The organism is Xylanibacter caecicola (genome assembly GCF_013166515.1).
Taxonomy (GTDB): domain Bacteria; phylum Bacteroidota; class Bacteroidia; order Bacteroidales; family Bacteroidaceae; genus Prevotella; species Prevotella caecicola.
This window is the reverse complement of the sequence record NZ_JABKKJ010000005.1, coordinates 1-57,671: the sequence shown is the minus strand read 5'-3', so window position 1 is coordinate 57,671 and position 57,671 is coordinate 1. Positions and strand designations below refer to the sequence as shown.

The following is a 57,671-nucleotide window of genomic DNA, read 5'->3' as shown; positions in this document are numbered from 1 at the left end:
TTTCGTGCACAAAGACAGTAACAGAATGACAACTAACACTAAAAAAGCACCAAACTTACTTATATATCGAATAATTGTATTACTTTTGTGCACGAAACATCAAGAGCAGTTCAGTTTGCACCAACCGAGCACGACAGCCACGGTGGTAAAGATACGATGTGGAAGATAAAGTTTAACTTCAAAAACAATGTCATTATGAACAATTCTCTTTTCAATGATTTTGCAGCTCGTTTTGCTGTGGAAACCCTCGAATCTCTTATTGAATCATTCAATCGTCAGGTAGGCAATCGTGGTTGGGCCTCTGTGCGTGCAGCCTACGATATGGCTCTCATCAAAGAACTCATCTGTCGCGGTATTGACGTGTCAGCGGTATATGACGGCAAGTCCATTTCATTCGCTCGGCATGTTGTTCTGGACAATAACTGTTTGGTTATTGCCGAATAGGTAATTTAAAAGCGAATATATACAAATCCGATGATACTGTCTGCTCTTGGTTTCATCGGATTTTATTGGTATTGTCTTTCAACTTCTTGATTTCCTTATCAAAATCGCTTTCAAGCAGTTCCATTTCGCGTTTGCGGTAGATTTCAAACTCCTTTTCTGCCTCCTCAATCGCTTGTTTATGCGAAATGTTTCCCTTGCCAATCAAAACCTTTCGCTTGTGTGCTATGATTTGGTTGTCTAGTGCCTCTATCCAATCTTTCATTGTCATCGGATTCATTTCCAACGCTTGGAACTCGGCAAAGTCCAAGAAACCGGAAACAAGCAGATTCAGACGTTGAAGTTCAATATCAGACAAATAGTTTTTGGCAATCTTTACATCATCCTTAGTCACATAGTTTCCCTTGAAGTTCGTCATATCCACAAACGGCTTCTCATTGTCCACACGGTTGTATATTACTTCTGCTGCCGTATTTTCGTGAACAGCATAATGCAACTTGTTTTGTACGGTGGCGAAGAACATCTTCGTCATCTCGTCGCGAGGGTCATAGTCAGTGGCTGTAGCATATATCTGTTACTTGTTGATAAAAGTTGCGCTCACTGCTGCGAATATCCCTGATGCGTTGTAATAATTCACGGAAATAGCGGTTGCCACCTTGCTTCAAACGCTCATCATCCATTGCAAAGCCCTTTTGTATATATTCATGAAGCCGTTGTGTTGCCCAGCGGCGGAAACGAGTAGCTACTTGAGATTGAACACGATAGCCCAAGGCTATAACCATGTCAAGGTTGTAGTGCTCCACTTCCCGTTCAACCTTACGAGAACCTTCTATTTGAACTGTTCGGAATTTCCGAACAGTTGCCTCCCTTGCTAACTCTTCATCCTCAAATATATGCTTAATATGCTCACTTACATTTGATTTGCTTGTTTGGTATATCTCAACTAATTGCCCCTGAGTCAGCCACAATTCTTCATCAGCAAAGCGCACAGACACACGAGTTATATCGTTATCGTCCTGATAGAGTATTATTTTGTTCTCTTCGTTCATTGGCTTGTTTCTCTTCTCTTTGAATGCAAATATACTCAATATACTTGGTTTTAAGGGCGTTTATGCTACTTTTCTGAGACTTAAGCCGTATTTTCAGATAATATCGCTAAATTTGCATAGTAAATCAAAGTATTGTAATTAACAGGCAAATTAAGACGTATGGAATCGCAAAAAATAAATAGGTTGAAGGTTGTGTTAGTTGAGAATGGTAAAACCGGGAAATGGTTAGCGGGGCAAGTCGGTAAGAATGAGGCAACCGTTTCGCGATGGTGTTCCAACAAGATGCAACCCTCTCTTGATATGCTTATGAAAATTGCTGAACTTTTGAATATAGATCCTCGCCAACTTATCAATGGCGGTAATAATGAGTAAACAATGAAAGATATTTTATCATACGAATCGGATATATGGTCATGTGCAGACCTTCTTATCTCAACAGGAATCAAACAAAGTGATTTTCCAAAATATATGATGCCTTTCTTTGCTTTAATAATGCTTGAAGGGCGTATGCGTAATGCTATGTCTGAGATTGAACAAGCCGAAGGGATAAATCGTGAAAATAATTCCGATAAGTTTGTAGAGGCATTCAAAGATATGGATTGTGGCTACAATGAATACATCGTTAAGGATGGTAAGACATTATCGGACATCTGCAATAATGACAAGACATTTGAAGATGATTTTCGCAATTATATTGTTGGCTTTGATGGTAAATTGAAAGAACTGCTGGGTATTGAGCGTGGTACGGACGATAGCAAATATCTGAATCTTGAAGGTATTGTTGCGGAACTTCGTAAGAAAGGCGTACTTATGCAGTATGTCACTAAATGGGCACAAATAGACCTTTCTCCTTATAATAACTCCGATATAACCACTCTTGAAGAGCATATCAAACGCAAATGGGCTGATATTTCAGCAGATACAGCCGGAGAACAATATACACCGGAAGATATTATATCGTTGATTGCAGAGATCGTATCTGCCAAGATTGAAGTTTCTCACAATGACTATGTACATCTATATGACCCCACTTGCGGTGGTGCAAACCTATTATTTGGGGTTTCTGACCGTCTCAATAATGCAGGGTATAAATATATTGAGGCTAATGGTAGTGAGTGGAATGATGCACTATATGCTTTAGCTAAAATCGAGTCTTTGTTTCGTGAAGATGCAAAAATCAAATATGGTAACACATTGACGACTTTGCCATTCAAAGGCAAGGAGTTTGATGTCGTGGTTGCAAACCCTCCATACGGTATTCCATGGAAAGGCTATGAAAAAGAAATCCGTAATGACCAGACCGGACAGTTTGCCTTCTTGCCTTCTGTGAGTGACGGTCAACTTTTATTCCTTCAACATAACGCGTGGCAACTTCATGAGAATAGCGGTCTTGTTGTTGAAGTAAACAATGGCAGTTCCCTTTTTAGCGGTGATGCGGGCAGTGGTGAAAGCAATATTCGTAAGTACCTTTTTGATAATGATTGGATTGAAGGCATTATACAAATGCCTTCTGATGAGTTTTTCAATACGGGCATTGTTACTTATCTTTGGATTCTGAATAAAAACAAACCTATCGAACATAAAGATAAGGTAATTCTGATTAATGCTTCAAACCTGTGGCAACCGCTGAAGAAGAACAAAGGTTCTAAACGTAAGGAGATGAATCCTGACCATCGCCGGCAAATAGTTGACGCACTTGTACATTTTCAAGATAGCGATATTGCCCAGGTTTTTGATAAATGGCATTTCTACTTTAATAAACAGCATATTAGGCTTACTAATATAGATAGCAAAGGACGATATGTTAGCCAATCGCTTGGATGTCCGGGTGAAATTTTCAAAATAAATGATGCCGACATTATTGCAGTCTATTCGTCTGGTTCATGGCAATGGCCGCTTAACGATGAGACGGAATGGCAAAATCAGGATGCAATGATAGCCATACGTAAAATTTCAGGAACAACTATTGTAAGTACTCCCGAATTTTTCTATTGGGTTGACAAGATTGATGGTACTATTATGCGTACCTCCGTAGAGACAGGTGTGCATGAAACTCTTGGCTATGGAACATTAACAGTTTCTTATGGCAAAACTCGCAGTGGTGACAAGACGTGTACCGCAAAGATTTCAGATTCAACATATAAGGATACGGAAATTATCCCATATAATCCTAATTCAGAGCAAAACAATGAGAATATTCTTGCGTTTATGCAACGGTATATCTTTAAGCCTTATTGTCTTCTTGACAACACAGTAGGCGTTGAAGTTAACTTCAACAAAGAATTTTATGTACCGAAAACGATTGACTCCGTTGATTCAATTCTCACAGAAATTTTAGAGATAGATAAAGAACTTGCTAATCTTGAAAAGGATTTGAACTTATGAGAATCAAAGACATCGCGATTTTAAATCCCATTTATTCAGGACAGGATTTGGAGAACGAAGAAGTTTCTTTTTCTCCGATGGAATGTTTGAGGTATGATGTACTACGCACATATTCAATTCCATTTTCACAAGCAAAAGGCAAATACACTTATTTCGGTAATAATGATGTATTATTTGCGAAAGTTACTCCATGTTTTGAGAATCTAAATACTGCGATTGCTCGAAATCTCCTTAATGGAGTCGGTTTTGGTTCATCCGAGATTAACGTACTTCGCCCCAAAGAAAACATTTCTTTGAGATATATTTTCTATCTCGTATGTTCCAAACGGTTTATAGATAATGGATGCGCTTCTATGTGTGGTGTTGGTGGTCTAAAACGAGTAAGTCCACGAGCTATTAATACTTTTGAATTTGATTTACCATCTCTTGCTACTCAGAAGACGATAGCCTCATATTTGGATAAGAAATGTGGAAAGATTGGGTGTGAGATAGATTTATTGGAGCGAAAAGTTGACGCTTATAAACGTTTACGTTGCTCCATTATTAATCGTGCGGTAACTCGTGGAATCAATTTGGATATTTCACTAAAATCATCAGGATTAAGATGGATCTTTTATATACCAGTTCATTGGCAAATTGGGCGAATCAGAAATTTTTTTGATTATCGCAATGAAAAGGTTTCTGAAAATGATTTTATGCCTTTATCTGTATCAAAGAAAGGTGTTGTTCCTCAAATGGAAAATGTTGCCAAATCAACAGCAGTGGGCGATACACGTAAAAAGGTGTGTAAAGAAGATTTTGTTGTAAATTCTAGAAGTGACCGAAAGGGTTCTTGCGGCATATCTCCTATGGACGGTTCCGTATCACTTATCTACATTGTGTTGGAGCCTAAATATATTGATCCAACTTTTGTAAACTATTATTTTCGCTGCAATGATTGGATTGAAGAGTTTTATAGGAATGGCAAAGGGATTGTTGCAGATTTATGGACTACAAACTATTCTGTTATGCGTAATATAGAAATTGCCGTACCTCCTTATGCTGAGCAAAAACAAATTGCAGCTTATCTTGATGATAAATGCGGTAAGATTGATACTTTGATAGAAAAGATAGGTATTAAAATCGAGCGTTTGAAGGAGCTTAAGCGCTCACTGATAAATGAAGTAGTAACCGGCAAACGTGCCATTAACACCTTAGAAGCATGATAGAGCTTGAATTGCAAGGAGAATATGTAATGGATTTTTTTTGTCGCCGTAGTGATGGACTTGGATTTCGTGAGGTGAAAAATAATGCCGTCACACCGGATTTGTTCATTCCTGCCGATTTAAAAGAATTTTTGAAGGAGAATTCACGCACCGCATGGAACAATCTGTTGCGACGTAGTGAATATGGAGGTGATGAGCAGAAATTACTTCGTGATATAATGGATGACATTCGTCACAAAATAGAAGCGAGTGCCAATGTTGCCATATTCCTTAACAGCACCACAAAAAACAAACCTTACTCTTTTGGGGGAGAAACATTGAAACTATTATATGTCAGTGGCACAGAACTCAGAGGAGATGAGGATTTTGAAAAAAACATCTTTTCGGCGGTGGAGGAAATGACATATACTTTCCATCATGAAGGAAAGAGAGTTTTTGCATTTCGTCCCGACTTATCCTTTTTTATCAATGGCATCTTCTTAGGCTATGCCGAATTGAAAAGCAATTTTACAAATCAGACTGCGCGAACCAACGGTCGTAATAAAGTTATTACAGACTATTTGGAAGCCATTTGGGAATACACAAAAATAGCCAAGGGCAACGATGTGCAGCAGACATTGCGCCGTACGATGTTGCGTCCGTTTGAAAAGTCTATACATTTGGTTACGACTGACATTTATAATACGTTCATTCTTCGCAATCCCGGTCAGTTTTTTGATGAAGCAAAGAAAGGTTTTCAGGAAAATCTGATTTCAATATCTTCATATCGACCGGTTGTAGAAAATGTATTTAAACCGTTACCGACTATTGCCGGAGAAGACGTAGCCCCTCGCATACGTTTTGAAGAAGCTATGTGTTCGCTTTACTCCAAGAAAATGATAGAGAAAGAAATTCTCTATTATAACTTTATGGCTTACACCTACAAGACTGTAACCGCTACAGAGAACGGCAGGAAAGTACAGAAGAAAGAATACAAAGATAAAACAGGGCGATTGATATGCCCACGCCCTAAACAGAAATTCGGTTGTGACCGTATTCTCGAACGAGTTCAGGAATTTCTTGACCATGAAGGCGAACCAAACTATTTCATTGAGAAACTTCGCTCGGAACTGACGGCGATGAATGCCCCTCAGAATTTGATTGAGCGGATTGTAACAGAAAGAGATAGTTATTGCAACAATAAATATGTCTATTCTCTTTTGCTGCAATATGCTGCAGGCTTCGGTAAAAGCAACATCATCGGTTGGACTGCATTACAACTCAAAGATATGCGCTACAATGGGGAATGGGTCTATGACAAAATTCTACTTGTGGTTGACCGTTTGCAACTTAGGGATCAACTTGATTCTATGATGCTCAATATGAACATTGATAAGGCAATGTTTGTAGAGGTTACCGACCAAGATTCCTTTATAAAAGCACTTAGCGATAAAAGACGAATCATTGTAGTAAATATACAGAAGTTTTGGGAACTTAAAAATGCGATAGCCAAATCCGACAAGGACTTCAAGAATCTTCGTGTTGCATTTCTCATTGACGAGGTGCATCGTTCAAATACCGACAATGTGCATCAGGAGATGTTTTCGGCTTTCGATGAACTACAGGATATCTTTGACGAAAATGGAGGATTTCTTACCCGTGGTTCTGTAAAGAAGAATTTGATTGTCGGTTTCACAGCAACACCAAGTTCGAGAGTTTTGGCACGTTTCGGAGAATTTCATCGGGGAAGCAATTTTAATCAATTATGGAAGCCGTTTGATGCTTACACAATGAAAGATGCTATTGCTGATGGATATATACTTGATCCGACAAAACATATTATTCCAGTCAATGTAAAAATGTATTTTGACATGCCTACGGCGTTGTCCGAGGCTGTTGTCCGAGCTATTCAAGAAGGAAGTGACGAAAAGGTCTCAATCGCTAAACGCAAGGTTTATGAAAACAATGAACGAATATTGGCTATTTCATGTTTTATAGTCAATCGCCTGTTGTCACAAGTATATGGTAAAATCAGAGGTACAGGCAAAGCAATGCTTGCGGTCAGTTCTATTCCTATTGCCATACAATACTGCAAGGCTATACGTAAAATTATGATGGAAAAGACTGCAACGGGAGCATTTATAAAATATGCCGATGCACCTGTTTCAATAGTCTATTCGGACAATCAAAACTATGAGAAGTGTTCTTCGATGAATAATGGGATTGCGGAAGATAAGGTTATTGATAATTTCAAGACGGCTAAAAACGGCATTATCATCGTAGTCGATAAATTACAGACAGGTTTTGATGAACCTAAATTACATACGCTTTTCCTTGATAAAGAGATTCGTAGCATTAATGCCATTCAGACGATTTCGCGTGTCAACCGCACTACAAAGTATAAAGAAGAATGCCACATTGTAGATTTTTCATTTGAAAATGTAAATGAAAAGAATATCCGAGACGCCTTTGCAGAGTTTTGTGGTATTGCCATAACTGATTTTGATCCAATACGTGAAAAATCTGTTATTGAAGAGATATACAAAAGTTTGTTGTTGCAACCGATATACATAAAATGGTATAACCGCTATTGCGCATCCTTATCAAACAAAGAAGTCAATGCTGCACTTTGTCTTGATATGGATGCCGATATTCGATTATGGATAAAAAACATGGTGGATGTTCATGCCCAATATGTTCAAGATGTTGAAGCGCGGAACGAATCGGTTGACGTAAACCATGCCGATGACACAGCAAAGGCTTTGCGAAAAACAATAGGACGATATAATTCACGGTTGCTACTTTTGCAGGGCGTTATTGAACTTGAACCTAAATTTTGCGATGCACAATTCATTGACTTTTGGCAAAGATACTGTTACATATATCGGTCTATGTTTGAAAATAAAAGTATACTTGGTTCTATATCTACATCTTTTGATGGAAGTTTAGGACTTCTTGTTGGTGAAGAAATAGAAGTAGAAGAACCGAGTGAACCGAATGGGGAGGAGGTGGCTACATCTCCTTCCTGCAAGAAGGGGACTTCCACAGGACTTGTTGGAATATTCGAACAACTTGCCAGAATGAATGCCACGGAACAGGAACGTGAACAAGAAATGCAGTTTTGGTACGGGCAAATGGAACAATTGTTTGATTTCTTTCGTGAAGATGGTAAGTTCATGGCAATGTTGCGAAGTCCGAACTTTACCCGTGATGATATCGAGAAAGAGTACAACAAGCTCTTACGACGCTATCTTCGTCAGACAAGTGATACTAAAGTCAGAAAACTTATTGATGAAAATAAAGAAATGTTTCTTGAAGAGTTTAAGACGGAAGTATTAATGCCTCAAGTTTCATCTGTAAAGCCTTATGAAATAGCCATTGATGATTATCCATTAATGGTGGCAGAATTATAAAACAAGTAAAAAGAATAAAGAACTAAATATAATGGATATAACAAAAATCATATGTGTACAATAAAGACTCTGCTTAAAATTAAAGATATAAAGCAAGGAACGTTGTTTTTAATAGTCTTGCTAATTATGGTGTGTGCTTTTATTATATATCTATTCTCATCAAATAAAACTCTATTGGAGTCACAAGAAAAAATAAAAGAGTGTCATACCGAGCATATTCAGAAAGCGGATAGTTTATATGTAAATTTGATTACATACAACAAAGAGTTAACATGCAAACTATTAGAATGTAATACCCGGATATGGGCGGACTCTTTGATAAAACAATCGTTAAAGGGCAATCGAACTTTATCTAAAGCTCAGTATAAGGAGTTATCAAACCTATTATCTATCCATTTTGAAAACCTTGATGTCTTTCACAAGGAATATGATTCAAAAATCCAACGTGATTCTCTGTTATTAGGGATAGAACGAGATCTACTTAATGGGCAAACTAAAACTATGATAGATCTTCATTTAAATAAAATAGAGCATGAGTATAGCAATATTACCATGTGGGCTGCGATTTTGACTATACTTTTTCTTGTATTCAGTTTTTATTCTATTTTCAAAATGGATGAACTTATTCAGCAAGGAAATGAAGGGGTCAAAGATATCAAGCAACTCAAATGCGATGGAGAGAAAGAAGTTGAAAAACTTAAGAATACGACAACCGAATTAATAGAAAATACAGAAGCGACAGTGAATACATTTATTCAAAAACAACAAGAAAGAATAAATGATACATTTTTGGTTGTTATGGAAAAAAGTGATAAAATTGAACAGTTAAGCAGTAATTTACTGAGAAACTTCGATGAGCAAAGACAAGTGTTGGACAAAGAATTCCAACGAATATCTAAAGAATATGAAGAACGGATAAAGCTGTTGCTAAATGAAAAAAATAGGCAATTTCAAGATGTTAATGATCAAATGAGCAAATTGATTACTCAGACAAGTACATATATAAATGAAATACAATCTAATAATGGAATTGTCCCTGTTTCTACAGAAGCCGATAACAAAACGAGTTCAAATAAAACAGAATCAACAAATAATATAGAATCTAAAGGAAAGGAGGAGCAAAGATAATGGATGCAAATATGTTATATAAAAGTTCTTCCGATGCTCTTATGCAGGCAAGGGTATCTCAATCTCAAATTTCTCAGAAAGAGTTTGAATTGAAATTGATGGAGATAAACAATCAATACTCTCTCTATAATGCAAATAATCCGTATATGAATCTCATACAGAAACATAGTATTGAAAATGAAATTGCTCGTTTTAAAAATGACCGAGATAATTATACCATTAGTGCAATTAATTATGCTATACAATTAGCTATTGTTGAGTTGCAAAATAACAGTATGTTTTCTATGGCATATTTGGCAATTAGCTCTATTAATTCCTTTCTTTCCTCAGAAAAGGTATCTTCTCTATCATTGCCCTTTACCTTACAATCCAATATATCTCAGTTGTACTTTCAGTTAACAACGTCTATTCATAATCCGTCTTTAGCAATGGAACTGCAACGCTTAAAGAATACATTTCATGTATACTAAATCTATTATAAAGACATGATAATTGACGATATAAAAAACCTTGTGTCTGCTGATGAGTCGCGGACTCTGGAACTGAAAAAGACTACCGGAGAGTTGAAAGACGGTATGCACTCGGCATGTGCTTTCTTGAACACAGAAGGCGGTTGGCTGATTTTCGGTGTAGCACCTAAGTCGCTGAAGATAATTGGACAAGAAGTTACAGACAAGACACAACAGGAGATTGCTCAGGCTTTGGCTGGGTTGGAACCTGCTGTAGATGTGCGGGTAGCGTATGTTGATGTACCGGAGCACCCGGGCAACAAAGTTATTGCCATACACTTTGACGGTTGGGTCTGGGGCGAGCGTCCGCATACATTCCACGGTTGCCCCTATTACAAAGTTGAGAGCACCACGAAGGTGATGCCGCAAGATATGTATGATGAGCGTATCCGTGCACATCAACCTCAGTTGTATGCGTGGGAAAGGTTGGCTGCTAATGGGGTAACTTTAGCAGACCTTAACGAGAATCTAATCCGTAATTGCATCCGTCGAGGTATTGATGGCGGGCGCATTCCGGAATCTGCATTGTATGAGCCGACAGGAGATATTCTGTCAAAATGGAAGTTGCTTAAGAATGGTGTGCCGACAAACGGGGCGGTCTTACTCTTTTCTAATAATATAGACGAATATCCTCAGTTCACGTTAAGAATGGCGCGGTTTGTAGGTACGAATAAAAATATGTTCCGTGATAATCAACGTGCCGAAGGCAACTTCTTCCAACTTTTAGATGCCGGAGTCGCATTTTGTTTCAAGCATTTATCTCTTAGCGGTAGAATCACTAACCATAGTTTGGAACGAGAAGAACAGCTTGAAGTGCCTTATCATGCGTTAAGAGAAGCTCTTATCAATGCCCTTTGCCATCGTCATTGGGAGAGGTATAATCTGACTATCAGTCTTGCCATCTATGATGACCGTATAGAAATTGCAAGTCCAGGCATATTTCCACCTCAGATAACACCTGAAAACATAAAGGAACCACACGAGTCATATCCCCATAACTTGAAAGTGGCGGAAGCTCTTTATCGGATGACTTATTTGGAAAATTGGGGCAGCGGTGCAAGGCGTATCATGGATGCTTGTCAGGCGCAAGGAGTGGAAACTCCTACATGGTCTTCTGATGGGGGCTTCGTTACAATCACGTTCAAGCGACCTGATTTCAAATCTGATATCATAGAGAATGATAAAGAGGACAAAAAGATAACAGAGGGGGGCAAATACCCCCTAAGTACCCCTCAAGTACCCCCTAAGCATCCCCTAAGTACCCCTCAAGTGGAACTGCTTATTCAAAAAATGGAAGATTCTTACATGACAATGAGGAATATGGCGGATATATGTGATATTAAAGACTTAAAGTATTTTCGTGAAAGATATATTAATCCCGCATTGGAAGAAGGATTGATAGAACGGCTTTATCCAAATCAGCCGAAGCACCCAAAACAACAATACCGACTGACAGAAGTGGCTAAAGAATGGCTAACGAATAATATCAAATAGAATTATTGCTTATGTAATATATTCGTATTCAAAATGGCACTTCTATTTTTTTATTTTGTATACTAGGAGTTTCTGGTGTTTTGTCTGTAGTGGTCAATATGCTTTGCAGTAATGGGGTAAGTTCTGATTTCCCATTTCCAAAGAGAAATAAAAAATCCTGATTTCATTTTGGAAATCAGGATTTTACTTTCTTTTGTTTTCTTTTCTGTGGTGCCAACGGGAATCGAACCAGTGACACAAGGATTTTCAGTCCTTTGCTCTACCAACTGAGCTATGGCACCATGTTTTTGTCTTTTGCGGGTGCAAAGGTAGGTGTTTTTTGCCAATCTTACAAATTTATTTTGATATTTATTGCCAAAATGCTTTCCGTTTCGGAAAAATGTAGTATCTTTGCACCGCATTTACGGAATAAGGGTGTATGTTACGCTTGATATTAGGAATGCAATCGGGATGTAGCGCAGTTGGTAGCGCACTACGTTCGGGACGTAGGGGTCGGGCGTTCGAGTCGCCTCATCCCGACAATGCGATGAAGAGATTAAATCTTTCGTCGCATTTTTTTATTGTTGTATCTGAATGGTATTGGTGGAGAAGATATGTATATTAATTTATAATTGACAATGTATAATTTATAATTAACGGGAATTATTCCACTACCCATGTAAAGTATGCCACTTGAGCTTGTGATGTGCGCCACTTAAGGCTGTAAAGTGCGTAACATCACGCTGTAAAATGCGTAGGTTTACGCTGTGAAATGGCGCACTTTGCAGCCTTAAGTGGCGCACTTTCGGCTATAGATAATTTTTCTTTGCGGTTCATTTGCTCTTTATTTTGTTGACAGTGCAAAGATACAAAGGCATGAAACCGCGTTGGCGGGAATTGGCGGGAATTGACAGGAATTGGCAGAATTTAAGGTTATAAGGTGGTAAGGTGTGAGGTTATAAGGTGATAAATGCTGTTTGAGGTTGTAAGGTTTTGAGGTTATAAATGATGTTATTGCAAAATCACAGGGCTTCATGTGTCAGGACCGTTATCACCTTATAACCTCCCACCTTACAACCTCATAACCTCATAATCACCTCATAACCTTGTGTGACACTTGTGACAGATGTTGACACTTACTTTATAACATTTCCGTAGATTAAAAAATACCTTTCCTTTAAAGGATGACTATTTTTTAATTCTCGCGTATTTTATAAAACAAGTGTACACATCTGTCACAACTGTCACAGGAAAAAGGACGGATATTTGTATAGAACGGTGCAGCCGATATAAGATGTGTAAGACGTAAACGTCTGTTTGTCTGCTGTTTACAATAACACTGTTTCATGCCGACAGACGATAATATTGTGTAAAATGTCGTAAGCGTACAAGTGTCTGTCACTGGAAGAGATGTCGGATAAAATAAAAAATACAGACATGTATTCTATCCGTTTTACATTTTTTCGCACGAATATCATCCGGAAAGCTACATTTTTTTGCACGATAATTGTCCGGTATTATACATTTTTCCGCACGAATACGTAAAAAAAGGTGTCAATAAAATGGTGTTAATCCATCGAATTCCTTTATCTTCTCTTCTTTTTCTTCCATACCCATCTTCCTTTCCCCCCCACAAACGATTTCTGCCGACAATAATGTTCTTCGGGCTATACCTGTGTTATATATGCAACATGATATAACTAACTTTATCAGTTGTTTACTTGTCAATGACGATTATAATTAATAAATTTGCAAATGTGATTTTCATCAGATAAAGGGAGTTATGGAATATAAAGCAAAGCTGTTTCCGTACTTTGAAAATGAGGATTATAAAACATAGGAATATATGCAATACAACATAACAGCACCACGGACTCTTGGTACAACAATAAATCTGCCTGCTTCGAAAAGCATCAGCAACAGGGCTCTTATAATACACGCACTGTCGGGCGGCGACGTGCTGCCCGGCAATCTTTCTGACTGTGACGATACGGAAGTTGTTCTGAGGGCGCTCAGCGACATGCCCGAAACGATAGACATAAAGGCTGCCGGCACGGCGATGCGTTTCATGACGGCATATCTTTCGGTCATCGAAGGCGAGCATGTGATAACCGGAACGGAGAGAATGAAGCACCGTCCGATAGGCATACTTGTGAACGCTTTGAGATATTTGGGCGCTGATATAGAATATGAGGGTGAGGAAGGGTTTCCTCCGTTGCGTATCAAAGGAAAGGCATTGCAGGGCGGAATGCTCGAAATTCCGGGCAATGTAAGCTCGCAATATATATCGGCACTGTTGATGATAGGACCGGTTCTTGAACACGGACTCGAGCTTAAGCTTACCGGAGATGTCATATCGCGTCCGTATATAGACCTGACTCTTTGCATGATGCGCGATTTTGGTGCAATGGCAGAGTGGACCGGCAATGACACCATAAAGGTGCACCACAAACGTTACAATCAGAGAACATATTTCATCGAAAACGACTGGAGCGCGGCTTCATACTGGTATGAGGCTGTAGCCCTTTGCGATGATATGGATGCGGAAATAAGACTTACGGGGCTTGAAGACGGTTCGTTGCAAGGCGACTCGGTTGTGAAATATCTTTTCAATATGCTTGGTGTCAAGACGATATTTGAGAAAAACGGCAACGGGCAGCCTGCTGCCGTAAGACTGAAAAAGCTTCATACCCGTTTGCCGAGGTTTGACTACGACTTTATCAACCAGCCCGACATGGCTCAGACATTTGTAGTGTGTTGTGCCGTCATGAACATACCGTTCAGGTTTACGGGGCTTGCTACGTTGAAGATAAAGGAGACCGACCGCATACAGGCATTAAAGACGGAAATGCTTAAGTTGGGTTATGTGATAAAAGATAGCAACGACAGCGAACTGTGGTGGGACGGCGAGCGTTGCGAACCGGCGACAGACATGGCGATAGACACGTATGAAGATCACCGCATGGCAATGGCTTTTGCACCGTTGGCGTTTAAGTTTCCGGGATTGAAAATCAACAATCCGCAGGTAGTAAGCAAGTCCTATCCTCATTTCTGGGATGATCTTGGCAGGGCCGGTTTCATCGTTGGTGGCAGATAAAATGCCCGCTTCTTTTCTTATATAGTTTTCGTATTTGTGTCAAAATATTATAGAAGGCATGTTTTATATAGCAATATTACTCATAATTGTCGCTCTGCTGGTTGCCGTGTTGAGGCTTTACGGCAGGAAAAACGTGGCGGAGAACACTGGGACTACCGGTCCCTCGTGCGGTTCTTGCAGTGATACTCCTTCAAAATGTGGGTGTAGATGCATGCTTGATGCGGCTGTAAAAGAGGTGGAGTATTATGATGATGAAGAACTTGACACTTTTATCGGACGTCCCTCGGACATGTACGATGATGAAGAAGCGGAACAGTTCAGATACGTTCTGTACACCATGCGACAGGAAGAAGTGCCGGGCTGGTGTCGCAGTATAGCCCTAAGAGGTATAAATTTGCCGGACCAGATAAAAGACGAGGTGACGGCTCTGCTGACCTGACATACAGTCTGAAAGTTTAAGCGGCAGGGCAATAAAACGGCTATAAACAGAGTTTATATAAAGTGAAATCATATAAATCCGCACATATCGTTACCGCACTGGTTGTAGTAATTGCAACCGTTTGTGTCGGTTGTTCCACTGAAAAGAATACATCACAGACCCGCTGGTGGCATTCTTTTCACGCAAAATACAACACTTATTACAATGGTTCGGTGGCATACATCGAAGGTTCACTTGAAAAAGAAAACGGCAACAAAGATAATTTCACCGAGATTATCCCACTATATACCGTAGGCAATAAAGGCAGCCGTGAGCTTGGCGCGTCTAATTTCGACCGTGCCATCGAAAAAAGCAAGAAAGCCATAAAGCGTCACAGCATAAAACGGCGCCCGGAATGGACAAAAAGCAGGAAGAAGACCGAACGCGACATAGAGTGGCTTAACCGTAAGGAGTATAATCCGTTCTTATGGAAGGCGTGGATGCTTATGGGACGTTCGCAGTTCATGAAAGGCTCGTTTGACGAGGCGGCATCGACATTCGCATACATGGCGAGGCTTTACAACACACAGCCGGCAATATACGGCAAGGCGCGGGCGTGGCTTGCAAAGTGCTATATAGAACAAGACTGGATTTACGATGCCGAGGATGTCATAACAAAAATGCGCCGCGACTCCATTCACTGGCGTGCAAAGAAAGAATGGGACTACACCCTTGCCGACTACTACATCCGCACATCGCGTTTCAAGGAAGCCATACCATATCTGCGGAAGGTCATAAAACACGAGATGAGGCGCAAGCAGCGGGCACGCGAATGGTTCCTTATGGGACAGCTGCAGGCAGCCGTCGGCAACAAGGATGAAGCATACAAGGCTTTCAAGCATGTCATACGTCAGCATCCGCCATACGAACTTGAGTTCAACGCACGTATCGCCATGACCGAGGTTATGGGTGCAGGACGTTCCAAGCAAATGATCGGCAGACTGAAACGCATGGCTGCCTCCGACAATAATAAAGACTATCTCGACCAGGTGTATTATGCAATCGGCAATATATATCTGTCGCAACGCGATACACTGAATGCCATTGCGGCATACGAAAAAGGCAATTCCAAGTCCGTGCGTAACGGTATTGAGAAAGGTGTGCTGTTGCTTAATCTCGGTGATCTATATTGGGCAAGGGAAGAGTTCTCCGATGCCCGTCGCTGTTATGGCGAGGCTATAGGACTGCTCGATAAAGATCGTGACGACTACGAACAGCTCTCCGACCGTTCGAAGATACTTGACGAGCTTGTGCCCTATACCGATGCCGTGCATCTGCAAGACTCTCTTCAGGCGCTTGCCAAAATGCCCGAGAAAGAGCGTAATGCCGCTATCGACCGTGTGATAGAAGCACTCAGGAAGAAAGAGAAGGCTGAACGTGACGCACAGGCTGAAGCCGATGCGCAGCAGCAACTGGCACAGAACGGAGGTTCCAACATGCAGCAAAACACCGGTAACTTTCCGAATAACAGCCAGGGACAGGGCGGACAGTGGTATTTCTACAATCCCATGGCAGTAAATCAGGGTAAATCGGCTTTCCAAAGATTGTGGGGAAAGCGCGAGAACGTGGACGACTGGCAGCGCGTGAACAAGACCGTTGTAGCCACTCCCGGTGTTATGGACGAACTTACCGACGCCCAGCGCGATTCCATTTTCATGGCAGAGGCAGCCGAAGACTCGTTGAAACAAGTTTTGGACAGTGCGCAGAACAATCCGCACAAGCGTGAATATTATCTTGCACAGATTCCGTTCAGCGAGGAACAGGTGGCTGCAAGCAATCTTATAATAGAAGACGGACTGTATCATTCGGGCGTGATATTCAAAGACAAGTTGGACAATCTGCGGCTTAGCGAAAAGAGCCTGCGGCGTCTTACGGACGACTATCCCGACTTTGTGAATATGGACGAGGCACTATATCACCTGTTTCTGCTATATTCAAGGAAAGGCGACAGAGCCACGGCGTCCGCATATCTTGAACGCTTGAAACAGCATCATGTCGACAGCAAGTGGACGGCTTTGCTCTCCGACCCGTATTTTGAGGAGAACGCACGCTACGGTACACATATTGAAGACTCCATATATGCCGCCACATACGAGGCTTTTAAAGCAGACAAGTTTGACGAGGTGAGGCGTAACGGCGAGATTTCGGCAAACCGCTTCCCGCTCGGTGCCAACCGCGACAAGTTTATTTTTATCGGTGGTCTTAGCAAACTCAACAACGGAGATACCCGCGGTTGTCTTGAAGACATGAACAAGGTGGTGGCAGACTATCCGCAAAGTGATGTCAGTCCGCTTGCCGGAATGATTATCAACGGCGTAAAAGGCGGCAGACGTCTGCATGGTGCCAAATTCGACATTGGCAATGTTTGGGAGCGACGTGCCGATGTTATGAGCGACAGCGACTCGGTGGCAGTGCGCAAGTTTGTGCCCGAACGCAATGTCGACTTCTCGTTCATAATAGCATACCAGCCGGACTCTGTCAATGAAAACCAGCTGCTTTTCGAACTTGCACGCTATAATTTCTCGAACTTCCTTGTACGTAATTTCGACATCACCGTAGAAGACTTCGACGGTCTGCACCGTATGATGGTGAAGGGTTTCAAGAGCTATGACGAGGTGCTGCAATATGCCCGTCAACTCTATACGAACAAGAATATCACCCGTCTCATGGAGAAGAGCCGTGTGATAATCATCAGTGAGAAGAACCTCGAGCTGCTTGGCACGCAGTTCAGCTATAACGATTACGACAAGTTCTACGAGAAACATTTCATCCCCTTGCGCATAAGCACGGTGCGTCTGCTTACCGAACCCGCCACGATAGAATACGAGCGGCAACCGGAAGAAGCGGAAGAATCCGAGGACGAATTGTATAATGGCGGCGTGGTGGATGATGATACATATCTTGACCTTGGTGTCGACGGTGTGCAGGACGATAACGATGCCGTTACCGTTCCGGTGGAAGATTCCGGTGTCGCACAGCCTTCTGACGATGTGGTTGTGCCCGACGACAATGCTCCGACGGCACCTGTGACTGACGATGACACGTTTGTTGTTCCAGAAGAAACTCCTGCCGCAAGTACTACAAATACCGGTGTGGTTGCCGGGGATGAGCCTGTAACCGTGACAGAACCCGTTACCGTGCCTGTGCCGCAGCCTGTAAAGGAACAGCCAAAACCTGTGGTGACGCCTCCGGTAAAGCCGGCTGTTGCGTCCAAACCGCAACCCAAACCCGAAAAGACGGTACCGACTGTTTCTCAACCGGAGGACACCGGCATTGATTTCAGCGACGATGTGGAAAACGTTGCGCCGCCTGCAAATCAGAGTAACAACAACAAAACCGAGCCGGTTTACGATATAGAAGACGAGTATTACGAATTAGACGGATTTTAATACAATGAGCAACGGATTATTACTTTGGGTCGATGACGAGATAGAGTTGTTGCGTGCGCACATGCTTTTTCTTGAGAAGAAAGGCTATGAGGTCGTTACCGTGAGTAACGGAACCGATGCCATAGACCAGTGTCGGCAGAAAACGTTCGACCTTATACTGCTTGACGAGATGATGCCCGGACTCAGCGGTCTGGAGACACTGCAGAAAATAAAGGAAATATCGCCTGCCACGCCGGTTGTAATGGTTACCAAAAGCGAAGAAGAGGATATCATGAACCAGGCTATAGGCTCGAAGATTGCCGATTATCTGATAAAACCCGTAAATCCCAATCAGATACTTCTTTCGCTGAAGAAGAACATACATCGCAGGGAGATTGTGACGGAAGTGATGCAGAGCGGGTATCAGCAGAATTTTCAGGATATAGCCTCGCAGATTGACAGGTGCGAGACATATCGCGACTGGATGGATGTGTATAAGCGTCTTGTACATTGGGAGCTGGAACTGAGCAGTGCCGACAGCAGCATGAAGGACATGCTTATGATGCAGAAAGAAGAGGCAAACAGCGGTTTCGTGAAGTATGTGAAAAATCATTATATGGACTGGATTGCTTCCATTGCCGCAGAGCAGGGCGGAGTGTCGGACAGTCGCGGTGCCGCCTCTCTCGGGCGCCTTGTTTCGGCAAACATGCGTTTCGGCAAACAGCGCGGGGTTTCGGGCGTGAGTGATACGGATGCCGGCGACCGCCCGATGATGAGTCCCGATATATTCAAGAAAAAAATATTCCCCCTTATAGACAGCGGTGAGAAAGTCTTTCTCATCGTCATAGACAATTTCCGCTATGACCAGTGGCGCGTGTTGTCGGCAGAGATTGGCGATATGTTCGATATTGAAGAGAGCATGTACATGACGATATTGCCCACTGCCACGCAGTATGCCCGTAATGCAATATTCAGCGGATTGATGCCCGACAGGATAGCCGAAATGTTTCCGGACCTGTGGGTGGAGGAAGACGAGGACGAGGGCAAGAACCTCAACGAGCGCCCGCTGATACAGACACAGTTCGATCGTTTCCGCCGCAAGGACACATTTTCGTATCATAAAATAAACGACTCGAATGGAGCAGACAAGTTCATACAGCAGTTCAATCAGTTGCGTAACAATGACCTGAACGTGCTTGTGATAAATTTCATCGACATGCTCAGCCATGCACGTACCGAGCTGAAGATGGTGCGCGAGCTTGCCAACAACGAATCGGCATACCGCAGCATCACGCTCAGCTGGTTCCGCCACTCGGTGCTTTCAGAGCTTTTCAAACTGCTTGCACAGAGCAACCACACGGTGGTGATAACCACCGATCACGGCAGCATACGTGCCTCAAAACCCGTAAAGATAATTGGCGACCGCAATACCAATACCAACCTGCGATATAAGTTGGGCAAGAACCTCAATTATAATCCCAAAGAGGTGTTTGTGATAAAAGAACCGCGCAAGGCACTTCTGCCGGCTCCCAACCTCAGCACATCGTATGTGTTTGCTACGGGCGATACGTTCTTTGCCTATCCTAACAACTATAACTATTACGTGTCATACTATAAAGACACATTCCAGCACGGTGGCATTTCTATGGAAGAAATGCTTGTGCCGCTTATAACACTTAAAGAAAGAAAGAGATAAACATACATTTATGGAGATAATAATAGACTCGTTGGAGAATATTGATGCGGTTGCAAAGACATTCGCAGGGCACATGGGCGACAGTAAAGTTTTTGCTTTCTATGGAAACATGGGAGCGGGGAAGACCACATTTATCAAAGCGCTGTGCCGTTACATGGGTGTAGACGATGTCATAACATCGCCCACATTCTCTATTGTAAACGAATATCATTGCGCCGAAGACTGTGGTATTATATACCATTTCGACTTTTACCGCATAAAGAAACTTGACGAAGTATATGACATGGGCTATGAGGAATATTTCTATAGCGGCAGTCTCTGCTTCATAGAGTGGCCCGAACTTATAGAGGATCTTTTGCCTGAAGATGCACTGAAAGTTACAATAGAGGAGACAGAAAGCGGGGCAAGGGTTGTCAGATTTTGACATGGCAGCCTTGCGGACGCTGTGCCCTCACATTTTGCAGAAGCTGATGTGCATGGAAATACTATTTCATGAAAATGGATAAACGTATGCCCGGCATCACATTTTGGACATAATAAAAAAGACATTCAATGGCGGATGTGCCTCTTGAATGTCTTTTCTTGTTGTAGCGGGACCCAGGATTGAACTGGGGACCTCATGATTATGAATCATGCGCTCTAACCGGCTGAGCTATCCCGCCAACTCCATTGTTGTTATTGCGGGTGCAAAGGTAAGGCAAATAATCGGAATATGCAAGAATGTTTTGATATTTTTTTGCATGTGAGTGATAAAATATATTAGGAGAGGATGAAATATAAGCAGATGCAATATAATGATAATTAATTTCTGACATCTGTTTTGCGTAAAATGGCTGACTGTGTTCCGGAGTGACAGCCAAGGTGTTTGGGGCTTCATTCGCGACAGGCATGTTCCGTTCAATGACCTTGTTGCGCGGCAGGTAGCAAACACGCTTGATGACGCCTTTGCAACTTTCATGAAATCAAGATGTTACCTTTTAGCTTCTAAAAGGTGCCGTTTCAGCGTGCGAAAGGTCGCCTTTTGGCTCTTGAAAGATGGCCTTTCGGACACTGTTTTGCCGTGTTATACCTTCACATACATTATTCATAAAAATATAAAAACATGTTGGTTTCTGATAATTTTATACTAATTTTGCATGTCGGTATATGATACCGGACTTGCGGAAAATCATGATTCACGTAAAGAAATTAGATATATTTATAGCCAAACAGTTTGGTGTGCTTTTTGTCGGAGCTTTCTTCATCTGTCAGTTTGTGCTGATGATGCAGTTTCTGTGGAAGTATGTCAACGAACTTATAGGCAAAGGCTTGTCTGTAGAAGTCCTTGCCCAGTTTTTCGGCTATATGGCTCTTATTCTTGTTCCGCAGGCTCTTCCGCTTGCGATACTTCTTTCCGCCCTTATAACTTTCGGCAATCTTGGAGAGAGCAGCGAGCTTACGGCTATTAAGGCGGCAGGCATTTCGCTCATGCAGGCGTTCCGTTCGCTTATTGTCATTGTTGTCTTTATCTCGTTGGGGTCGTTCTATTTCCAGAACGTGGTGGGACCCAATGCCAACATGTCGTTTGCCCGCCTGCTGATGTCGATGAAGCAGAAAAGTCCGGAACTAGAGATACCCGAAGGCATATTTTATGACGGCATACCGCAGTGCAATCTCTATGTGCAGAAGAAGAATGTGGAGACCGGCATGCTGTATGGTATCATGATATACAGGATGACGGACAGTTATGAAGACGCGGCGATAATACTTGCCGACTCCGGCATGCTTCAGTCAACGGCAGAGAAGAAACACCTTGTTCTGAGCCTTTACGACGGTGAGTGGTTTGAGAACATGAAGTCGCAGGAGTTTGCCGGCAGCGCAAGTGTGCCGTACAGGCGCGAGACATTCGTAAGAAAAAAGATTGTGCTTGATTTTGATGCCGACTTCAATGTGGCGGATGCAGGTGCGCTGTCCAACAATTCGCGCGGTAAGAGCATATCGCAGATAAGACACGACATCGACTCGCTGACCCATGTATATGACAGTATAGGACGGGCTTTCTACCATGACATGCGCCGTGTGTCGTGGGCTTTGCCTGCATTTTCGGCAAAAGACTCGTTGCGCGCCGTTAAAATGGCGTCTACAAAGAGTTTCAATATAGACACGGTGTATAACCGTATGCCGGAAGAAAAGAAACTTGAGGCGGTGAACTATGCGATGGGGCAGGTAAGGTCTGCTATAAGCGACCTTGATTTTAAGGGCATGATAACTTCCGACGGTGACAGGATTATCCGTCAGCATCGCATAGAGGAGATAAACAAGTTTACGGTGGCTCTGTCTTGTCTGCTGTTCTTCTTTATCGGCGCGCCTCTCGGCGCGATAATCCGAAAGGGCGGATTAGGCGTACCGGTGATAATATCGGTATTGGTGTTCATTGTCTATTACATATTTGACAATATGGGCTATCGCATGGCACGCGGAGGCATGTGGACGGTGTGGTTTGGAAAGGGGATTGCCCTTGCTGTGCTGTCACCGCTTGCGGTGTTCTTTACATATAAGGCGAACAACGATTCGGTAGTGTTCAATATAGATATGTATCGTAATCTCCTGATGAGGCTTCTCGGACTGAGACTGAAACGGCATGTGTCATTCAAGGATGTTATAATAGAAACTCCACGCTACGATCACGATGTTGAAGTGCTGGAGCGTATATCTGCCGAAATTTCCGAGTATTCGCGAAGCCACAACTTACTGTTTGCGCCCAATGTTGTCAATGTGTTCTTCAGGTATAGTCCGGACAACAGTATCGCCGTTATCAGCGAAGAACTGGAGGAGGTTATCGAGGACCTGTCAAATACAAGAGACCCGAAGATATTGACCGAACTGAGTCATTATCCGTTTATGGCGGTCAAAGCCCATACCCGTCCGTTTGAGCGTAAATGGCTTAATATAGTTGCGGCACTGGTCGTGCCGGTGGGTATATTCCTTTATATAAGGATGTGGCGGTTCCGCTTGAGACTGTATCGCGACCTGCGTGCGGTGAGACATTCAAACAGTGTTATTGTCCGTCGTATACGTCAGATGAAGTTTGAGGGTTTGCGGCGCTGATGTATCATGTTGTCCGATGATCAGGACAATGGGCGCGGCAGACTGTATTATATAATATAAATAGGTGTAAGATGTTTATGGAAAAGTTGAAACTTAACAGTATAGAAGAAGCCGTTCAGGATTTTAAGAACGGTAAGTTCGTCATTGTAGTAGATGATGAGGATAGGGAGAATGAAGGCGATCTTATCATTGCTGCGGAAAAAATAACGGCGGAGAAGGTAAACTTCATGCTGAAATATGCTCGTGGAGTGCTTTGTGCCCCTACCACTATTTCGCGTTGTGATGAACTTGACCTGCCGCATCAGGTTACGGACAACACCTCTGTACTCGGTACACCTTTCACGGTGACGATTGATAAACTGGACGGATGTACCACCGGCGTCTCCGCGCACGACCGTGCAGAAACCATAAAGGCGCTTGCCGATCCGGCATCAAAACCCGGTTCGTTCGGACGCCCCGGACATGTAAGTCCGTTGTATGCACAGGATAATGGTGTGCTTCGTCGCAGCGGACATACGGAGGCGACGATAGATCTTTGCCGTATGGCAGGACTCTATCCGGCAGGGGCATTAATGGAAATAATGAACGACGACGGGACAATGGCGCGCCTGCCCGAACTGATAGAGTTCGGCAAGAAGTATGATCTTAAAGTTATCTCCATTAAAGACATGATAGCATACCGTCTTAAGCACGAGACTCTTGTGGAACGTGGTGAGGAAGTTGACATGCCGACGGAGCACGGACATTTTAAGTTGGTACCTTTCCGGCAGACAAGCAACGGACTGGAACACATGGCGCTGATAAAAGGAGAGTGGACCGACGATGAACCGGTGATGGTGCGTGTACATTCGTCGTGTGCTACGGGCGATATCCTCGGAAGCAAGCGCTGTGACTGCGGCGAGCAGTTGCATAAGGCGATGGAGATGATAGAGAGAGAGGGCAAGGGTGTAGTGGTCTACATGCAGCAGGAAGGTCGCGGCATAGGGCTGATGAACAAGATTGCGGCTTATAAGTTGCAGGAAGAAGGACTTGACACGGTGGATGCCAATGTGCACCTCGGCTTTAAACCTGATGAACGCGACTACGGGTGCGGCGCGCAGATACTGCGTGAACTTGGCGTGCGTAAGATGCGCCTGTTGACAAACAATCCTGTAAAGAGGATAGGGCTTGAGGCATACGGACTTGAGATAACCGAGAATGTTCCGATAGAGGTTACTCCCAACGAATATAATATAAGGTATCTTGAGACAAAAAAAGAGCGTATGGGACATACGCTTCACCTGTAATATTGTCGCATAAAAGCATAACTTGTCAGATTGCAAGCGGAACTGTGAAATAATTTTCGCTTTATTCGTTTGATAGGATAAAAATAAGTAAATTTGCAATACGTAACTTAAGTATAGAATAATATGGCACAATTATCAGAACGTCTTAATCGTCTTTCTCCTTCGGCAACACTAGCCATGTCGCAGAAAAGCGGCGAGATGAAGGCGCAGGGCATTGATGTAATAAACATGAGTGTCGGCGAACCGGACTTCAACACTCCCGACCATATCAAGGAAGCGGCAAAGAAGGCGGTGGACGAAAACTACTCGCGCTATTCTCCGGTGCCCGGATATGCGGACTTGAGAAATGCCATTGTGGCGAAGTTGAAGAACGAAAACGGACTGGAATATACTGCGAATGAGATACTTGTGTCTAACGGTGCAAAGCAGAGCGTTTGCAATGCCATTATGGCTCTTGTCAATGACGGCGAGGAGGTTGTAATACCCGCACCGTACTGGGTGAGTTATCCGCAAATGGTGAAGCTCGCCGGAGGTGTCCCCGTGATAATAGAGGCAGGTTTTGAACAAAACTTTAAGATTACGCCGGAGCAGCTTGAGGCGGCAATAACCCCAAAGACAAGAATGTTGATATTGTGCTCTCCGAGTAATCCTACGGGTAGTGTATATTCTGAAACTGAACTGAAAGGATTGGCAGAGGTAATAAGGCGTCATGACGATGTGTTTGTTCTTGCCGATGAGATATACGAACATATTAATTATACCGGCAGACATTACAGCATAGCTTCGATAAACGGAATGAAAGAGCGTTCGATAATTGTAAACGGCGTGTCGAAAGCATATGCCATGACGGGTTGGCGCATAGGATATATCGCGGCACCGGAGTGGATTGTCAAAGGTTGCAACAAGTTGCAGGGACAATATACCAGCGGACCTTGTTCTGTGAGTCAAAAAGCTGCAGAGGCAGCATATACTTCATCGCAGGAGTGTGTTGCTGAGATGCGTAATGCTTTTAAACGACGTCGCGACCTTATTGTCGGTCTTGCAAAAGACATACCGGGGCTTGAAGTAAATGAACCGGAGGGAGCATTTTATCTGTTCCCTAAGTGTAGCAGCTATTTCGGGAAAAGTTATGACGGGCACACGATAAGGACTTCAACAGATCTTGCATTGTTCCTTTTGGAGGACGGACATGTAGCGACTGTCGCAGGCGATGCTTTCGGCGATCCGTATTGTTTCAGAATGAGTTATGCCACAAGCGATGACAATATACGTGAGGCAATGTCGCGGATAAAGAATTCGCTGGCAAAGTTAAAGTGACAAGTGACAATGCAATATGTGATGATTGGAAATCGGATAAAAACATTGTTAAATCTCATTAACAACACAAGTTATTTATCTTTATTTGTTATCTTTGCAGATAGTAAAAACCAAAATCTAATATTGCGCAGCTTTTGCTTATAACAAACTCTGTTAAATAACGTATCTGAATTTTTATAACTTAAATTTATTAATAACTAAAAAACTAAATCAAAATTATGGCAACTACAAAAAATGTGGCTGGTCCGAAGAAATCGGGCTTCCAAGGTGTTAGAGATGCAATTTGGATCATTGTTATATGTTTCGCTATTGCATTCTGTTTCTATCAGTTCTTCCTCGGTAATCCCGATAACTTCGAGGGTGGCGACCGCGCAGGACATCCCGCAAACCTTATGGGTACAATCTATAAAGGTGGTATCGTTGTGTCTATCATCCTTACATTGTTGCTCACTGTTATAGCTCTTGGTGTTGAGCGTTACCTCGCTCTTCGCGTTGCTTTCGGCAAGATGCCTCTTCCTAAGTTCACAGCAGAAGTGAAGGCTGCCATCAAAGCCGGCGACTTTACTAAGGCTCAGGGTCTTTGCGACAAGATGAGAGGTTCTGTGGCTAACGTTGTTTCCGCTTCGTTGAAGGCTTACAAGGAAATGGAAAGCGCACAGGGTATAAAGAAGAGTCAGAAGGTTGCTAAGATACAGCAGGCTCACGAAGAGGCAACACAGCTTGAAATGCCTACACTTCAGATGAACTTGCCTATCGTTGCTACAATCGTTACTCTTGGTACACTTACCGCTCTGTTCGGTACTGTGTTGGGTATGATCAACTCATTCCAGGCTCTTGCTGCCGGTGGTGGTGGTGACTCTCTCCAGCTTTCTGCAGGTATCTCTGAGGCGTTGGTTAATACTGCTTCTGGTATTTTGACTTCATGGTTCGCAGTTGTTATCTATAACTTCTTCACAAATAAGATCGACAAGCTTACATATGCTCTCGATGAAGTTGGTTACACAATAGCACAGACTTACGAAGCTAACCACGCAGACGAAGCTTAATTTTACTAACCCTTTAATTTTTTATCGCTATGGGTAAAGTAAAAATTAAGAAGAACGATATCTGGATTGACATGACTCCTATGTCTGACGTGATGGTTCTTTTGCTCACATTCTTCATGTTGACATCAACATTCGTAAAGGATGAGGCAGTGAAAGTAAACACGCCGGGGTCGGTGTCTGAAATCAAGGTTCCGGAGACAGACGTTCTGCAAATCCTTGTCGACAATGAAGGCAGGGTATTCCTCGGACTGGACAAGCCCGCTTCGATGCAGGCTGTTCTTCAGGATGTTGCAGGACAGTATGGTCTGAAACTCAATGCAAAGCAGGAGAAGACTTTTATGAGTCTCGCTTCTTTCGGAGCTAATGTGAACGAAATGTCTGACCTGCTTTCTATGGAGCAGGCTAAGATAAACGGCATCCAGGCTAAGAAAGGTATACCTACGGATAGTATTGACGGTGGTATGAGCCAGTTCCAGACTTGGGTTAAGGCGGCAGACGATGCAGTGCCGGATCTCAAGATTTCTATAAAGGCCGACCAGAAGACTCCGTATAAGGTTGTAAAGAAGGTGATGTCTGAATTGGCAGACATGGATATGAACCGTTATTATCTTATTACTCAACTCAAAACCCAGGAGGATTAAGAATGGCAAAGAAAAAAGCAAGTAAGCAGAAGAAAATGAACGTCCGCGTAGACTTTACGCCTATGGTGGACATGATGATGCTTCTTATTACGTTCTTTATGCTCTGTACGTCTTTGAGCAAGCCGCAGACAATGCAGCTTACAATGCCGAGTAATGATAACATCAGTGACGAGAACAAAAATGCTTCAAAGGCATCACAGACAATTACGATCTATGCCTGTGCAAATGATAAGATATGCTATATCGAGGGTATTCCGGACTATAACAATCCGGCTTGTCTTAAAGAGACAACATGGGGAAGTAAGGGTATCCGCGATGTGCTTATCAACCACTTGACAGAAGAGGGTATAGCTCCTGTTGCCAAAATATTGGATGCAAAGCATAAACTCGAAGCTGAAAAGAAGAAGAACCCGAAACTGTATGAAGGTCCTGCAGGTGAGGAGAGATTCCAGAAGGAACTTGCCAAAATAAAGGGTGGTGAGATTAATGGTGAGAAAATACCTACCATGACAATCGTCATCAAACCTACCGACGGTGCTTCATATAAGAATGTGGTGGATGTTCTGGACGAGATGCAGATATGCAGTATAGGTAAATACGTAATCGACAAGATTAATGAGGATGACCTGAAGCTTCTTGGCTCAAAGGGACTGAAATAATCAATATTGTTGACAAAGTATTAATATTAACCATTAAAACTAATAAACAATGTCAAAGATAGATTTGGTATCGAACGACTGGTGCGACCTTGTCTTTGAAGGCAAAAACAAAGAATACGGAGCTTATAAACTTCGTAAAGGCACATCAAAGCGTAATATATTTGCATTGATAGTCATACTGCTTGCTACCGTCCTGTTATTCCTCGGTGTTTCTATTGTACGTATGGTTGAGGCTGCTCAGAAAGAGAAATATACTGATGCAGTTGAGCTTTCAGCCATTGCAGAGCAGAAGAAAAAGCCGGAGGTAAAGAAAGAAGTTGTGAAAATCGAACCGAAAAAGGTTGTAGAGCAGGTTAAGAACTCTATCAAGTTTACTCCGCCTGTCATTAAGAAAGACAGCGAGGTTAAGCCGGAAGAGGAACTTAAACAGCAGGAAGACCTTGTAAAGACTAATACGGCTATCGGTGCAATCGATGTAAAGAATGGCTCGGATGATGGTGTTGTGATGAGACTTGACGAGAAGATTAAAGAACCGGAACCTGTAAAGGCTGATCCGGTTGAGAATAAAGTCTTCGATGTAGTTGAGCAGCAACCTTCGTTCCCCGGTGGTCCTGCGGCACTTAACAGCTGGCTTCGTGAGAACATCAAGTATCCGGTTGTTGCAGCCGAGAACGGTGTTGAAGGACGTGTAACCGTACAGTTCGTCGTTGAGCGTGACGGTTCCGTTTCAGGAGCACATGTTGTGAAGTCGGTTGATCCTTCGTTGGATAAAGAGGCTCTCCGTGTGGTTAGTCGCATGCCGAAGTGGATACCCGGTAAGCAGAACGGACAGTCTGTTCGTGTAAAGTTCTTTGTTCCGGTAACATTTAGATTACAGTAAGAAATGACAAAAAAGCTATTCAGCAACATATTTGTTGGATTAATTACATTAGGATTCTTCTCGGCTTGTACCGAGAAGAATCCTTCTAATAGAACTGATACCTATTCGTCGGGCAAGATAGTCTTTGCCGCAGACGAAAGTTTCAGTACCATTTTGAATGAGGAAAAAGCGGTTTTTGAATCGAAATTCCGTGAAGCAGAGGTTGAACCTTTTTATACAAATGAGCTTGATGCTATAAATCTGCTGATGAAAGACAGTGTTCATCTGGTTGTGGCGGCTCGTGACCTGACACAAAAAGAAAAGAAAAATCTTGTGTCGCGTAATTTAAAGGCGGTGACATTTCCCATAGGGTATGACGGTCTAGCCTTTATTGTGAACAAGGAGAATACCGATACCTGTATTACGGTACGTGATGTAAAACGTATCCTTAGCGGTGAGGTAAAGAACTGGAGTGACGTATACCCCGGTTCGAAGAGAGGCAAGATAGAAGTGATATTCGATAATAAGCAGTCGAGTGCCGTTCATTTCTGTGTTGACTCGATATTAGGCGGAAAACCCATTAACAGTGAAAATATCGTAGCCGGAAAAACAAGTAAGGAAGTTATAGACTATGTTGAGGCTACTCCCGGAGCCATTGGAATTATTGGCTCGAACTGGTTGTATGACGGTCGTGACACGACAAACATCACATTTAAGAAAAACATAAATGTTATGGCTGTGTCGAAAATGGAAACAGCCACCCCGATGAACTCGTGGAAACCTTATCAGGCATATTTCCTTGACGGGCGTTATCCGTTTGTAAGGACAATATATGCCCTTGTTTGTGACCCGCTAAGGGCATTGCCTATGCATTTTGCCCAGTTTATAAGCGACCCCACAGGGCAGCTTATTATACTCAAGAGCGGTCTTCTTCCATACCGTGGAGACATTCAGATAAGGAGTATAAAAGTAAATAAGGAATAACGATAGTCGATATTGCATATTGTATTAACTTAAAAACAGGAAACAGGTAATATGAAAACATTAAAATACATTTTGGCAGGTGTTATGGCTATAGGCTCATACACTGCATCGTTTGCACAGCAGGATGTGAAGGCACAGATAGATGCCATCACCAAAGTTATTGCTGACAATAAGAAAGATTTGAAGGCTGTTGAGCCTCAGGTAAAGGATTTTGTAAAGGCTAACAAGAAGAACGCAGAGGCTCTTGTCGGTTTGGGACGTGCTTATCTTGCCATTAAAGATACGCTCAACTCAAAGAAATACGGTGAGCAGGCTGTAAAGGTAAACAAGAAATACGGCGACGGTTGGATTCTTCTTGGTGACATCGAAGCCCTTAAGGATGACGGTGGTGCTGCCGCACAACAGTATCAGCAGGCAATATATTTTGACCCGCAGAATCCTCAGGGATATATCAAGTATGCCTGGGTTTATCGCGGAAGAAGTCCGCAGCAGGCTGTAGAGCAGCTTGAGCAGTTGCGTACCATAAAGCCGGATTATCCTGTTGATGCAGAAGCCGGTCATATATACTATCTTGCCAACAATCGTGAAAAGGCAAAGGAATACTATTCAAAGGTTGATGTAAACAAACTTGACAAGAGCTATCTTTCAGAGTATGCACGTGCGTTGCTACTCACCGGGGATTATGAAAAATGTCAGGAAGTTGCTGCTTTCGGTGTAACGAAATATCCGAAGGATGTCACTCTTAACCGTGTTGCCATGTTGGCATATAATGCTTCAAAGAAGTATGACAACGCTGTTGTGTATGCTGAAACATTGTTTAACAAGACCGATTCATTGAAAGCTACGGATTTGGATTATAGCAACTACGCTTTGGCTCTTCAGGGAACGAAACAGTGGGACAAGGCTATTGAGATGTATAACAAGGCTATGGAGCTTGTTGAAGGCGGACAGGATGCAAAAGCCCAGGTTGTGAAGATGATATCAGATGTATATAAGGAAAAGGGCGATTTCGATTCGTCTATTGCCAAGTACAGCGAATATCTCAAGATGAGCAGCAAACCTTCTGCAGGTGAAATCAACGGACTTGCATCTCTTTATATGGAACAGGCATCGGCGCTTGCCGGCGAGCCGCAGATTGCTGCTATCAAAAATGCCATTGCAACTTATGGAATGCTTGAAGAAAAATATCCGGAACAGGCTGTTTTTGCAAACTTCCTTATGGCAAAGCGTTCCGAACTGTTAGATCAAGATCGTAGCAAAGCCCTTGCAAAGCCTTACTATGAGAAAGTGGTAGGTCTGCTTGAGGCACAGGGCAATCTTGACGATACAGACAAGAGCCGCCTTGTTACGGCATACGAGTATCTGGCACACGTAAGCGTTTTGCAGGACAACAATGAGAAAGCACTTGAATATTGTGACAAAGCATTGGCTATCAATCCTGCTGCAGACATTGCAACACAGATCAAGAATGCTCTTAACAAACAGTAATTCAGCTGAAAGAAATTATTAGTAACAGATTATAAAACAATAAAGCCCGGAAAGCATTGAAGTTTTCCGGGCTTTATTATTTTGCCGGTAGGTACACTCGGGGCTGCGGCAAATCAGTGTGGATACACATCAAATCTATGCAAGTTCGTTATCCATAATTCACGTATAATCTGTAATTCCGGTTGTTGAACGTCATCGGTTACGGTGGCATTTTTCATGTATAGCTATTAGAAAGCCGTGAAATATGCGCTGATAGAAATATCGTCTTACAGTTGATGTTCATCCGTAAGATTGTTAATACAAATCAATAAGGCTCGTTAATATAATTCGTAAGGCTCGTTAATATAATCCGTAAGCCTCATTAATATGAAGCTGTACACGGTATTCCGGATGCTATTACACGGTCGCGTATACCGTCGAGTTCCTCTTTTGTTGCTTTCTTAAGCCCATGTTCAGGTGTCTCGCGGTCTATGGTATATATCATCACTTCGCGTGGACTGATATATTTCAAGGCTTCAAGCCACGGCGTAACGTACTTATCTCCCGTGTTGTCAACGCTCTCCCCGTTGGCAGTGCCTTTCATGAACATTGTCTGTATTATCACGTTCCCGTTGAAAGAACGCATCGACTCTATTATTTTATCCACGTCATAACCCGTTCCAACCGGTCTGTCAACTCTGTTGATATATTCCATGTCCACCGTGTCCAGTTTCAAGATGTTGTTGTCTACGAGCATCAACGCATCGTGTACATCTGACAGATGCGCCCTTGTCGAGTTGCTTAATACAGACACTTTGGCTTTAGGGCAATACCTGTTTCGCAGTTCTATCGTATCGTTTATAATCTCCGCAAACTGCGGATGTGCCGTCGGTTCCCCGTTGCCGGCAAATGTCAGCACATCCGGAACGATGCCCTCCGCACCCATTTCCCTCAGTTTGGCTTCCAATCCGTCTGCCACTTCCTTTCTCGACGGTCGTCCGGACTTTGGTTGGTTGTCACCATTAAAGCCGCATTCGCAATATATACAGTCGAAAGTGCATATCTTTCCGTCTGCCGGCATGAGGTTTATTCCCAATGATATGCCGAGCCGTCGGCTGTGTACAGGTCCGAATATAGGTGCCGGATATATTATTGTTGCCATATTCCTTATATATAATATATTATTAATATTCGAACAAAGGTATATAAAAAAAGCGGATGACTGTTGTTAATAGTAGTTAAACCGTTGTCAGGCAGAAGTTTTTTTTGTTACTTTGCAGCAAATTAGGTGTGTTATAGCCATTAAGTAATGAGCAATAAAAAGAAAAGAAGAAACTGTCGGCACGGCTTGCAGGGCATAACGTTGTGCATAAGCACGGCATTAGTCCTCATTCTGCTTGGCATGGTTGTGTTTTCCGTCCTTACGGCGCAGAACCTTTCCGCATACGTGAAGGAAAACCTAACAGTATCCATGATACTCAGTGAGGATATGAACAATTCCGAAGCTTTGCAACTCAGCAAGGATATTGCAAAGCGCAAATACGTCAGCAAAGTAGACTTTATAAGCAAAGAACAGGTACTGAAAGAACAGACTGCCGCAATGGGTACGGATCCGAGCGAGTTCATCGGTGCCAACCCCTTTGTGTCTTCTCTTGAACTCAGACTAAGGGCAGGCTATGCCAACACCGACTCCCTGCGCTGGATTGTAAAAGACCTGAAGAAAAACAAGAAAGTAACCGACATCACATACCCGCAGGACCTTATGGACAGCGTTAACGACAATCTCCGCAAGATAAATCTCGTGTTGCTTGTCCTTGCCATACTTCTTACCTGCGTTTCTTTCTCATTGATCAACAACACGGTGAAGCTGGGTGTCTATGCCCGCCGTTTCAATATACACACCATGAAGCTCGTAGGTGCATCGTGGGGCTTTATCCGTCGCCCGTTTTTACGGAAGGCAATGACTATCGGACTTATAGCTGCCGTCATTGCCAATGCCGTACTTGCGGCAGGCATATACCTCCTATATACCTATGAACCGGGTGTTATAGCCGTTATCACATGGCAGGTAATGGCAATCACCGGAGCCTCCGTTTTCCTCTTCGGAATACTTATCACGCTGCTTTGTGCATATTTTTCCGTGAACAAGTTTCTTAAGATGAAGGCAGGCGACCTGTATAAGATATGATAAGAACAATATTTTAATATAAACACCATTTGCCGGCGACAGCGCTGCATGCGTGCCGCCGCAGATAAACAATGACAAGCAAAATGGACAAAAAAAATCTTGCGTTTAATAAAACCAACTTCATATTCCTTGCAGCAGGCATGTTGGTTGTAATAATCGGTTTCATACTGATGAGCGGAAGCGGTTCTACAGAGACGACGTTCAATCCCGAAATCTTCAGCCCCATGCGCATAAAGGTGGCTCCCGTCGTATGTTTTATCGGCTTCGTGTCAATAATTTTCGCCATTATACATAAACCCAAGGATACAGACAGACAATAAGCAATGAGTTGGTTTGAAGCACTTATCCTCGGTCTGCTCCAAGGACTGACCGAGTATCTGCCTGTAAGCAGCAGCGGTCATCTTGCCATCGGTGCCGCACTTTTCGACATAGAAGGCGAAGAAAACCTTACGTTTACAATCCTTGTCCACGTGGCTACCGTTCTCAGTACGCTCGTGATACTGTGGAAAGAGATAGCATGGATATTCAAAGGACTTTTCAAAGGGACGCTGAACAGCGAGACCCGATATGTACTCAACATCCTTGTCTCGATGATACCGGTGGGCATTGTCGGCGTGTTTTTCAAGGACAAAGTTGAAGAAATCTTCGGTTCCGGACTGTTCATCGTCGGGCTGATGCTCCTCGTGACAGCCTTGCTGCTCACTTTCTCATACTATGCAAAGCCGCGGCAGAAGGAAAACATCAGTCTTAAAGACGCGTTTATCATAGGGCTTGCACAGGCAGCCGCCGTCATGCCCGGACTGTCACGGTCGGGCAGCACCATTGCAACCGGACTTCTTTTGGGCAACAAGAAAGAGAAACTTGCACAGTTCTCCTTTCTCATGGTGATACCTCCGATATTGGGCGAGGCACTTCTCGACACAGTGAAGATGGTCAAGGACGGTGCACAGGCAGCCGTCGGCGACATCCCCGTGATGTCTCTTGCCGTAGGTTTCATTGCAGCATTCGTTGCCGGATGTCTTGCATGCAAGTGGATGATAAACATCGTGAAGCGAGGAAAACTTATATACTTTGCCGTTTATTGCGCCATTGCCGGAGCCGTAACATTAATCCTGTCATAACTTTCCGGTATATGAATTTCACCCAAGGCGAAATAATCTGTATCGACAAACCCTATGGCATGTCCAGCTTCGGGGCACTGGCGCGTGTGAGATACCTCATCTCCCGTCATCTCGGGGTGAAGCGTGTAAAGACCGGACATGCCGGAACCCTCGACCCGCTTGCCACCGGTGTCCTCATCATCTGTACCGGGCGCAAGACCAAGATGATAGAAGAGCTCCAGGCACACACAAAGGAATATACAGCCACGCTCAAACTCGGGGCAACCACTCCCAGCTATGACTGCGAGCATACCGTGGACTTCACCTATCCCACAGCTCACATCACGCGTCGGTTGATAGAAGACACGTTGCAGCGTTTTGTAGGTGAGATACATCAGATACCGCCGTCTTATTCGGCATGCAAGGTGGGCGGCAAACGCGCTTACGAACTCATGCGCAAGGGGCACGACGTAGAGCTCAAACCCAAAGTGTTGCGCATAGACGAGATAGAACTGACGTCGTTCAATCCCGCGACAATGCAGGTTGGCATAAGGGTGGTGTGCGGCAAGGGCACATACATACGTGCATTGGCACGCGACATAGGTACAGCCATTGGCAGCGGAGCCTATCTCACGTCATTGCGGCGTACACGTGTCGGTAGCGTAAATGTCACCGACTGCATAACGCTCGATGCTTTTCCGGCATGGCTTGAACAACAGACAATAGAAGATAATATAACAGGAGGAGATAAATAGAACTATGAAACTGTCACAATTTAAATTCAAACTTCCGGAGGAACTTATAGCTCTCGAGCCTCCATATCATCGCGACGAGTGCCGTCTTATGGTTATTCATAAGAAATCGCAGAAAATAGAAATGCACAAGACCGATGCCGACGGCAACACGCTCAACGATGCCGACGGCAATCCCGTATGGCTTGATTTCCGTAACGTACTCGATTATTTCGATGAGGGCGATACCTTTGTCTTCAACGACACAAAGGTGTTTCCGGCACGCCTTTACGGCACAAAGGAGAAGACAGATGCCAAGATCGAGGTATTCCTGCTCCGCGAACTCAACGAGGAAATGCGCCTGTGGGATGTCCTTGTAGAGCCTGCCCGTAAGATACGTATAGGCAACAAGCTGTTCTTTGACAGCAGCGGAACCATGGTTGCCGAGGTCATTGACAATACCACAAGCCGCGGACGCACCCTGCGTTTCCTCTACGACTGCCCGCACGACGAGTTCAAACGCGAGCTTTATGCGCTCGGCGAGGCTCCGCTGCCGAGATATATCGTCGACAAGCGTGCGGCAAAACCCGAAGACCTTGACGACTTTCAGTGCATCTTTGCCCGCAAAGAGGGTGCCGTTACCGCTCCCGCTTCGGGTCTGCACTTCAGCCGCGAGCTGCTCAAACGCATGGAGATCAGGGGCATAGAGTTTGCATACGTCACGGTGCACTGTGCCCTCGGAAACTTCCACGACATAGAAGTGGAAGACCTTACAAAGCACAAAATGGATTCCGAACAGATGTTTATCGATGCCGAGGCATGCCGCATTGTCAACGGTGCCAAGTCGGCAGGGCGCCATGTGTGTGCCGTCGGGACAAGCGTTGTCAAGGCTACCGAGACGGCATCCGGCACGGACAATCAGCTCAAAGAGTACGAGGGGTGGACAAACAAGTTCATATTCCCGCCATACGAGTTCGGTGTGGCAGACTCTATGATAGCCAATTTCTATCATCCCATGTCCACACTGCTCATGTCTACTGCGGCTTTCGGCGGCTACGACCTTGTGATGCAGGCTTACGACCTTGCCGTGAAGAACGGCTATAAGTTCGGTTGCTACGGCGATGCCATGCTTATACTCAACGACTGATGCCGGATTTACACATATTATATCTCGCCCTCGGCGCCAATATCGGCGACAGAGAACAGACTATGAACAGGGCGATAGAACTTATAGAAGGAGCAGTGGGCACGGTTGTCCGCCGCTCCTCTTTTATTGAAACCGAGCCGTGGGGCTTCCTGTCTTCAAACCGTTTCATCAATGCAGTCGTATGCGTGCACACCGCCTTGTCGCCGTTCGAGGTGCTCCGGGCTACGCAGAACATAGAGAAACAGCTCGGCAGAACGGTCAAGTCGTCGGGTGGGGAATATCACGACCGCCCCATAGACATCGACATTCTGCTGTATGACGACATACATGTTGATACCCCCGAGCTGTGTATACCCCATCCCCTGATGCACGAACGCGACTTTGTAATGGTGCCGTTGCGCGAGATTATGGACGGGGAGGGGTGCATTTATGAATATAAAGGGAGATAGAAGAAGATAAAGGAAGACGAGAGGAAGGAGATAAGGGGAGATAGGAGAAGATAAAGGAAGATAAGAGATAAATGTTTTGTTTCTTGTTCTGAGACATTTGTCTTCTATCTTCTGTGGCGCAAGCCACATATCTTCTCCTATCTCCCCTTATCTCCTTCCTTAAAAACATATAAAACCAAAAATCCCCGTGGCAAATATTCATTGCCACGGGGATATGTTTTTTCGTTTAAAGCTGTGCCTTTTCTTATCGGCGCAGACCCAATGCCTTTACGATTGCACGATAACGTTCAACGTCGCGGTCGTAAAGATAGTCCAGCAGGGCACGTCTTTTACCTACGAGCATTGTCAGCGAACGTGTTGTCACGTGGTCCTTGTGGTTCTTCTTGAGGTGCTCTGTCAAGTGTGCGATACGGTATGTGAAGAGCGCTATCTGGCTCTCTGCCGAACCTGTATCGGTGTTAGACTTGCCATACTTGCCGAAGATTTCCTGTTTCTTAGCCTGATCTAAATACATAATTGTTTTGTTTGATTAATGTTGTTTTTATATTACATCCTTCTGATGACCGGTGCCTTAATCACAACACCGTCCCCATCGAATGCATCGGATTTTCCGAAATTCGGGTGCAAAGGTACTGATAAAAAGTGAAATACGCCAATGTTTGCGCTCAATTTTTACGGTATTATTAGATAAAAATGCTTTTTCCGTCATGTTTCTTGTCCTGTCTCTATGTTTTCCGGCGGGGTATGGGAGGTTGTGACGGGAGGTGGAAGAATAGCGGACAACGCGTTTTGTTGCTTATTTCGATACATCCTCCGGGGTGGTTTGTAATATAAAATGGAATAAGAATCTGAAGAACGCGCGTTAAAGCAAGGTATACGAGGGATATGTTGTGTACGGGGCTTTGTTTTACATATTGTAATACAAGATGTCGTTGCTGCTTTCTTTTTGTATTTTTCAAACGCCCGTGCTTCGCGTTTTTCCGTCCTCGCCACTCTTTTCCTGTAAATAACGCAAAAATGAGTGCGCAGTTGTAACCTTCCGTGTACCAGGCATTTGTGCTGTCCTTGTCGCTTTGTGTGCAGCGATATGCAATGTATGTTGTTGTAAAAGACGGCATTTTGCACCGCAAAGTGTGCCGTTTTAGGGTGCAAAAGGAGGCATTTAGGCATCCTAAGTGCCGTGTTTTACACTTCAAAGTGCCGCACTTCAGGTGCTGATACGGTTGTTATGTGACATATTTTGCCGCTTTTTGCTGTCTCAGACCTTGTTGTCCGCCTTTTCATTTATCTGGTTTGACTTTTCTCGAGGATGTTTTTAATTTGACAAGAATAAGCCTTTTCGGTGCTTTTTACTGACACATTGAACTGTTAAATATGCTGTATACGATAACGTTTACAGTTAAACAATGTGAAATTACCCCCCCCGTTTCATAAATAAGAATAATAAAACTACTTTTGCGCACCATTAATTCGGCGACTATTCCGCAGAGACAGGATGTCCCGTTGTGGAATCTTTTATAAAACATCGGCAATGTGTTTCTTTGAAAACAGCATGTAATCAAGTATTAATGCAGTTTTTTGAAAAGTAAAATAGTATAATAAATTTATAAGGTAAAAGTAGAAAGATGAGAAAGTTGTTGTTTATGATGCTGGCACTGCTGTCGGTATTGACAATTAAAGGCGAAACATTCGGCAAAGATGGAACATCATCTTGGACCGTTGAGGGTTCGGTGATGAGGATTACGATTGGAAACGCCGGTGATTTTGGTAATTATATTCCTAATGCCGGATATGGGTATACGCTTGTATCTGCAGCGCAAAATGCAGAACCAAAAGTTACAAAAGTTGTTGTTACAACCGCAGAAGGCGTGGCGCTCAATAGTGAAGATGCTGCTTCCTTCTATTTTGTAGGCGATGCAGGTTGTATAACAACTATTGACTTCATGGAAGCTGATTTTTCAGATGAGGCATCAGTTTCAGCACTTAATTTAAATCCTAATTCCGGAAGTGGCAATATAAGAAATATTATTGTTTCCGATGCCTATGCTTCTACTCCGGGAAGTTTTTGGAATAATGCCGTATTTAACTATTATGGTAGAACGCATGAAGGTCTTATTGCTGTAATAAATAATACAGACAAACTTGCATGGAATGACGTACGCGATGCGGAACCCAAACTTATACTACAGTCTGATGTGACGTCCGAGTTTGATTTGTCGGCTTCGGGCTTTACTGAGTTTAATTTTACCAACATAAATATATCGGCAGACATCACTGTTCCTGCAGGTTCTGCGGTATCTGTTGCCGATGAAAGTGCAAAGGCGTATATAAAAGGAACGGATAATGTCAAGGTGGAAAAGCCGGTTGCTCCCGCTGACAAGAACACTTTGGCTACGACGGTAGAAAATCTTAAGACGGACTTTGAGGCTTTTGTTGCTGAAAACGGCAAGGACGCTTTGAAGAAACTTATAATAACTGAAGGAACAATAACACAAGACGTATTGGATTATATTGCAGAAAATCTTAAGGACATTACGACGCTCGACCTCACTAACGCCACACTTCCCGACGGTGTGCGTATGAAAGAAGGTGATAAGGTAAACTGGGAAGTATTCATATTGCCCGTAGGTACAAAGATAAGCCCCAACTTCAAGGGCGGATGCTATCCTAATCTGAAGTTTGCCATGGCAGGCGGTTTCAACAAGATATGGCTTGTTTCGCAGAGGGCAAAAGGCGAGAGCAGCGCTTTCGGCAGTATTCTCGACATGATACCTGCGGAAATCAAGAACCAACCGGCAGAAAACCGTATGGGAGTTGCGTTTGTAGGCGAAGTGACCGTTGACGATGTCCTTTCTGTTGCAGGTAGTCATGATGCTCCTCTTGCCAATGCAAGGATATGGCACTTCCTTGCTGCTACGGGACTGACTATGGATGATTTCGCTACAGGCGGTAAACTTCTTGCAGGTCTTCAGGGCAACAACGACAATCCCACGGGACTTGTACTTATGCCCGGTGCTGATGTGGATAAAGTCGGATCTTATTATGCTTTGGGAAATATATACAGTCTGTCGGAAGACGAACGTACTCTTACGGTAAAGATATCTAAGACACATACGTTTGACATCGCACGTTTTACGACAATGAAGACGAGGATAGCCGTACTTAAGAACGCAGAAGTGGACGAACATATCATAAATGCCCTCAAAGGAACCAGACGTGCCGTGAGTGTTGACCTGTCGGGAATGTCTTTCCCGGATAACAGTGACGAAATATTGAGCGGTGTTACGGCTGGAAATGTCAAGGTGGTGAGAATTCCGAACGGGTGCGGGTTTGATATTAACCATTATGCAGGTACGACTTTCGGCGTGATTTCAAGGATAAAGACGGACGAGACACCAAACGTTGCCGTATCTTATCAGAGAGTTCCCGGTACGCTTAATAAGGTGCGTGAGTACAGAAGCAGCAGCATTATCAACAGCGAGTACATACGTTATCGCGGTGTGATGAACATGCACGACATCGAAAACATCTTTACCGGAGATAACAGCAACACCAATACGTACTATGACCTCAGCGATGTAAGGCTGGTGAAGTATATTAACGGTACGGTGGATGAGGAGAAAGACCCGATAGACTTCCATGAGGATATGATAACCGACCGTACTGTAGAGGACGGCAGAGACATGTCCGGACTTAAGAATGACTACGTTAAATATATAGCACTGCCCGAAGGAACGGAGATACCGGCGAACATAGATGCCTTTAAAACAGACAACTGCCCGCTGCTGCTCTGCATCGGTACTTTCGACAAGGCATCGCAGAAGCTGTCTTTCCATTCTTTTGAGGAGGGTTGTGTGGAGCCTGTGGTAAAGATGCTTGTTGACGACGGTGACAAGATTACGGCAGACAACGTCGTGAAAAATCTTGTCATGAGTGGAAAACTCAGATTTAGTGACATTGCGGCAAATGACGATAACTATGGCAAGGACGGACATTTTGGTTCGGAAGAGGGCGTAGCGGATGACGACGTAAAACCTAATGCCGCCTTCTCATCAGGAAATGCTCTTTTGTATATGCAGCTTTCGACAGCCGATTTTTCTAATGCCGTATTCCCTACGCAGACGGATATGGTATTCAGCAGGGCTGCAAGATATTCGGATGTGACAGAATTTAAACTACCCACATCTGCGGAGATGACAGTAATTCCTGACAACTGTATGAACGGTTTCAGTAATATACAGGAACTGTGCGTTCCTGCCAATTATGAGGTGATAGGCGAAAATGCATTCAGAGAGATGACCGGTCTGAAGAAGATGACTACAACACGGGTACAGGAAGGCAATGTCACAGATCGTGGAGAGAAAACGATAGTCCTTTCTGCTAATTTGAAGGAAATAAAATATGGTGCGTTCTGGGGTATAAACGGAATATACGATGTGTACGTACTTGCAGAGAAAGCACCTCTCTGCGTCAGCGGTGCCTTTGATGAAGCCATGTTGTACGGCAACAACGGATTTAAAAACGTCCACCCGATACAGCGTGTGAACTATATAAACGGAGAGCGAGTGATAGGCATGCTCCATTATCCGCGTGTATGCGCCGGTACGGATGAGGAGAAGAACTATACGGATATAACACGTGAATACACCCTGCTCGATGAGACAGGTGCCATGAACGGTGAGGGCGAACTGATAGCATGGCCCAAGCATGAGGAGTTCGGACGCTCATGGGCACAGGCTCGTAAAGAAGTTGAAGGCAGCGAAGGAAAACTGGCATATACATGGAACGCATGGGCTGCAGGTGCAAGCACATATGAAGAAGCTGTCGAGAAAGGCGGAATAGACAATACATGCACATACAACACCGATTATATGGGATGGCATGAGTTTGTGCTTGCGGAGAGCTATCACCGTAAGGCGCAGAACGATGAGCAGACACGTAACTACTCGCGATTCAAGGAGAATGACTGGTATACGCTTTGTGTGCCATATAACATTACACGTTCCATGCTTCGCGATATTCTCGGAGCAGAACCCGGCTCGGAGGTTACCGTTGACGGAAAGACCATAACGGCGGGTGCAGACGGGCTTTATCCGGATGTGCGTACACTGGTGCAGGTGAAGAGAAGCCGTAACAAGTCGCTTGTGACATTTGTATTCAGCGATAATCTTGCAGAAAAAGAAGTGGGTGGTATAAAGGGTGCTGATGTGGTTATAGAAAACGACGGACGTACATACAGGTATGTTGCTCCGGAGTTTGTCGGTGATAACGGTGACGACCCAGTGATAATCAAGGGTGGTTATCCTTACATAGTGAAACCGTATCTGCCTGCCGACAAGCTCAGTCTTTCGGCTTTGGGAGAATATCTCGTTAATATTCCTGTTGTAGGAAACAGTCCGGTGGGATATACCGTAAACGGAATGTCAAGAACTGCAACGGCTGCTCCTTATCCTGAACATAAGGTACATGCCATTGACGAGGACAAGAGTACGGCAGACGCTCCAACTTATGTATATCTTGAGAACAATGCGGCAGAGCCTTATTTCTATCATTTCATCGGCACATACTCTTATAAGGAAAGTGAAATACCTATGTACGGCTTTTTCCTCGGAGTACAGAAAAACACGAAGAAGCATCTGTTCTTCCGTGCAACGTCTGCCGGTCGTGAGTGGACACGCTACTCGGCACTGATGGCAGGTCGTTCTGCCGGTTCTATTGTCATATCTCCCGATGCAAATGAAGATAATATATATCTTGATTTCTCATGCGACAACGATTATTTCGGTGCAGAGACCGGCACCCCGTCTGCTGCAAAGGTTGCCATGTCTTTTGGTGACGACGGCAATACTACTGGTATTATTGATATTAATAATGTGGAAAAACATGTTACCGGCGGTGCCGTGTATAGCATAAGCGGAAAATATATGGGCACATCGGTTGAAGGACTGCCGAAAGGTGCATATATAATGGACGGACGTAAGTTCGTAGTAAGATAATAAAAGGAAAGAAGAAAGATATGAAGAAGCTATATGTACGTCCGTGTGTGTATGTCGTAGAGGTGGAAACAATGACTTTGTTGGCTGGGTCTGATGGTACGATTCATAATACAGATAAAGATGTTCCTAATGTAAAAGAAGACGATTTAGATGCAGAACCCGGTGGAAGTTGTGCCAAAGACGACTTGTATAATATCTGGGGAGATAACGAGTGGTAAGATACTTGATTGATTAATTATTCTATATTAAGAGGAAGTGGCAATGCCTGTTACATCGGGTTGTTGCCACTTTTTGTTTTGTCACTTTCTGCTAAAATGCAATAAATGTGGTACATTCTATAATATGTCTCGAAAGTTTTTGTTATTTTTGCATATAATATAGTGCGCACGTTCGTGATCAGTAAATACGAATCTATTCTCCATGTATGGACATCCGAAATGTTCTTCTCCTATGTATGGACAAATACAAGAATATGTCCCTACAGTAGGAGAATACGGCATGATGAGAATTCAGCATGTGGCGAACGCAACAAAAGTCATTATCCGTTATCACGGACTTATGTATATAGTAGAAAATAAAATAAACGAGCATGAAATATCCTATAGGCATACAAAGTTTTGAGAGTCTGCGTAATGACGGTTACGTATATGTAGACAAGACCGCATTGGTGTATAAACTGGCAGATACGGGTCGCTATTATTTCCTGAGCCGTCCCCGTCGTTTCGGCAAGAGTCTTCTTATCTCCACATTGGAGGCATATTTCAGCGGTAAGAAAGAACTGTTTGATGGTCTTGCCATAGAAGAGCTTGAAAAGGATTGGAAGGAATATCCGATACTTCATCTTGACTTGAACACGGCAAAGTATGACAGTGCGGAAGCCTTGCTGAATGTTCTCAATGACAGCCTTGCCAATTGGGAGACAGCCTACGGTACGTCTCCCACGGAAGTGACACCTGAACTTCGTTTCAAGGGTATTATACGCCGTGCATACGAGCAGACAGGACAGCGTGTTGTTATACTTGTCGACGAGTATGATAAGCCCATGCTTCAGTCAATAGGTAACGAGGCACTTCAGGACGAATACCGTAATATACTGAAAGCGTTCTACTCTGTCCTTAAGACCCAGGACAGATATATCCGTTTTGCCTTTCTCACTGGCGTGACAAAGTTCGGCAAGGTGAGCGTGTTCAGCGACCTGAACAATCTTAAGGATATCTCCATGGACGAAAGATATATCGACATCTGCGGTATAACGGAGGCAGAGATACACCGCTATTTTGAAGAGGCCATACACGATCTTGCCGCAAAGGAGGGTATCGGCTATGAGGAGTGTTGCGATATGTTGAAGGAACTTTACGACGGATATCATTTCGAGACCGGCACGGTGGGCATATACAATCCTTTCAGTATACTGAACACTTTCGACAGTTTGAAGTTCGGCGACTACTGGTTCGAGACGGGTACGCCTTCTTTCCTTGTTCATTTGCTGAAGCAGGCGGACTATAATCTGAATAATCTTCAGAAGGAACAGGTTTCCGCCGATGTGTTGAACAGCATCGACTCGATGTCGCGTAACCCCATTCCCGTGATATATCAGAGCGGTTATCTTACGATAAAGGGTTACAACAAGGAATTCCGCATCTATAGTCTCGGCTTTCCGAACAAGGAGGTTGAGAATGGTTTCGTGAGATACCTTCTTCCATTATATACTCCTGTGGAAGAGAATTCGACAGACTTCTTTGCAGCCAACTTTATCAATGATGTTCGCAGTGGCAATCCCGATGGTTTTATGGAACGTCTTTGCTCATTGTTTGCCGACAGCGACTACCGCATAGCTGGCGATATGGAGAAGTATTTCCAGAACTCTCTTTATCTTATTTTCAAGCTCTTGGGCTTCTATACGGAAGTGGAGCGTACGACAAGCCGCGGGCGCATGGACGTAGTGTTAAAGACCTCCGATTATATCTACGTGATGGAACTGAAGCTCGACGGCACGGCGGAAGACGCGTTGAGGCAGATAGATGAGCGTGGTTATGCAGCACCGTTCATGTCTGACGGGCGCAAGTTATATAAAATAGGTGTGAACTTCTCATCGGCTACACGTGGGATAGAGGAATGGAAGGTAATTGACAATTGATAATTTATAATTGATAATTTATAATTGATAATTGGGAGCAACGTTTGATAATTAATAATTTATACGCGAGTTCGTGATAAGAACATATGAGACGTTATTCTCCTATGTATGGACATATCTTGTATTTGTCCGCACGCATCGAAGAGGCGTTCTGAATATAAAATAAACGAGCATGAAATATCCTATAGGCATACAAAGTTTTGAGAGTCTGCGTAATGACGGTTACGTATATGTAGACAAGACCGCATTGGTGTATAAACTGGCAGATACGGGTCGTTATTATTTCCTGAGCCGTCCCCGTCGTTTCGGCAAGAGTCTTCTTATCTCCACGTTGGAGGCGTATTTCAGCGGCAAGAAAGAACTGTTTGATGGTCTTGCCATAGAAGAGCTTGAAAAGGATTGGACGGAATATCCGATACTTCACCTCGATCTTAACTCCCGTCTATATGAGAATGCCGACTCCTTGCGCTTTGAGTTGAACAAGCATTTGGAGTTGTGGGAACGTCTTTATGGCTCCGAGTTTAGTGACCGTGCCCTTGAGGAACGCTTCTATCATGTCATAATGAAGGCATACGAGCAGACGGGACAGCGTGTTGTCATACTCGTCGACGAGTATGACAAGCCCATGCTTCAGTCAATAGGTAACGAGGCACTTCAGGACGAATACCGCAATATACTGAAAGCTTTCTACTCAGTCCTTAAGACCCAGGACAGATATATCCGTTTTGCCTTTCTCACTGGCGTGACAAAGTTCGGTAAGGTGAGCGTGTTCAGCGACCTGAACAATCTTAAGGATATCTCCATGGACGAAAGATATATCGACATCTGCGGTATAACGGAGGCAGAGATACACCGCTATTTTGAAGAGGCCATACACGATCTTGCCGCAAAGGAGGGTATCGGCTATGAGGAGTGTTGCAATATGTTGAAGGAACTTTACGACGGATATCATTTCGAGACCGGCACAGTTGGCATATACAATCCTTTCAGTATCCTGAACACTTTCGACAGTTTGAAGTTCGGCGACTACTGGTTCGAGACGGGTACGCCTTCTTTCCTTGTTCATTTGCTGAAGCAGGCGGACTATAATCTGAATAATCTTCAGAAGGAACAGGTTTCCGCCGATGTGTTGAACAGCATCGACTCGATGTCGCGTAACCCCATTCCCGTGATATATCAGAGCGGTTATCTTACGATAAAGGGTTATGACAACCGTTTTAAGATATATAATCTCGGCTTTCCGAACAAGGAAGTAGAGAACGGTTTTATAAAATATCTGCTTCCTCTTTATACTCCTGTTGGGGAGAATAAGACAGAGTTCTTTGTTGCCGGTTTCATTTCTGATGTGGAAAAAGGCAATCCCGATGGTTTTATGGAGCGTCTTTGCTCATTGTTTGCCGACAGTGACTACCGCATAGCTGGCGATATGGAGAAGTATTTCCAGAATTCTCTTTATCTTATTTTCAAGCTCTTGGGCTTCTATACGGAAGTGGAGCGTACGACAAGCCGCGGGCGCATGGATGTAGTATTAAAGACCTCCGATTATATCTACGTGATGGAACTGAAGCTTGACGGTACGGCGGAAGACGCGTTGAGGCAGATAGATGAGCGTGGTTATGCGGCACCGTTCATGTCTGACGGGCGCAAGTTATATAAGATTGGTGTGAATTTCTCTTCGGCTACACGTGGAATTGAAAAGTTCTTGATAGAATAAAGGAATGATGTTGTATCACAAATATCCGCCATGTAGGGACTTTATCTTGTAAAAGTCCGGTATACCGTCATTTATTAAAAACGGTTTTACAAGATAAAGTTCCTACATGGAGTTAGGATATATTCGGATGTCTTTATACCGAACCTTCGTATTATATGACTTTTTTGTCGTAAATACAGGTATAAACGTTTATACTTGCGGTTTGCAAGTATTTTGTATTTTTTTACCTGCCATGTTAAAAAGTTCTGTCATATCTTTGCTGACAAACAAAGATACTCAAAGGTATAAAATAATCTCATAATCATTAAAGTCAAACTAAACAAATGAAAAAAGTTATTACTTTCATTGTCGGTACCCTTTTGCGTACCGGTGGTGTTGCCCAGGATATAGTGAAGTATCCCTGGCTTGACACATCCAAGAGTTTTCACGAAAGGGCTGTGTTGCTATGCAAAGAACTGACGTTGCGTGAGAAGGTGGACCAGTTGGGCAATTATGTCACGTTGGATGTAAAGCGTGACGGTGTCATAATACTTCCAAGCTATCAATATTGGAACGAAGCCATACACGGTGTGGCACGTTCGGGTGCTGCAACGAGTTTTCCTGAGTCTAAGGGTATGTCGGCTACATGGGACCGCCAATTGATTTATGACTGTGCCAATGTAATATCCGATGAAGCACGCTGGTATTATCTGAACAAGAACAAAGGATTGAATTATTGGAGTCCGACAATAAATATGGCACGCGACCCGCGCTGGGGCCGTGAGGAGGAGAACTATGGGGAAGATCCATTTCTTGCAGGTCAGCTTGCGGTGCAGTTTATAAAGGGTTTTCAGGGAGAACAGACACAAAGCAATCCTTATCTTAAATTAGTGGCATGTGCAAAACATTTTGCAGCAAATAACTATGAGGCGGGACGTCAGTCTACAACATCGTTTGTAACGGAGCGCAACATGCGTGAGTATTATTTGCCTGCTTTCGAGGCTTGTGTCAGGGATGGCGGAGTGAAAAGTCTTATGTCTGCATATAATGCTTTCTCCATAGACGTTAATGAAAAAGATGCCAACGGTATAGGATACAGTAAGGCACACGGTGGTCTGCCTTGTTCGGCAAACAAGATGCTGCTTACCGATATTTTGCGCAATGAATGGGGGGTTTGACGGGTATGTTACATCCGACTGTGCTGCCATAGCATGTATACATCGTGCCACGAAACACTTGTATTTCGGTCCGTATTCAACCGGCAGTATAGACACAGGAGGAAGTACGGCATCCGTGCACGACCCGTATAAAGCATCTACCGATGAAGAGATGCTGATGGAGGCACGTTCCACGGCTCTTGCAATAAAAGCCGGATGTAATACGAACTGCGAGTTCAAGTCGCAAAGTTCTGTTTATCAGCGTGCGGGAGTAAATGCCGTTGATCCGCAATTCCAGAAGAAAGACAATATGAACTATGTCGATCTGACGGAGGAAGACATCGACAACGCTCTTATACCATTGCTTGAGACACGTTTTGCACTTGGTGAGTTTGAAAAGGATTTATGTCCGTGGAACAATCTCAATAATACTCTTGAAAGCGAGGCTAACCGTGCGATGGCACTAAAAGCGGCTCAGGAGTCTATGACACTGTTGAAGAACGAAGGTGGTCTGTTGCCGATATCTACAGATAAGAAAGTGGCTCTTATCGGTCCTTATGCCAACCAGATAATGCTTGGGGATTACTCGGGAACTCCTACGTATACCGTTACTCCATACGAGGCATTTGCAAAGAAACTGAACTTCGAGCTGAGCAAAGAGACACGTATCTCAAAAATAGCTGCCGTACCTTTTGATGAGGCTGTGGTGTCAAAGCGTGGTGCAGGAAGTAATGACAAAGGAGCCGGCAATCTGGAAAATACCGCACCGGGGGATATATTCTTATATAAAAACGTAGATTTCGGACAGGAAGGCTGTACAAACTTTGAAATGTCATGTGGGGCGAAGAATACCGGTGTTGGTTCTGTCAGTTTCGTTCTTGACTCGAAGGACGGCGAACCGTTCCTGACCGTTGATAACAAAGACACTGGCGGATGGACCAAGTGGGCTACTGTATCGGTTGCCGTAGACCCGTCCGTGGTAAAAGGAAAACATGACCTTTATGTCAAGTTCAGCGGAAGTCAAAGCTATGTGGGAAATTACCAGTATTTTAATTTCTGGAACCCGGATGTAGAACAGATACCGGCGGTAGAGACGCAAGGACCGCTTTATATGTGTGAGACATCCACAAATGTCAATACCGTGGCATCGCAGAATATGATAGACCGTGCGGTGGAAGTGGCAAAGCGTGCCGATGTGGTGATATTTTTTGGAGGAACAAACTTTGACAAACCTGCCGACCATGCAACGGGTACGGAGAGCCATGACCGTTGGGTGCTCACACTTCCCGGCAATCAGGAAGAAGTTCTGAAAGCCTTGTATGCTGCAAACAAGAACACTGTGCTTGTACTTGAGACAGGTTCGTCAATGGATATTACATGGGCAAAGGAAAACCTGCCGGCAATAGTAGAGGCATGGTATGGAGGTCAGGCACAGGGACAGGCCATCTGTGATGTTATATATGGTGATGTAAATCCTTCGGGCAAACTGACATCGACATGGTATAACAGCATTGACGAACTGCCGAAGGGAAGCGATTCTAAGTTTGACCGCGACGGTCGTAACGGCATGATGGAGTATGACATTGACAAGTGGGGATATACTTATATGTATTACGGTAAGGCTGTACACGGACGTCAGGCATCGAAGCCTATGTACCCGTTCGGATATGGGCTGTCGTATACTACGTTTGAATATTCGGATATGAATTTGAGCGGTTCTTCGATATCCAAAGACCGGATTATCAATGTTACGGCAACGATAAAGAATACCGGTACACGTGACGGTGCAGAGGTGGTTCAGCTGTATGCCAACTTTAACGGTCAGGGCAATAATGCCACCCTTAACAAGAGACTCGTTGGCTTTGAGCGCGTTGAACTTAAGGCAGGGGAGAGCAAGACTGTTTCTATTCCGGTGAAGTATGAGCAATTCGGCTATTTCAACGAGACTGCCCATAACTATCAGGTAGACGGAGGCAAGGTTACGCTTGAGCTTGCAGCATCTTCTGCCGATGTACGTCTGACAACTGATATAAACACTGTTGCCGGTGTTGCCAAAGAAACTTATATTTCTGAAAACACCAATGGTATAGAAACGGTCGAGAACAGTAGGGAACTTCAAAAAACAGATCATGTATATACCGTTATGGGAGCATACGTATGTCCGGCGTCTGAGTACGATGGTCTGCCTGCCGGTATATATGTTCTTAACGGACATAAGTATATAAAGAAGAGCAGATGATTGCTTAAGTAGTCGTTCGTTTTACTAAAGTGACAACACGTGTAATTGTCGCTTGGGTTCCAGTCGGTCGGGAAGTGCAAAAATAGATACTCACGAAAACGGTCTTATGATCGATTGGAGTTAAAACTGCATGAGGATGTGTATTTTATGTTTTTACTTTATAAAAATATAGACGGCACATCCTCGTGTCTTATTTTAGGATAACCGATGTACTTGTGAGTGTTGTATAATCCATAGAACTCGTTAATTCATTAAATAATGACCGAACTATTACATGTTATTAATAAATAATGTGTAATTTTGCATGCGATTTTTTAAGGTAAAATAATATGCAGGAAATCAGAAACATAGCTATTATTGCCCACGTTGACCATGGCAAGACAACACTCGTGGACAAAATGATGTTGGCGGGAAACCTGTTCCGTGACGGGCAGGACTTGAGCAGTCAGGTGTTGGACAGCAATGATTTGGAACGTGAGCGTGGTATAACAATTCTTTCCAAAAACGTATCTATAACATATAAAGATGTAAAGATAAACATCATCGACACTCCGGGGCACTCCGATTTCGGTGGAGAGGTAGAGCGGGTGCTGAATATGGCAGACGGGTGTCTGTTGCTTGTCGATGCCTTTGAGGGTCCGATGCCACAGACACGCTTTGTGCTGCAGAAAGCTCTGGAGCTGGGATTGAAGCCCATTGTTGTGGTAAACAAGGTGGATAAACCCAACTGTCGTCCTGAAGAAGTGTATGAAATGGTGTTCGATCTTATGTTTTCTCTCAACGCCACTGAAGACCAGTTGGACTTTCCTGTGGTATACGGTTCGGCAAAGAACGGATGGATGAGCGGTGATTATAAGACACCTACGGACAATATCACTTATCTTCTTGACAAGATTGTAGAAGTTATTCCTGCACCGAAAGTTATCGAAGGAACACCGCAGATGCTTATAACCAGTCTTGACTATTCAAGCTACACGGGACGTATTGCCGTGGGGCGTGTACACCGTGGCGTGTTGCGCGAGGGAATGAACGTGACAATCGTTCATCGTGACGGTTCGCATGAGAAGACAAAGATAAAGGAACTGCACACCTTTGAGGGCATGGGACACCAGAAGACATCCGAGGTGGGCAGCGGTGACATCTGCGCGATAATAGGTTTGGAGAAGTTTGAAATTGGTGATACGATATGCGACTTTGAAAATCCCGAGCCGTTACCTCCCATTGCAATAGACGAGCCTACGATGAGTATGCTCTTTACCATAAACGATTCGCCGTTCTTTGGCAAGGAAGGCAAGTTTGTTACGAGCCGTCATATTAACGATCGTCTTCAGAAAGAACTTGAAAAGAACCTTGCATTGAAAGTTACGCCGTTTGAAGATTCTACCGACAAGTGGATCGTAAGCGGACGCGGCGTGCTGCATCTTTCCGTGCTGATAGAGACTATGCGCCGTGAGGGATATGAGTTGCAGGTTGGACAGCCGCAGGTAATATACAAGGAAATTGACGGTGAGCGCTGTGAGCCTATAGAAGATATGACCATTAATGTGCCGGAAGAGTTTGCCAGCAAGATGATAGACATGGTCACGCGCCGCAAGGGAGAGATGACATCAATGGAAAATCAGGGCGAACGTGTAAACATTGGCTTCGATATACCGTCGCGTGGTATTATAGGTCTGCGCACAAATGTGCTTACGGCAAGTCAGGGTGAGGCGATAATGGCACACCGCTTTAAAGAATACCAGCCTTACAAGGGAGATATTGTGCGTCGCATGAACGGTTCAATGATAGCAATGGAGACAGGAACGTCTTACGCCTACTCCATAGATAAGCTTCAAGACCGTGGAAAGTTCTTCATAGATCCGGGCGAAGAAGTATATGCCGGTGAGGTTGTAGGCGAGCATGTTCATGACAACGACCTTGTCATAAACGTTACGAAGGCAAAGCAGCTTACCAATACACGTGCCAGCGGTTCTGATGACAAGGCACGTATTGTTCCCCGCACGGTGCTTTCACTTGAAGAAGCACTTGAATATATCAAGGCGGATGAGCTGGTGGAGGTTACTCCGAAAAGCATGCGCATGCGCAAGATTATACTTGACCATCTGGAGCGTAAACGCTCTAAATAAAGTTTTTGCATAATCCCGGCAGGACATGCTGCCGGGATTATTCTATTGGTGAGATAGAGCCTATAGGACCTATAGGACTTATATGGCTAATAAGACTTATAACCCGCACCCCAACTCTTAACTCTTAATTCTTAACTCTTAATTCTTAATTCTTAACTCCCAATGTCTCCCATCCTCCGTATAGCAGTCCCGTCGATTATCAGCAACATCACTGTACCGTTGCTTGGGCTTATCGATGTTGCTATCGTCGGGCATCTTGGTGCGGCGTCATATATCGGTGCCATTGCCGTTGGCGGAATGATGTTCAATGTGATATACTGGATATTCGGTTTCTTGCGTATGGGCACGAGCGGCATGACATCGCAGGCACTGGGAGCACGCCGTCTTGATGAAACGGTGCGGATGCTTGCGCGTTCGACAACAATTGCGGTGGGGATAGCAATACTGTTGATTGTCATGCAGTATCCTATACGTGAAGCGGCGCTTATGTTTATGAATCCTACGGATGAAGTGAGACGCTTTTCTTCTACCTATTATAATATATGTATATGGGGTGCTCCTGCCATGCTCGGTCTGTTTGCCATGTCCGGTTGGTCTATAGGCATGCAGAACTCACGTATACCGATGGCGGTGGCTATTGTCCAGAATGTCGTTAATATCATTGCGAGTCTTCTGTTTGTTTTTGTGTTCGGACTAAAGGTGGAAGGTGTGGCGTTTGGCACATTGACGGCACAGTATGCAGGATTTATCGTATCAGCTGTTCTTGTTTTAAGTCGTTACAGGCGTCTGTTAAGTCGTTACTTTTCGTTTAGCGGTATCTGGCAGCGCGATGCCATGATTTCCTTTTTCAAGGTTAACCGTGACATCTTCTTGCGGACGGTATGTCTTGTATCGGTTATGATGTTCTTTACATCGGCAGGTTCATGGCAGGGAGAGGTGATACTTGCCGTGAATACCATGCTTATGCAGATGTATATGCTTTTCTCGTATATTATGGACGGTTTTGCATATGCAGGAGAAGCATTGAGCGGAAAATACTATGGCGCACGTGATACGGCAATGTTGCAACGCACGGTCAGGCATCTTTTTATATGGGGAGCGGTGATGACGGTCTTCTTTACTGTTGCCTACGCTGTAGGTGGAGATGCTTTCCTCTCATTGTTGACAGACGACCGAGATGTAGTAAATGCTTCTGCCGATTATTTCTTGTGGGCTCTTGCACTTCCTGTTGCAGGTGTGGCTGCTTTTATATGGGACGGTGTCTTTATCGGGTGCACTTTCACCCGCGGCATGCTTATATCCATGTTTGCGGCATCAGTGGTATTCTTTGCTCTTTACTATTCCTTGCGCGATGTCTATGGTAACCATGCCCTTTGGTTGGCATTCATTGCTTATCTTTCTGTCAGGGGAATAGCTCAGACCGGTTTATTTAAAAGCTACAAGATTGGGTGATGTTTGACCATGATAATGTAGTTTTAGTCTTAAATATTACGTGTTAAAAATACACAAACAGGCAATCAGAATTCGTTAACAAAGATTTATCGCAGCCGGTATTTAGTTAAAACAAAGTTACTACAAAAAAGTGAAATGCGGAAAGATATAGTGATAGAATTGAGTTACAAGGGTTTTAGTTGAAGTGGCAAAAATTCGTGAAGCCATTACAATCCTTGCCAAAGCCAAATCCTGACGCCGCAACGTTACTTGTTCGTAACCATGCCCGAAAATGCGACAAACGGGTACGGATGACGAAACAAGACGCTAAGGAATAGTGAGTTACCCACAACTCACGTAACAAATACGGTTACGGAAAAAGATTGCGCCGTTCCTCCCCGTTTTGCGTACCAACACCGGACTCTTCACCAACTAATTTTGAAACCCAAAAATTAAGGACAATGAAGAGTACATTTTCAGTAATCTACTACCTCAAGCGTCAGGTAGTGAAAAAGGACGGGACAGTTCCCGTCATGGGACGCATCACGGTGGACGGCAGCCAGACACAGTTCAGCTGCAAACTGACTGTCGATCCGAAACTGTGGGACACCAAAGGTGGACGTGTCACGGGCAGAAGCACGGCGGCACTCGAAACGAACCGTATGCTTGACAAGATGCGGGTACGCATCAACAGGCATTATCAGGAAATCATGGAGCGTGACAACTTCGTCACGGCGGAGAAGGTGAAGAACGCCTTTCTCGGACTGGAACACCGCTACCACACGCTGATGCAGGTGTTCCGCCAGCACAACGAGGACTACGAGAAGCAGGTGGAGGCAGGCATGAAAGCCAAAGGCACGCTGCTGAAGTACCGCACCGTTTACAAGCACATGCAAGAGTTCCTCGACATCCGCTACCATGTGAAGGACATCGCCCTAAAAGAGCTTACCCCGGCTTTCATCTCCGACTTCGAGATGTTCCTGCGCACGGACAAGCACTGCTGCACCAATACCGTGTGGCTGTACGTCTGCCCGTTACGGACGATGGTATTCATCGCCATCAACAACGAGTGGCTGACGCGCGACCCGTTCCGCGAGTATGAAATCAAGAAGGAGGAAACAACACGCAGTTTCCTGACCAAAGATGAGATCCGCCTGCTGATGGAGGGGAAACTGAAAAACGCCAAACAGGAATTGTACCGCGACCTCTACCTGTTCTGCGCCTTCACGGGGCTGTCGTTCGCGGATATGCGCAACCTTACGGAAGAGAATATCCGCACCTACTTCGACGAACACGAGTGGATAAACATCAACCGCCAGAAAACGGGCGTGGTGTCCAACATCCGCCTGCTCGACATCGCCAACCGCATAATCGGCAAATACCGGGGACTGTGCGGGGACGGCAGGATATTTCCCGTTCCGCATTATAACACGTGCCTTGCCGGTATCCGTGCCGTCGCCAAGCGTTGCGGCATCACCAAGCATATCACGTGGCATCAGAGCCGCCACACGGCAGCCACGACGATATTCCTCTCCAACGGTGTTCCCATCGAAACGGTCAGCTCCATGCTCGGACACAAGAGCATAAAGACGACGCAGATTTACGCAAAGATAACCAAAGAGAAGCTCAATCAGGACATGGAGAACCTTGCCGCAAGATTGAACGGCGTCGAGGAATTTGCAGGTTGCACCATCTAAAAAGAAAAGCCATGAAACGTGACACAATCATCATCGAGGACAAGGCAGTCAGCGTAACCGGTAACGACGTGTGGATGACCGCCACCGAAATAGCCGGATTGTTCCATACGACCGTCCCGGCAGTGAACGCCGCCATCAGAGCCGTCCGCAAGTCGGACGTGCTGAACGACTACGAGGTGTGCCGCTACATGCAGCTTGAAAACGGGCTGCACGCGGACGTGTACGCCCTTGAAATCATCATCCCGGTCGCTTTCAGGGTGAATACCTACAACACCCACCTGTTCCGCACATGGCTGGTGGGAAAGGCACTCTCACAAGAGAAACGGCAGACATACGTGATGTTCATACAGAACGGAAAAGCCGGGTATTGCTGATTGCACATACCCCATAAGACAAGTAAACGGGTAGCACCACAAAAGGTGTCACCCGTTTACTTTTTCATGAAACCGCCTCACTCCAGCGGCTTGCGGTAGTTCGCTTCCAGTACCCCGCGCAGCCCCGTTTCCGGGTAAAGCACCTTCCCTCCCAAAAGTATGAAGGGCAACACGCGGTTGTTGCGGTATTCCTGCAAGGTGCGCCGGCTCACACGGAGCAGTTCCGACACCTCGCCGTCCGTCAGGTAACGTTCCCCGTCCAGCGGAGGACGGTAGCTTTCCAGAAATGCGGACAGCCATTTCGAGCCTTTGCGCATATCCTGCACCACAGAGGCTATCGGCTCGTCTTCCATCGTAAAAACATCGTTGTTCTCGTTCATCATAACTTCGGATTCAGTGGGTGAATAAATCAAATCATCTGCCGTGCGGATAGAGCGTGCCGACAAGCGGTATCAGCCGCTTCACCTCCTCTGGCTTGTAATAGAACCTGCGGTTTATCTGCGAGTAGCCGATAAGCCGCCTGTCACGCAGCGTCTGCAACGTGCGCGGGCTTATTCTCAACTGCCCGCAGACCTCCTCGCCCGTGAGCCATCTTTCCATGCGCCCCGTGTCGCTTTTGCGCCTCAGGGCGGCGACCTTCTCCGAGAGTGCGCCGAATGCCGCCACCATCATCTCGAAAGTCTTTTTCTCGATAGATACTATTTCCATATTCATGTCATTTAGAGTTTGCCGCAAAGGTAACGAAACGGCATACAAGACGTATCGTTTTCCGCTGAAAGGCTGCCTGTTGCGCCGTTTGACCGGGTTACGGAGCCATCTTCCGCAAAAATCTTACGTGAGTCACGTAGTGAGTTGTTAAAGCCCCTTTTGTTTATTGCCGAATTTTGTCGCAGAAACAAAAAGAAAGGACTGAACATGAAAGTGATAACAATGGAAAGTTCCGCCTACAAGGAGATGATGGCGCAGATTGCGAACATCGCAGGGTACATCCGCGAGGCAAGGGACGAGAAGAAACGGAAGCGGGAAACCGAAGACAAGCTGCTTGACACGGCACAGGCGGCGAAGATGCTCAACGTGAGCAAGCGCACCATGCAGCGTATGCGCACCGACCACCGTATCGAGTATGTGGTGGTACGCGGAAGCTGCCGCTACCGCCTTTCCGAGATACTGCGGCTATTGGAGGACAACACAGTAAGGAACGAGGAAGGGACAATAGACACCCTGTTCCACAACCACACGCTGCGCACGGGCGGCAAACCAAAAGGAAGGAGGACATAGGTCATGGAACTGCTCACACGAAACAACTTCGAGGGCTGGATGCAGAAGCTGATGGAACGGCTCGACCGTCAGGACGAACTGCTGCTGGCGATGAAGGCTGAGGGGAAACAGCCCACTATCACGGAAAGCATCCGCCTTTTCGACAATCAGGATTTGTGCATGTTGCTCCAGATAAGCAAACGCACCCTCCAACGCTACCGCAGCGTAGGCGCATTGCCCTACAAGACGCTGGGCAAGAAGACCTATTACAGCGAGGAGGACGTGCTGACATTCCTTTCCAACCATATCAAGGACTTCAAAAAGGAAGATATAGCCTTCTACAAGGCTCGTATCCATAATTTCTTTCATAAATAACCCATTA

The 57,671-nt window shown here is 44.4% G+C and carries 44 protein-coding genes, 3 tRNA genes, 1 pseudogene and 1 riboswitch; of the genes and pseudogenes, 41 read left to right on the top strand and 7 right to left on the bottom strand.

The features are described 5' to 3' along the window. Window positions 1–91 precede the first annotated feature (91 nt). Window positions 92–196: riboswitch (SAM-I-IV-variant riboswitch) on the top strand. Then, complete coding sequence (locus HPS54_RS04700) at window positions 196–444, top strand: hypothetical protein (protein ID WP_216653032.1); 249 nt, start codon at window positions 196–198, stop codon at window positions 442–444. Its footprint overlaps the riboswitch before it by 1 nt. A gap of 52 nt (window positions 445–496) precedes the next feature. Here HPS54_RS04700 and HPS54_RS04695 read toward each other — a convergent pair. Then, window positions 497–1,490, bottom strand: a pseudogene (locus tag HPS54_RS04695) (virulence RhuM family protein). 159 nt (window positions 1,491–1,649) lie between these two features. Between HPS54_RS04695 and HPS54_RS04690 the strand changes: the two are divergent. The 7 genes from HPS54_RS04690 to HPS54_RS04660 are packed head-to-tail and all read left to right on the top strand — an operon-like array spanning window position 1,650 to window position 11,603. Beyond that, window positions 1,650–1,862, top strand: a complete 213-nt coding sequence (locus tag HPS54_RS04690) for a helix-turn-helix transcriptional regulator (RefSeq protein ID WP_172344310.1) — start codon at window positions 1,650–1,652, stop codon at window positions 1,860–1,862. 3 nt (window positions 1,863–1,865) lie between these two features. Continuing rightward, window positions 1,866–3,875 (top strand): HsdM family class I SAM-dependent methyltransferase, encoded by a 2,010-nt coding sequence (locus tag HPS54_RS04685; protein WP_172344309.1) that lies wholly within the window; start codon window positions 1,866–1,868, stop codon window positions 3,873–3,875. Further along, entirely contained in the window at window positions 3,872–5,080 is a 1,209-nt protein-coding gene (locus HPS54_RS04680) for a restriction endonuclease subunit S (protein ID WP_172344308.1), read from the top strand. The genes HPS54_RS04685 and HPS54_RS04680 overlap by 4 nt, the downstream gene beginning before the upstream one ends. Then, complete coding sequence (locus tag HPS54_RS04675) at window positions 5,077–8,472, top strand: type I restriction enzyme subunit R domain-containing protein (RefSeq protein ID WP_172344307.1); 3,396 nt, start codon at window positions 5,077–5,079, stop codon at window positions 8,470–8,472. Before HPS54_RS04680 ends, HPS54_RS04675 begins: the two co-directional genes overlap by 4 nt. 51 nt (window positions 8,473–8,523) lie before the next feature. Then, window positions 8,524–9,600, top strand: coding sequence for a hypothetical protein (locus HPS54_RS04670; protein ID WP_172344306.1), 1,077 nt, complete (start codon window positions 8,524–8,526; stop codon window positions 9,598–9,600). After that, window positions 9,600–10,070: a hypothetical protein gene (locus HPS54_RS04665; protein WP_172344305.1), complete on the top strand. Its 471-nt coding sequence runs from the start codon at window positions 9,600–9,602 to the stop codon at window positions 10,068–10,070. Before HPS54_RS04670 ends, HPS54_RS04665 begins: the two co-directional genes overlap by 1 nt. 15 nt (window positions 10,071–10,085) lie before the next feature. Then, window positions 10,086–11,603, top strand: a complete 1,518-nt coding sequence (locus HPS54_RS04660; protein WP_172344304.1) for an ATP-binding protein — start codon at window positions 10,086–10,088, stop codon at window positions 11,601–11,603. A gap of 208 nt (window positions 11,604–11,811) precedes the next feature. Here HPS54_RS04660 and HPS54_RS04655 read toward each other — a convergent pair. Then, a tRNA-Phe gene (locus HPS54_RS04655) sits at window positions 11,812–11,884 on the bottom strand. A 165-nt stretch (window positions 11,885–12,049) separates the two neighbouring features. Here HPS54_RS04655 and HPS54_RS04650 point away from each other — a divergent pair. From HPS54_RS04650 to tsaE, 6 genes are all read left to right on the top strand, one after another. Beyond that, a tRNA-Pro gene (locus HPS54_RS04650) sits at window positions 12,050–12,122 on the top strand. A gap of 1,306 nt (window positions 12,123–13,428) precedes the next feature. After that, on the top strand, window positions 13,429–14,679 hold the full coding sequence (locus HPS54_RS04645; protein ID WP_172344303.1) for a 3-phosphoshikimate 1-carboxyvinyltransferase: 1,251 nt from the start codon (window positions 13,429–13,431) through the stop codon (window positions 14,677–14,679). A gap of 58 nt (window positions 14,680–14,737) precedes the next feature. Then, the gene (locus tag HPS54_RS04640) at window positions 14,738–15,118 is read left to right on the top strand and encodes a FeoB-associated Cys-rich membrane protein (protein WP_172344302.1); all 381 of its coding nucleotides are present in this window, start codon (window positions 14,738–14,740) and stop codon (window positions 15,116–15,118) included. 62 nt (window positions 15,119–15,180) lie between these two features. After that, on the top strand, window positions 15,181–18,546 hold the full coding sequence (porW, locus tag HPS54_RS04635) for a type IX secretion system periplasmic lipoprotein PorW/SprE (RefSeq protein ID WP_172344301.1): 3,366 nt from the start codon (window positions 15,181–15,183) through the stop codon (window positions 18,544–18,546). A 4-nt stretch (window positions 18,547–18,550) separates the two neighbouring features. Then, window positions 18,551–20,221, top strand: coding sequence for a T9SS response regulator signal transducer PorX (porX, locus tag HPS54_RS04630; RefSeq protein ID WP_172344300.1), 1,671 nt, complete (start codon window positions 18,551–18,553; stop codon window positions 20,219–20,221). Between the two features lie 10 nt (window positions 20,222–20,231). After that, the gene (gene tsaE, locus HPS54_RS04625) at window positions 20,232–20,645 is read left to right on the top strand and encodes a tRNA (adenosine(37)-N6)-threonylcarbamoyltransferase complex ATPase subunit type 1 TsaE (protein ID WP_172344299.1); all 414 of its coding nucleotides are present in this window, start codon (window positions 20,232–20,234) and stop codon (window positions 20,643–20,645) included. Between the two features lie 164 nt (window positions 20,646–20,809). Here the strand turns inward: tsaE and HPS54_RS04620 are convergent. Then, a tRNA-Met gene (locus HPS54_RS04620) sits at window positions 20,810–20,883 on the bottom strand. A gap of 508 nt (window positions 20,884–21,391) precedes the next feature. Between HPS54_RS04620 and HPS54_RS04615 the strand changes: the two genes are divergently transcribed. The 9 genes from HPS54_RS04615 (at window position 21,392) to HPS54_RS04575 (ending at window position 31,588) form a co-directional block, all read left to right on the top strand. After that, window positions 21,392–23,308 (top strand): LptF/LptG family permease, encoded by a 1,917-nt coding sequence (locus HPS54_RS04615; protein WP_172344298.1) that lies wholly within the window; start codon window positions 21,392–21,394, stop codon window positions 23,306–23,308. Window positions 23,309–23,385: 77 nt separating this feature from the next. After that, window positions 23,386–24,594 (top strand): bifunctional 3,4-dihydroxy-2-butanone-4-phosphate synthase/GTP cyclohydrolase II, encoded by a 1,209-nt coding sequence (locus HPS54_RS04610; RefSeq protein ID WP_172344297.1) that lies wholly within the window; start codon window positions 23,386–23,388, stop codon window positions 24,592–24,594. A gap of 123 nt (window positions 24,595–24,717) precedes the next feature. Continuing rightward, window positions 24,718–25,911, top strand: coding sequence for a pyridoxal phosphate-dependent aminotransferase (locus tag HPS54_RS04605; protein ID WP_172344296.1), 1,194 nt, complete (start codon window positions 24,718–24,720; stop codon window positions 25,909–25,911). 218 nt (window positions 25,912–26,129) lie between these two features. Further along, window positions 26,130–26,957 carry a MotA/TolQ/ExbB proton channel family protein gene (locus tag HPS54_RS04600; RefSeq protein WP_172344295.1) on the top strand — a complete coding sequence of 276 codons (828 nt, stop codon included), beginning with the start codon at window positions 26,130–26,132 and terminating at the stop codon, window positions 26,955–26,957. Window positions 26,958–26,986: 29 nt separating this feature from the next. Beyond that, window positions 26,987–27,598 (top strand): ExbD/TolR family protein, encoded by a 612-nt coding sequence (locus tag HPS54_RS04595; protein WP_172344294.1) that lies wholly within the window; start codon window positions 26,987–26,989, stop codon window positions 27,596–27,598. A 2-nt stretch (window positions 27,599–27,600) separates the two neighbouring features. Next, window positions 27,601–28,257, top strand: coding sequence for an ExbD/TolR family protein (locus tag HPS54_RS04590; RefSeq protein ID WP_172344293.1), 657 nt, complete (start codon window positions 27,601–27,603; stop codon window positions 28,255–28,257). A gap of 49 nt (window positions 28,258–28,306) precedes the next feature. Next, complete coding sequence (locus HPS54_RS04585; RefSeq protein WP_172344292.1) at window positions 28,307–29,137, top strand: energy transducer TonB; 831 nt, start codon at window positions 28,307–28,309, stop codon at window positions 29,135–29,137. A gap of 3 nt (window positions 29,138–29,140) precedes the next feature. Beyond that, a complete protein-coding gene (locus HPS54_RS04580; RefSeq protein ID WP_172344291.1) occupies window positions 29,141–30,100 on the top strand; it encodes a PstS family phosphate ABC transporter substrate-binding protein in 960 nt (319 codons plus the stop codon). A gap of 51 nt (window positions 30,101–30,151) precedes the next feature. Beyond that, a complete protein-coding gene (locus HPS54_RS04575; RefSeq protein WP_172344290.1) occupies window positions 30,152–31,588 on the top strand; it encodes a tetratricopeptide repeat protein in 1,437 nt (478 codons plus the stop codon). 361 nt (window positions 31,589–31,949) lie between these two features. Here the strand turns inward: HPS54_RS04575 and HPS54_RS04570 are convergent, their stop codons facing one another. Further along, on the bottom strand, window positions 31,950–32,729 hold the full coding sequence (locus HPS54_RS04570; protein ID WP_172344289.1) for a radical SAM protein: 780 nt from the start codon (window positions 32,727–32,729) through the stop codon (window positions 31,950–31,952). Between the two features lie 147 nt (window positions 32,730–32,876). Between HPS54_RS04570 and HPS54_RS04565 the strand changes: the two genes are divergently transcribed. The 6 genes from HPS54_RS04565 (at window position 32,877) to folK (ending at window position 37,182) form a co-directional block, all read left to right on the top strand. Continuing rightward, window positions 32,877–33,755 carry a cell division protein FtsX gene (locus HPS54_RS04565; RefSeq protein WP_172344288.1) on the top strand — a complete coding sequence of 293 codons (879 nt, stop codon included), beginning with the start codon at window positions 32,877–32,879 and terminating at the stop codon, window positions 33,753–33,755. An 83-nt stretch (window positions 33,756–33,838) separates the two neighbouring features. Then, the gene (locus HPS54_RS04560; protein WP_172344287.1) at window positions 33,839–34,075 is read left to right on the top strand and encodes a DUF3098 domain-containing protein; all 237 of its coding nucleotides are present in this window, start codon (window positions 33,839–33,841) and stop codon (window positions 34,073–34,075) included. A gap of 3 nt (window positions 34,076–34,078) precedes the next feature. Then, complete coding sequence (locus HPS54_RS04555) at window positions 34,079–34,876, top strand: undecaprenyl-diphosphate phosphatase (protein ID WP_172344286.1); 798 nt, start codon at window positions 34,079–34,081, stop codon at window positions 34,874–34,876. A gap of 11 nt (window positions 34,877–34,887) precedes the next feature. Then, window positions 34,888–35,610 (top strand): tRNA pseudouridine(55) synthase TruB, encoded by a 723-nt coding sequence (gene truB, locus HPS54_RS04550; RefSeq protein ID WP_172344285.1) that lies wholly within the window; start codon window positions 34,888–34,890, stop codon window positions 35,608–35,610. A 4-nt stretch (window positions 35,611–35,614) separates the two neighbouring features. Continuing rightward, window positions 35,615–36,733 carry a tRNA preQ1(34) S-adenosylmethionine ribosyltransferase-isomerase QueA gene (gene queA / locus HPS54_RS04545; RefSeq protein WP_172344284.1) on the top strand — a complete coding sequence of 373 codons (1,119 nt, stop codon included), beginning with the start codon at window positions 35,615–35,617 and terminating at the stop codon, window positions 36,731–36,733. Then, window positions 36,733–37,182, top strand: coding sequence for a 2-amino-4-hydroxy-6-hydroxymethyldihydropteridine diphosphokinase (folK, locus tag HPS54_RS04540; RefSeq protein WP_172344283.1), 450 nt, complete (start codon window positions 36,733–36,735; stop codon window positions 37,180–37,182). The genes queA and folK overlap by 1 nt, the downstream gene beginning before the upstream one ends. Before the next feature lie 244 nt (window positions 37,183–37,426). On the opposite strand, the gene rpsO is transcribed toward folK, so the two are convergent. Beyond that, a complete protein-coding gene (gene rpsO / locus HPS54_RS04535) occupies window positions 37,427–37,696 on the bottom strand; it encodes a 30S ribosomal protein S15 (RefSeq protein ID WP_172344282.1) in 270 nt (89 codons plus the stop codon). A gap of 1,111 nt (window positions 37,697–38,807) precedes the next feature. On the opposite strand from rpsO, the gene HPS54_RS04530 reads away from it, so the two are divergent. From HPS54_RS04530 to HPS54_RS04485, 10 genes are all read left to right on the top strand, one after another. Continuing rightward, window positions 38,808–43,178 (top strand): leucine-rich repeat domain-containing protein, encoded by a 4,371-nt coding sequence (locus HPS54_RS04530; protein ID WP_172344281.1) that lies wholly within the window; start codon window positions 38,808–38,810, stop codon window positions 43,176–43,178. Window positions 43,179–43,198: 20 nt separating this feature from the next. After that, window positions 43,199–43,396: a hypothetical protein gene (locus tag HPS54_RS04525; RefSeq protein ID WP_172344280.1), complete on the top strand. Its 198-nt coding sequence runs from the start codon at window positions 43,199–43,201 to the stop codon at window positions 43,394–43,396. Window positions 43,397–43,767: 371 nt separating this feature from the next. Next, window positions 43,768–45,315 (top strand): ATP-binding protein, encoded by a 1,548-nt coding sequence (locus HPS54_RS04520; RefSeq protein WP_172344279.1) that lies wholly within the window; start codon window positions 43,768–43,770, stop codon window positions 45,313–45,315. A 172-nt stretch (window positions 45,316–45,487) separates the two neighbouring features. Next, window positions 45,488–47,029 carry an ATP-binding protein gene (locus HPS54_RS04515; protein WP_172344278.1) on the top strand — a complete coding sequence of 514 codons (1,542 nt, stop codon included), beginning with the start codon at window positions 45,488–45,490 and terminating at the stop codon, window positions 47,027–47,029. Between the two features lie 323 nt (window positions 47,030–47,352). Continuing rightward, a complete protein-coding gene (locus tag HPS54_RS04510; RefSeq protein ID WP_253951933.1) occupies window positions 47,353–48,186 on the top strand; it encodes a glycoside hydrolase family 3 protein in 834 nt (277 codons plus the stop codon). After that, entirely contained in the window at window positions 48,170–50,404 is a 2,235-nt protein-coding gene (locus HPS54_RS04505; protein ID WP_253951932.1) for a glycoside hydrolase family 3 protein, read from the top strand. Before HPS54_RS04510 ends, HPS54_RS04505 begins: the two co-directional genes overlap by 17 nt. A 329-nt stretch (window positions 50,405–50,733) precedes the next feature. Then, window positions 50,734–52,530, top strand: a complete 1,797-nt coding sequence (gene typA / locus HPS54_RS04500; RefSeq protein ID WP_172344277.1) for a translational GTPase TypA — start codon at window positions 50,734–50,736, stop codon at window positions 52,528–52,530. 162 nt (window positions 52,531–52,692) lie between these two features. Then, window positions 52,693–53,982: an MATE family efflux transporter gene (locus tag HPS54_RS04495; RefSeq protein WP_172344276.1), complete on the top strand. Its 1,290-nt coding sequence runs from the start codon at window positions 52,693–52,695 to the stop codon at window positions 53,980–53,982. A 440-nt stretch (window positions 53,983–54,422) separates the two neighbouring features. Next, window positions 54,423–55,658, top strand: a complete 1,236-nt coding sequence (locus HPS54_RS04490) for a site-specific integrase (protein WP_004291422.1) — start codon at window positions 54,423–54,425, stop codon at window positions 55,656–55,658. A gap of 11 nt (window positions 55,659–55,669) precedes the next feature. Further along, the gene (locus HPS54_RS04485) at window positions 55,670–56,032 is read left to right on the top strand and encodes a hypothetical protein (RefSeq protein ID WP_004291423.1); all 363 of its coding nucleotides are present in this window, start codon (window positions 55,670–55,672) and stop codon (window positions 56,030–56,032) included. A 77-nt stretch (window positions 56,033–56,109) separates the two neighbouring features. Here HPS54_RS04485 and HPS54_RS04480 read toward each other — a convergent pair whose 3' ends face one another. Both HPS54_RS04480 and HPS54_RS04475 read right to left on the bottom strand, forming a co-directional pair. Then, window positions 56,110–56,415 carry a helix-turn-helix domain-containing protein gene (locus HPS54_RS04480; RefSeq protein WP_004291424.1) on the bottom strand — a complete coding sequence of 102 codons (306 nt, stop codon included), beginning with the start codon at window positions 56,413–56,415 and terminating at the stop codon, window positions 56,110–56,112. A 31-nt stretch (window positions 56,416–56,446) separates the two neighbouring features. After that, on the bottom strand, window positions 56,447–56,746 hold the full coding sequence (locus tag HPS54_RS04475; RefSeq protein WP_004291426.1) for a helix-turn-helix domain-containing protein: 300 nt from the start codon (window positions 56,744–56,746) through the stop codon (window positions 56,447–56,449). 138 nt (window positions 56,747–56,884) lie between these two features. Between HPS54_RS04475 and HPS54_RS04470 the strand changes: the two genes are divergently transcribed. Both HPS54_RS04470 and HPS54_RS04465 read left to right on the top strand, forming a co-directional pair. Further along, window positions 56,885–57,310 (top strand): helix-turn-helix domain-containing protein, encoded by a 426-nt coding sequence (locus HPS54_RS04470; RefSeq protein WP_004291432.1) that lies wholly within the window; start codon window positions 56,885–56,887, stop codon window positions 57,308–57,310. A 3-nt stretch (window positions 57,311–57,313) separates the two neighbouring features. Further along, window positions 57,314–57,664 carry a helix-turn-helix domain-containing protein gene (locus HPS54_RS04465; RefSeq protein ID WP_004291454.1) on the top strand — a complete coding sequence of 117 codons (351 nt, stop codon included), beginning with the start codon at window positions 57,314–57,316 and terminating at the stop codon, window positions 57,662–57,664. Window positions 57,665–57,671 lie beyond the last annotated feature (7 nt).

Bases quoted from the DNA above. Each gene is read 5' to 3' on its own strand.
- HPS54_RS04465 (WP_004291454.1), top strand. From the start codon at position 57,314: ATGGAACTGCTCACACGAAACAACTTCGAGGGCTGGATGCAGAAGCTG.
- HPS54_RS04530 (WP_172344281.1), top strand. From the start codon at position 38,808: ATGAGAAAGTTGTTGTTTATGATGCTGGCACTGCTGTCGGTATTGACA.
- HPS54_RS04660 (WP_172344304.1), top strand. From the start codon at position 10,086: ATGATAATTGACGATATAAAAAACCTTGTGTCTGCTGATGAGTCGCGG.
- HPS54_RS04685 (WP_172344309.1), top strand. From the start codon at position 1,866: ATGAAAGATATTTTATCATACGAATCGGATATATGGTCATGTGCAGAC.
- porX (WP_172344300.1), top strand. From the start codon at position 18,551: ATGAGCAACGGATTATTACTTTGGGTCGATGACGAGATAGAGTTGTTG.
- HPS54_RS04665 (WP_172344305.1), top strand. From the start codon at position 9,600: ATGGATGCAAATATGTTATATAAAAGTTCTTCCGATGCTCTTATGCAG.
- HPS54_RS04595 (WP_172344294.1), top strand. From the start codon at position 26,987: ATGGGTAAAGTAAAAATTAAGAAGAACGATATCTGGATTGACATGACT.
- HPS54_RS04570 (WP_172344289.1), bottom strand. From the start codon at position 32,729: ATGGCAACAATAATATATCCGGCACCTATATTCGGACCTGTACACAGC.
- HPS54_RS04555 (WP_172344286.1), top strand. From the start codon at position 34,079: ATGAGTTGGTTTGAAGCACTTATCCTCGGTCTGCTCCAAGGACTGACC.
- HPS54_RS04525 (WP_172344280.1), top strand. From the start codon at position 43,199: ATGAAGAAGCTATATGTACGTCCGTGTGTGTATGTCGTAGAGGTGGAA.
- HPS54_RS04480 (WP_004291424.1), bottom strand. From the start codon at position 56,415: ATGATGAACGAGAACAACGATGTTTTTACGATGGAAGACGAGCCGATA.
- HPS54_RS04560 (WP_172344287.1), top strand. From the start codon at position 33,839: ATGGACAAAAAAAATCTTGCGTTTAATAAAACCAACTTCATATTCCTT.
- HPS54_RS04675 (WP_172344307.1), top strand. From the start codon at position 5,077: ATGATAGAGCTTGAATTGCAAGGAGAATATGTAATGGATTTTTTTTGT.
- HPS54_RS04640 (WP_172344302.1), top strand. From the start codon at position 14,738: ATGTTTTATATAGCAATATTACTCATAATTGTCGCTCTGCTGGTTGCC.
- HPS54_RS04600 (WP_172344295.1), top strand. From the start codon at position 26,130: ATGGCAACTACAAAAAATGTGGCTGGTCCGAAGAAATCGGGCTTCCAA.
- HPS54_RS04645 (WP_172344303.1), top strand. From the start codon at position 13,429: ATGCAATACAACATAACAGCACCACGGACTCTTGGTACAACAATAAAT.
- HPS54_RS04490 (WP_004291422.1), top strand. From the start codon at position 54,423: ATGAAGAGTACATTTTCAGTAATCTACTACCTCAAGCGTCAGGTAGTG.
- HPS54_RS04690 (WP_172344310.1), top strand. From the start codon at position 1,650: ATGGAATCGCAAAAAATAAATAGGTTGAAGGTTGTGTTAGTTGAGAAT.
- HPS54_RS04700 (WP_216653032.1), top strand. From the start codon at position 196: ATGAACAATTCTCTTTTCAATGATTTTGCAGCTCGTTTTGCTGTGGAA.
- folK (WP_172344283.1), top strand. From the start codon at position 36,733: ATGCCGGATTTACACATATTATATCTCGCCCTCGGCGCCAATATCGGC.
- HPS54_RS04515 (WP_172344278.1), top strand. From the start codon at position 45,488: ATGAAATATCCTATAGGCATACAAAGTTTTGAGAGTCTGCGTAATGAC.
- rpsO (WP_172344282.1), bottom strand. From the start codon at position 37,696: ATGTATTTAGATCAGGCTAAGAAACAGGAAATCTTCGGCAAGTATGGC.
- HPS54_RS04510 (WP_253951933.1), top strand. From the start codon at position 47,353: ATGAAAAAAGTTATTACTTTCATTGTCGGTACCCTTTTGCGTACCGGT.
- typA (WP_172344277.1), top strand. From the start codon at position 50,734: ATGCAGGAAATCAGAAACATAGCTATTATTGCCCACGTTGACCATGGC.
- HPS54_RS04505 (WP_253951932.1), top strand. From the start codon at position 48,170: ATGAATGGGGGGTTTGACGGGTATGTTACATCCGACTGTGCTGCCATA.
- truB (WP_172344285.1), top strand. From the start codon at position 34,888: ATGAATTTCACCCAAGGCGAAATAATCTGTATCGACAAACCCTATGGC.
- HPS54_RS04475 (WP_004291426.1), bottom strand. From the start codon at position 56,746: ATGAATATGGAAATAGTATCTATCGAGAAAAAGACTTTCGAGATGATG.
- HPS54_RS04605 (WP_172344296.1), top strand. From the start codon at position 24,718: ATGGCACAATTATCAGAACGTCTTAATCGTCTTTCTCCTTCGGCAACA.
- HPS54_RS04585 (WP_172344292.1), top strand. From the start codon at position 28,307: ATGTCAAAGATAGATTTGGTATCGAACGACTGGTGCGACCTTGTCTTT.
- HPS54_RS04495 (WP_172344276.1), top strand. From the start codon at position 52,693: ATGTCTCCCATCCTCCGTATAGCAGTCCCGTCGATTATCAGCAACATC.
- queA (WP_172344284.1), top strand. From the start codon at position 35,615: ATGAAACTGTCACAATTTAAATTCAAACTTCCGGAGGAACTTATAGCT.
- HPS54_RS04670 (WP_172344306.1), top strand. From the start codon at position 8,524: ATGTGTACAATAAAGACTCTGCTTAAAATTAAAGATATAAAGCAAGGA.
- HPS54_RS04565 (WP_172344288.1), top strand. From the start codon at position 32,877: ATGAGCAATAAAAAGAAAAGAAGAAACTGTCGGCACGGCTTGCAGGGC.
- HPS54_RS04520 (WP_172344279.1), top strand. From the start codon at position 43,768: ATGAAATATCCTATAGGCATACAAAGTTTTGAGAGTCTGCGTAATGAC.
- HPS54_RS04610 (WP_172344297.1), top strand. From the start codon at position 23,386: ATGGAAAAGTTGAAACTTAACAGTATAGAAGAAGCCGTTCAGGATTTT.
- tsaE (WP_172344299.1), top strand. From the start codon at position 20,232: ATGGAGATAATAATAGACTCGTTGGAGAATATTGATGCGGTTGCAAAG.
- HPS54_RS04680 (WP_172344308.1), top strand. From the start codon at position 3,872: ATGAGAATCAAAGACATCGCGATTTTAAATCCCATTTATTCAGGACAG.
- HPS54_RS04485 (WP_004291423.1), top strand. From the start codon at position 55,670: ATGAAACGTGACACAATCATCATCGAGGACAAGGCAGTCAGCGTAACC.
- HPS54_RS04615 (WP_172344298.1), top strand. From the start codon at position 21,392: ATGATTCACGTAAAGAAATTAGATATATTTATAGCCAAACAGTTTGGT.
- HPS54_RS04580 (WP_172344291.1), top strand. From the start codon at position 29,141: ATGACAAAAAAGCTATTCAGCAACATATTTGTTGGATTAATTACATTA.
- HPS54_RS04575 (WP_172344290.1), top strand. From the start codon at position 30,152: ATGAAAACATTAAAATACATTTTGGCAGGTGTTATGGCTATAGGCTCA.
- HPS54_RS04590 (WP_172344293.1), top strand. From the start codon at position 27,601: ATGGCAAAGAAAAAAGCAAGTAAGCAGAAGAAAATGAACGTCCGCGTA.